The organism is Butyricicoccus sp. OF10-2 (assembly GCF_003481925.1).
Classification (GTDB): domain Bacteria; phylum Bacillota; class Clostridia; order Oscillospirales; family Butyricicoccaceae; genus Agathobaculum; species Agathobaculum butyriciproducens.
The window spans coordinates 1-54,806 of the sequence record NZ_QUMC01000002.1 but is presented as its reverse complement, the minus strand read 5'-3'; the positions used below and the strand labels follow the sequence as shown (position 1 = coordinate 54,806).

63 protein-coding genes, 1 tRNA gene and 12 pseudogenes (1 of these 76 running past the window's edge) are annotated in these 54,806 nt (G+C 50.1%); 8 read left to right on the top strand and 68 right to left on the bottom strand.

Annotated elements, in window-relative coordinates:
- The 41 genes and pseudogenes from DXB00_RS01905 to DXB00_RS01700 form a co-directional block, all read right to left on the bottom strand.
- Positions 1-1,363, bottom strand: the 5' portion of a protein-coding gene (locus DXB00_RS01905; protein ID WP_119214477.1) for a VirB4-like conjugal transfer ATPase, CD1110 family. Its footprint begins 1,037 nt before the window's first position; 1,363 of the gene's 2,400 nt are visible here — the first part of the coding sequence; it begins with the start codon at positions 1,361-1,363; its stop codon lies beyond the left edge, outside the window.
- Between the two features lies 1 nt (position 1,364).
- Positions 1,365-1,745 carry a PrgI family protein gene (locus DXB00_RS01900; RefSeq protein WP_005934790.1) on the bottom strand — a complete coding sequence of 127 codons (381 nt, stop codon included), beginning with the start codon at positions 1,743-1,745 and terminating at the stop codon, positions 1,365-1,367.
- Complete coding sequence (locus tag DXB00_RS01895) at positions 1,714-2,328, bottom strand: MT-A70 family methyltransferase (RefSeq protein ID WP_084203597.1); 615 nt, start codon at positions 2,326-2,328, stop codon at positions 1,714-1,716. Before DXB00_RS01895 ends, DXB00_RS01900 begins: the two co-directional genes overlap by 32 nt.
- Complete coding sequence (locus DXB00_RS01890) at positions 2,318-3,187, bottom strand: VirB6/TrbL-like conjugal transfer protein, CD1112 family (protein ID WP_005934793.1); 870 nt, start codon at positions 3,185-3,187, stop codon at positions 2,318-2,320. The genes DXB00_RS01895 and DXB00_RS01890 overlap by 11 nt, the downstream gene beginning before the upstream one ends.
- A 39-nt stretch (positions 3,188-3,226) precedes the next feature.
- Entirely contained in the window at positions 3,227-3,442 is a 216-nt protein-coding gene (locus tag DXB00_RS01885; protein WP_005934794.1) for a Maff2 family mobile element protein, read from the bottom strand.
- 94 nt (positions 3,443-3,536) lie between these two features.
- On the bottom strand, positions 3,537-3,752 hold the full coding sequence (locus DXB00_RS01880) for a Maff2 family mobile element protein (protein WP_005934794.1): 216 nt from the start codon (positions 3,750-3,752) through the stop codon (positions 3,537-3,539).
- Between the two features lie 134 nt (positions 3,753-3,886).
- Positions 3,887-4,705 (bottom strand): annotated as a pseudogene (locus DXB00_RS01875) (VirD4-like conjugal transfer protein, CD1115 family); the annotation flags it as partial.
- A 41-nt stretch (positions 4,706-4,746) separates the two neighbouring features.
- Complete coding sequence (locus DXB00_RS01870) at positions 4,747-4,905, bottom strand: transposon-encoded TnpW family protein (RefSeq protein ID WP_119214438.1); 159 nt, start codon at positions 4,903-4,905, stop codon at positions 4,747-4,749.
- Between the two features lie 141 nt (positions 4,906-5,046).
- Positions 5,047-6,918: an AAA family ATPase gene (locus tag DXB00_RS01865; RefSeq protein ID WP_119214437.1), complete on the bottom strand. Its 1,872-nt coding sequence runs from the start codon at positions 6,916-6,918 to the stop codon at positions 5,047-5,049.
- Positions 6,915-8,411 carry a MobQ family relaxase gene (mobQ, locus tag DXB00_RS01860; protein ID WP_119214436.1) on the bottom strand — a complete coding sequence of 499 codons (1,497 nt, stop codon included), beginning with the start codon at positions 8,409-8,411 and terminating at the stop codon, positions 6,915-6,917. The genes DXB00_RS01865 and mobQ (DXB00_RS01860) overlap by 4 nt, the downstream gene beginning before the upstream one ends.
- Positions 8,377-8,736 carry a DUF3847 domain-containing protein gene (locus tag DXB00_RS01855; RefSeq protein WP_097770909.1) on the bottom strand — a complete coding sequence of 120 codons (360 nt, stop codon included), beginning with the start codon at positions 8,734-8,736 and terminating at the stop codon, positions 8,377-8,379. Before DXB00_RS01855 ends, mobQ (DXB00_RS01860) begins: the two co-directional genes overlap by 35 nt.
- A 127-nt stretch (positions 8,737-8,863) precedes the next feature.
- Positions 8,864-9,388, bottom strand: coding sequence for a hypothetical protein (locus DXB00_RS01850; protein ID WP_015516227.1), 525 nt, complete (start codon positions 9,386-9,388; stop codon positions 8,864-8,866).
- Between the two features lie 300 nt (positions 9,389-9,688).
- Positions 9,689-10,519, bottom strand: a complete 831-nt coding sequence (locus DXB00_RS01845; RefSeq protein WP_025483373.1) for a TraX family protein — start codon at positions 10,517-10,519, stop codon at positions 9,689-9,691.
- A 135-nt stretch (positions 10,520-10,654) separates the two neighbouring features.
- Positions 10,655-10,999: a TnpV protein gene (locus DXB00_RS01840; RefSeq protein WP_033119194.1), complete on the bottom strand. Its 345-nt coding sequence runs from the start codon at positions 10,997-10,999 to the stop codon at positions 10,655-10,657.
- Positions 10,996-12,882, bottom strand: a complete 1,887-nt coding sequence (locus tag DXB00_RS18075; RefSeq protein WP_442861357.1) for a DUF4368 domain-containing protein — start codon at positions 12,880-12,882, stop codon at positions 10,996-10,998. Before DXB00_RS18075 ends, DXB00_RS01840 begins: the two co-directional genes overlap by 4 nt.
- Positions 12,883-12,942: 60 nt before the next feature.
- Positions 12,943-13,926 (bottom strand): annotated as a pseudogene (locus tag DXB00_RS18070) (type IV secretory system conjugative DNA transfer family protein); the annotation flags it as partial.
- Entirely contained in the window at positions 13,923-14,414 is a 492-nt protein-coding gene (locus tag DXB00_RS01830; RefSeq protein WP_005934796.1) for a PcfB family protein, read from the bottom strand. The gene DXB00_RS01830 and the pseudogene DXB00_RS18070, both read right to left, overlap by 4 nt.
- Before the next feature lie 128 nt (positions 14,415-14,542).
- Positions 14,543-15,448, bottom strand: coding sequence for a DUF6017 domain-containing protein (locus DXB00_RS01825; RefSeq protein ID WP_119214476.1), 906 nt, complete (start codon positions 15,446-15,448; stop codon positions 14,543-14,545).
- On the bottom strand, positions 15,445-16,218 hold the full coding sequence (locus DXB00_RS01820) for a BRO family protein (protein WP_119214434.1): 774 nt from the start codon (positions 16,216-16,218) through the stop codon (positions 15,445-15,447). Before DXB00_RS01820 ends, DXB00_RS01825 begins: the two co-directional genes overlap by 4 nt.
- Entirely contained in the window at positions 16,211-16,459 is a 249-nt protein-coding gene (locus DXB00_RS01815) for a hypothetical protein (protein WP_119214433.1), read from the bottom strand. The genes DXB00_RS01820 and DXB00_RS01815 overlap by 8 nt, the downstream gene beginning before the upstream one ends.
- Positions 16,460-16,584: 125 nt before the next feature.
- Positions 16,585-16,893, bottom strand: coding sequence for a DUF6050 family protein (locus DXB00_RS01810; RefSeq protein ID WP_119214432.1), 309 nt, complete (start codon positions 16,891-16,893; stop codon positions 16,585-16,587).
- A 153-nt stretch (positions 16,894-17,046) separates the two neighbouring features.
- Positions 17,047-17,304: pseudogene (locus DXB00_RS01805) on the bottom strand (recombinase family protein); the annotation flags it as partial.
- Between the two features lie 111 nt (positions 17,305-17,415).
- Positions 17,416-17,604, bottom strand: coding sequence for a transposon-encoded TnpW family protein (locus DXB00_RS01800; RefSeq protein ID WP_002569233.1), 189 nt, complete (start codon positions 17,602-17,604; stop codon positions 17,416-17,418).
- The gene (locus DXB00_RS01795) at positions 17,601-18,455 is read right to left on the bottom strand and encodes an ATP-binding protein (protein WP_002569234.1); all 855 of its coding nucleotides are present in this window, start codon (positions 18,453-18,455) and stop codon (positions 17,601-17,603) included. Before DXB00_RS01795 ends, DXB00_RS01800 begins: the two co-directional genes overlap by 4 nt.
- Positions 18,452-19,201 carry a phage replisome organizer N-terminal domain-containing protein gene (locus DXB00_RS01790; RefSeq protein ID WP_002569235.1) on the bottom strand — a complete coding sequence of 250 codons (750 nt, stop codon included), beginning with the start codon at positions 19,199-19,201 and terminating at the stop codon, positions 18,452-18,454. The genes DXB00_RS01795 and DXB00_RS01790 overlap by 4 nt, the downstream gene beginning before the upstream one ends.
- Positions 19,191-19,403, bottom strand: coding sequence for a hypothetical protein (locus DXB00_RS01785; protein WP_002569236.1), 213 nt, complete (start codon positions 19,401-19,403; stop codon positions 19,191-19,193). Before DXB00_RS01785 ends, DXB00_RS01790 begins: the two co-directional genes overlap by 11 nt.
- 185 nt (positions 19,404-19,588) lie before the next feature.
- Positions 19,589-21,211 carry a relaxase/mobilization nuclease domain-containing protein gene (locus DXB00_RS01775; protein ID WP_002569237.1) on the bottom strand — a complete coding sequence of 541 codons (1,623 nt, stop codon included), beginning with the start codon at positions 21,209-21,211 and terminating at the stop codon, positions 19,589-19,591.
- Positions 21,183-21,581 (bottom strand): plasmid mobilization protein, encoded by a 399-nt coding sequence (locus DXB00_RS01770; protein WP_002569238.1) that lies wholly within the window; start codon positions 21,579-21,581, stop codon positions 21,183-21,185. The genes DXB00_RS01775 and DXB00_RS01770 overlap by 29 nt, the downstream gene beginning before the upstream one ends.
- A gap of 624 nt (positions 21,582-22,205) precedes the next feature.
- Positions 22,206-22,409, bottom strand: coding sequence for a helix-turn-helix domain-containing protein (locus tag DXB00_RS01765; RefSeq protein WP_003505336.1), 204 nt, complete (start codon positions 22,407-22,409; stop codon positions 22,206-22,208).
- Positions 22,399-22,545: a hypothetical protein gene (locus DXB00_RS01760; RefSeq protein WP_434059933.1), complete on the bottom strand. Its 147-nt coding sequence runs from the start codon at positions 22,543-22,545 to the stop codon at positions 22,399-22,401. The genes DXB00_RS01765 and DXB00_RS01760 overlap by 11 nt, the downstream gene beginning before the upstream one ends.
- A gap of 33 nt (positions 22,546-22,578) precedes the next feature.
- A pseudogene (tet(40), locus tag DXB00_RS01755) lies at positions 22,579-23,798 on the bottom strand (tetracycline efflux MFS transporter Tet(40)).
- A gap of 50 nt (positions 23,799-23,848) precedes the next feature.
- Positions 23,849-25,766, bottom strand: a pseudogene (tet(W), locus tag DXB00_RS01750) (tetracycline resistance ribosomal protection protein Tet(W)).
- A 657-nt stretch (positions 25,767-26,423) separates the two neighbouring features.
- Positions 26,424-26,552, bottom strand: a pseudogene (locus tag DXB00_RS01740) (Maff2 family mobile element protein); the annotation flags it as partial.
- Between the two features lie 83 nt (positions 26,553-26,635).
- Positions 26,636-27,028 carry a helix-turn-helix domain-containing protein gene (locus tag DXB00_RS01735; RefSeq protein WP_002304334.1) on the bottom strand — a complete coding sequence of 131 codons (393 nt, stop codon included), beginning with the start codon at positions 27,026-27,028 and terminating at the stop codon, positions 26,636-26,638.
- A gap of 5 nt (positions 27,029-27,033) precedes the next feature.
- Positions 27,034-27,354: a hypothetical protein gene (locus DXB00_RS01730; protein ID WP_002304332.1), complete on the bottom strand. Its 321-nt coding sequence runs from the start codon at positions 27,352-27,354 to the stop codon at positions 27,034-27,036.
- Between the two features lie 12 nt (positions 27,355-27,366).
- Positions 27,367-28,179 (bottom strand): annotated as a pseudogene (locus tag DXB00_RS01725) (VirD4-like conjugal transfer protein, CD1115 family); the annotation flags it as partial.
- A gap of 75 nt (positions 28,180-28,254) precedes the next feature.
- Positions 28,255-28,620 (bottom strand): hypothetical protein, encoded by a 366-nt coding sequence (locus DXB00_RS01720; protein ID WP_050004289.1) that lies wholly within the window; start codon positions 28,618-28,620, stop codon positions 28,255-28,257.
- Positions 28,621-28,697: 77 nt separating this feature from the next.
- Entirely contained in the window at positions 28,698-28,871 is a 174-nt protein-coding gene (locus DXB00_RS01715) for a transposon-encoded TnpW family protein (RefSeq protein ID WP_425463782.1), read from the bottom strand.
- 63 nt (positions 28,872-28,934) lie between these two features.
- The gene (locus tag DXB00_RS01710) at positions 28,935-29,798 is read right to left on the bottom strand and encodes an ATP-binding protein (RefSeq protein ID WP_119214430.1); all 864 of its coding nucleotides are present in this window, start codon (positions 29,796-29,798) and stop codon (positions 28,935-28,937) included.
- Positions 29,795-30,529, bottom strand: coding sequence for a phage replisome organizer N-terminal domain-containing protein (locus tag DXB00_RS01705; RefSeq protein WP_119214429.1), 735 nt, complete (start codon positions 30,527-30,529; stop codon positions 29,795-29,797). The genes DXB00_RS01710 and DXB00_RS01705 overlap by 4 nt, the downstream gene beginning before the upstream one ends.
- Positions 30,530-30,605: 76 nt before the next feature.
- Entirely contained in the window at positions 30,606-31,040 is a 435-nt protein-coding gene (locus DXB00_RS01700; RefSeq protein WP_118615971.1) for a cysteine-rich VLP domain-containing protein, read from the bottom strand.
- 126 nt (positions 31,041-31,166) lie between these two features.
- Here DXB00_RS01700 and DXB00_RS01695 point away from each other — a divergent pair, with 126 nt between their 5' ends.
- Both DXB00_RS01695 and DXB00_RS01690 read left to right on the top strand, forming a co-directional pair.
- Positions 31,167-31,445 carry a type II toxin-antitoxin system RelB/DinJ family antitoxin gene (locus DXB00_RS01695; protein ID WP_005924829.1) on the top strand — a complete coding sequence of 93 codons (279 nt, stop codon included), beginning with the start codon at positions 31,167-31,169 and terminating at the stop codon, positions 31,443-31,445.
- Positions 31,442-31,732, top strand: a complete 291-nt coding sequence (locus DXB00_RS01690) for a type II toxin-antitoxin system YafQ family toxin (RefSeq protein ID WP_002596328.1) — start codon at positions 31,442-31,444, stop codon at positions 31,730-31,732. Before DXB00_RS01695 ends, DXB00_RS01690 begins: the two co-directional genes overlap by 4 nt.
- A gap of 107 nt (positions 31,733-31,839) precedes the next feature.
- On the opposite strand, the gene mobQ (DXB00_RS01685) is transcribed toward DXB00_RS01690, so the two are convergent.
- The 13 genes and pseudogenes from mobQ (DXB00_RS01685) to DXB00_RS01630 all read right to left on the bottom strand — a co-directional run bounded on the left by mobQ (DXB00_RS01685) (position 31,840) and on the right by DXB00_RS01630 (position 40,556).
- Entirely contained in the window at positions 31,840-33,285 is a 1,446-nt protein-coding gene (mobQ, locus tag DXB00_RS01685; protein WP_119214428.1) for a MobQ family relaxase, read from the bottom strand.
- A 186-nt stretch (positions 33,286-33,471) separates the two neighbouring features.
- On the bottom strand, positions 33,472-33,762 hold the full coding sequence (locus tag DXB00_RS01680) for a DUF3847 domain-containing protein (RefSeq protein WP_019161299.1): 291 nt from the start codon (positions 33,760-33,762) through the stop codon (positions 33,472-33,474).
- 28 nt (positions 33,763-33,790) lie between these two features.
- Positions 33,791-34,251: pseudogene (locus DXB00_RS01675) on the bottom strand (RNA polymerase sigma factor).
- A 10-nt stretch (positions 34,252-34,261) separates the two neighbouring features.
- Entirely contained in the window at positions 34,262-34,714 is a 453-nt protein-coding gene (locus DXB00_RS01670; protein ID WP_119214427.1) for an RNA polymerase subunit sigma-24, read from the bottom strand.
- A 101-nt stretch (positions 34,715-34,815) separates the two neighbouring features.
- Positions 34,816-35,229: an RNA polymerase sigma factor gene (locus tag DXB00_RS01665; protein ID WP_118720687.1), complete on the bottom strand. Its 414-nt coding sequence runs from the start codon at positions 35,227-35,229 to the stop codon at positions 34,816-34,818.
- Between the two features lie 442 nt (positions 35,230-35,671).
- Positions 35,672-36,133 (bottom strand): hypothetical protein, encoded by a 462-nt coding sequence (locus tag DXB00_RS01660; protein WP_119214426.1) that lies wholly within the window; start codon positions 36,131-36,133, stop codon positions 35,672-35,674.
- Positions 36,134-36,140: 7 nt separating this feature from the next.
- On the bottom strand, positions 36,141-36,920 hold the full coding sequence (locus tag DXB00_RS01655) for an ABC transporter permease (protein ID WP_002594767.1): 780 nt from the start codon (positions 36,918-36,920) through the stop codon (positions 36,141-36,143).
- A 2-nt stretch (positions 36,921-36,922) separates the two neighbouring features.
- The gene (locus DXB00_RS01650; protein ID WP_055303121.1) at positions 36,923-37,708 is read right to left on the bottom strand and encodes an ABC transporter permease; all 786 of its coding nucleotides are present in this window, start codon (positions 37,706-37,708) and stop codon (positions 36,923-36,925) included.
- The gene (locus DXB00_RS18065; protein WP_442861358.1) at positions 37,701-37,991 is read right to left on the bottom strand and encodes a hypothetical protein; all 291 of its coding nucleotides are present in this window, start codon (positions 37,989-37,991) and stop codon (positions 37,701-37,703) included. Before DXB00_RS18065 ends, DXB00_RS01650 begins: the two co-directional genes overlap by 8 nt.
- A 107-nt stretch (positions 37,992-38,098) precedes the next feature.
- Positions 38,099-38,625 (bottom strand): annotated as a pseudogene (locus DXB00_RS18060) (ABC transporter ATP-binding protein); the annotation flags it as partial.
- A gap of 134 nt (positions 38,626-38,759) precedes the next feature.
- Complete coding sequence (locus tag DXB00_RS01640; RefSeq protein WP_119214425.1) at positions 38,760-39,677, bottom strand: sensor histidine kinase; 918 nt, start codon at positions 39,675-39,677, stop codon at positions 38,760-38,762.
- Positions 39,678-39,682: 5 nt separating this feature from the next.
- Complete coding sequence (locus DXB00_RS01635; protein WP_117802754.1) at positions 39,683-40,375, bottom strand: response regulator transcription factor; 693 nt, start codon at positions 40,373-40,375, stop codon at positions 39,683-39,685.
- Complete coding sequence (locus DXB00_RS01630; protein WP_002596317.1) at positions 40,368-40,556, bottom strand: helix-turn-helix domain-containing protein; 189 nt, start codon at positions 40,554-40,556, stop codon at positions 40,368-40,370. The genes DXB00_RS01635 and DXB00_RS01630 overlap by 8 nt, the downstream gene beginning before the upstream one ends.
- Before the next feature lie 144 nt (positions 40,557-40,700).
- Here DXB00_RS01630 and DXB00_RS01625 point away from each other — a divergent pair, with 144 nt between their 5' ends.
- Positions 40,701-41,069: a helix-turn-helix domain-containing protein gene (locus DXB00_RS01625; protein ID WP_118293855.1), complete on the top strand. Its 369-nt coding sequence runs from the start codon at positions 40,701-40,703 to the stop codon at positions 41,067-41,069.
- A gap of 27 nt (positions 41,070-41,096) precedes the next feature.
- On the opposite strand, the gene DXB00_RS01620 is transcribed toward DXB00_RS01625, so the two are convergent.
- From DXB00_RS01620 to DXB00_RS01550, 14 genes and pseudogenes are all read right to left on the bottom strand, one after another.
- The gene (locus DXB00_RS01620) at positions 41,097-41,396 is read right to left on the bottom strand and encodes a hypothetical protein (protein WP_118293856.1); all 300 of its coding nucleotides are present in this window, start codon (positions 41,394-41,396) and stop codon (positions 41,097-41,099) included.
- Between the two features lie 16 nt (positions 41,397-41,412).
- The gene (locus DXB00_RS01615; RefSeq protein ID WP_024738626.1) at positions 41,413-41,766 is read right to left on the bottom strand and encodes a TnpV protein; all 354 of its coding nucleotides are present in this window, start codon (positions 41,764-41,766) and stop codon (positions 41,413-41,415) included.
- 26 nt (positions 41,767-41,792) lie between these two features.
- Positions 41,793-43,672 (bottom strand): annotated as a pseudogene (locus tag DXB00_RS01610) (DUF4368 domain-containing protein).
- A 91-nt stretch (positions 43,673-43,763) separates the two neighbouring features.
- Positions 43,764-44,716, bottom strand: a pseudogene (locus DXB00_RS01600) (type IV secretory system conjugative DNA transfer family protein); the annotation flags it as partial.
- Positions 44,716-45,198 carry a PcfB family protein gene (locus DXB00_RS01595; protein ID WP_002304320.1) on the bottom strand — a complete coding sequence of 161 codons (483 nt, stop codon included), beginning with the start codon at positions 45,196-45,198 and terminating at the stop codon, positions 44,716-44,718. The pseudogene DXB00_RS01600 and the gene DXB00_RS01595, both read right to left, overlap by 1 nt.
- A gap of 36 nt (positions 45,199-45,234) precedes the next feature.
- Positions 45,235-45,546: a DUF5720 family protein gene (locus DXB00_RS01590; RefSeq protein ID WP_002304317.1), complete on the bottom strand. Its 312-nt coding sequence runs from the start codon at positions 45,544-45,546 to the stop codon at positions 45,235-45,237.
- Between the two features lie 10 nt (positions 45,547-45,556).
- A complete protein-coding gene (locus DXB00_RS01585; protein ID WP_002588969.1) occupies positions 45,557-46,198 on the bottom strand; it encodes a DUF3846 domain-containing protein in 642 nt (213 codons plus the stop codon).
- Positions 46,199-46,252: 54 nt separating this feature from the next.
- Positions 46,253-46,780 carry a hypothetical protein gene (locus DXB00_RS01580; RefSeq protein ID WP_002304315.1) on the bottom strand — a complete coding sequence of 176 codons (528 nt, stop codon included), beginning with the start codon at positions 46,778-46,780 and terminating at the stop codon, positions 46,253-46,255.
- Between the two features lie 8 nt (positions 46,781-46,788).
- On the bottom strand, positions 46,789-47,715 hold the full coding sequence (locus tag DXB00_RS01575; RefSeq protein WP_002304314.1) for a ParB/RepB/Spo0J family partition protein: 927 nt from the start codon (positions 47,713-47,715) through the stop codon (positions 46,789-46,791).
- On the bottom strand, positions 47,672-48,499 hold the full coding sequence (locus DXB00_RS01570; protein ID WP_002304313.1) for a ParA family protein: 828 nt from the start codon (positions 48,497-48,499) through the stop codon (positions 47,672-47,674). Before DXB00_RS01570 ends, DXB00_RS01575 begins: the two co-directional genes overlap by 44 nt.
- A 6-nt stretch (positions 48,500-48,505) precedes the next feature.
- A pseudogene (locus DXB00_RS01565) lies at positions 48,506-49,434 on the bottom strand (DUF6017 domain-containing protein).
- Complete coding sequence (locus tag DXB00_RS01560) at positions 49,431-49,586, bottom strand: hypothetical protein (RefSeq protein WP_227131618.1); 156 nt, start codon at positions 49,584-49,586, stop codon at positions 49,431-49,433. The pseudogene DXB00_RS01565 and the gene DXB00_RS01560 overlap by 4 nt, the downstream one beginning before the upstream one ends.
- Positions 49,567-49,791 (bottom strand): hypothetical protein, encoded by a 225-nt coding sequence (locus DXB00_RS01555; protein WP_021632741.1) that lies wholly within the window; start codon positions 49,789-49,791, stop codon positions 49,567-49,569. The genes DXB00_RS01560 and DXB00_RS01555 overlap by 20 nt, the downstream gene beginning before the upstream one ends.
- Positions 49,792-50,203: 412 nt before the next feature.
- A tRNA-Arg gene (locus DXB00_RS01550) sits at positions 50,204-50,280 on the bottom strand.
- A 381-nt stretch (positions 50,281-50,661) separates the two neighbouring features.
- Here DXB00_RS01550 and DXB00_RS01545 point away from each other — a divergent pair.
- The 5 genes from DXB00_RS01545 to DXB00_RS01525 all read left to right on the top strand — a co-directional run bounded on the left by DXB00_RS01545 (position 50,662) and on the right by DXB00_RS01525 (position 54,742).
- Complete coding sequence (locus tag DXB00_RS01545; RefSeq protein WP_243022750.1) at positions 50,662-52,029, top strand: pyruvate carboxylase subunit B; 1,368 nt, start codon at positions 50,662-50,664, stop codon at positions 52,027-52,029.
- Positions 52,030-52,031: 2 nt separating this feature from the next.
- Positions 52,032-52,361: an OadG family protein gene (locus DXB00_RS01540; RefSeq protein WP_118481060.1), complete on the top strand. Its 330-nt coding sequence runs from the start codon at positions 52,032-52,034 to the stop codon at positions 52,359-52,361.
- Positions 52,362-52,376: 15 nt separating this feature from the next.
- On the top strand, positions 52,377-52,757 hold the full coding sequence (locus tag DXB00_RS01535; RefSeq protein WP_118730205.1) for a biotin/lipoyl-containing protein: 381 nt from the start codon (positions 52,377-52,379) through the stop codon (positions 52,755-52,757).
- 15 nt (positions 52,758-52,772) lie between these two features.
- Positions 52,773-53,924, top strand: a complete 1,152-nt coding sequence (locus tag DXB00_RS01530) for a sodium ion-translocating decarboxylase subunit beta (protein ID WP_118564533.1) — start codon at positions 52,773-52,775, stop codon at positions 53,922-53,924.
- Between the two features lie 245 nt (positions 53,925-54,169).
- Entirely contained in the window at positions 54,170-54,742 is a 573-nt protein-coding gene (locus tag DXB00_RS01525) for a TetR/AcrR family transcriptional regulator (RefSeq protein WP_158557297.1), read from the top strand.
- The last annotated feature ends 64 nt before the right edge of the window (positions 54,743-54,806 follow it).

The window sequence follows — 54,806 nt, the reverse complement described above, 5'->3', positions numbered from 1 at the left end:
TCTTGAGCCGCTTGCGGTCAACCATGATCATGTTGTTGGACAGCGCGTTCAGCCCGTAGTAGAGAGCTTCGCCGCCCTGAAAAAGCTCCTGCGTGGTGAACGGCACGAAAACCGCCGTGCTGGAAGTGGTCAGTCCGCGTTCAATTTCCACCTGATTGACGCCGATAGGCAGAGAAGACATCAGCCCCTCTTCCTGCTGGAAGTCAAGACGCTTGAGCGCACAGTTATACTTTTGGGCAATGGCAGCGGTTTGGAATACCGCGTTTTCGAGCTTCTGGCGATTGGATGCCGTGTTCATGATGAGGATAGTCACAAGGAACAGTCTCTCATTGCGGGTCTGGAGATCCTGCAACAGACGCTTTGCCTCACCGCCGAAGGTAGCGAGATCGGACGGGATGATGTCCATGTCGTAGCCGGAGCGGACTGCTTTTTTCTGTTCCTCGATCTTCATTTTGTCGAGGTCGGTGATCTTCGACTTGATGCTCTTGATTGCCTTCGCCTGGTCAATCGTCCGGATATGAAAATTGACCGTGATGTTGCTGTCCATCTCAAGGAAGTCGGCAAGCATACGGTCATTGAGTTCCGGCGCGAGGATTTGCAGGAAGCTCACCGCGCCGATGGTTCTGCCCATCTTGAAGCACTTGCCTTCACGGAAGTCAAAGGAAGTGGGCGCGATGAAGTCCTTCGTGCTGAGTCCCGTCCGGGCAACCATGTCAAAGGAAAAGCGGAACGGCTCATTGGTGTCCATGTTGAACACATCATGAAACACTTTCAGCCGCTCGTAGCCGGACAGCGGCTCCGTCCTCACGCCGAGGGTTTTGAAGTTGTTGAGAATGTCGGTTTCAATGCGTTCGAGCTTCGGCTTTGCCGTGCGGAGGGAGTCTGCCTCAATGCCGAAGGTGATGTACTTCTTCTTGACCAGTCCGTTGTTGCCCTTGGTGAGCTGGCTTTGCAGCATTCCGGAATACTCGGAGCGGATGTCGTTGAAGGCGTCCTCCTGTGCCGGAATGTTGATGCGCTTGCGGAACTCATTGAGGCTTGCCTTCTGATTGATGAAGGAGAGCTGAACGAAAATCGAGCTGTCAAAGTAGTTCAGAAAGTTGCACCAGTTCTCAAAGATGGCAGTTTTGTCCTCGTTCTGCGCAAGCTGGTAGTTGATGTCCTCAAAGGCGATGGACTTCGTGTAGAGGCGGCTGTTTACCTTGCAGATACCGTCGCGGCTCATCTCCACATAGGGAATGGTCTGCTGGGCGGACTTGCGGACTTTCTTTGCCTTCCTGTCCTTTTTCTTCTGCATGACGAGCCGCTTCTTTTCCTGAGCGGAAAGGGCATCGCCGTAAACGACGCCGTTTTTGACCGTCATCTTAGGCTTTGCCTTTGCTGTGCTGTTGTTCAAGCTGCAATTCCTCCTGTTCTTTGATTTTCTGCTGAATTTCAGCATAGAGATTGTTTGTGCGATAGGGACGCACCTTGTCCCGGATGAACATGGACTGTACGATGTGGTACAGATACTTTTCGGCGGGCTGTCCGTCCTTCTCGTAAAGCGCGAAGAAGATGAACGGGAGCATGATGACCACCATCAGCATTGCCGCCGTAGACAAGTCGAGATGCGCCTTCGCCAGAAAGAAGATCGGAACGCCGACTGCCGCAGCGATGGAAAAACAAATGAGCTGCCGCTTGGTCAGGTTGAACATGACCTTCGTTTTGACGCGGTTAAGATCCTTCGGGACCGGAACAAATGCCATTGACTGTTTCCTCCTTTCCAAGAGTAATGCTGCATTCGACTTCGTTGCCCCAAACGTCCCAGCCTTCGGGAGACTGACGGGCAAAAAGCTCTACGCGGGGAAGGTCTCCCATGAGCCGAACAATGCGTTCCCTCGCTTCATCCGGCTTTTTGGAATGCTCTTCGATGTGGCTGAGGATGACCTGACGCACACCGGCGTCAACTCGCTTCGGGTGTCCCTTCGTGGCAAGGATGCAGATTTCCGCGTTTGCCCTTGTCCAATACCCCATGCCGGTGAAGAGGTCATCGTTCTTGCGGTTTTGCTTCACCCATACAAAAGCCACGGTCTTATAAGAAAAGCCCCATGCCGTCAACACTTCGAGTGCTTCACAGAGGCACGGAAACGTGATCCAGAGAAACAGAGCGCAGTCCTTAGCGGCAAGCTCACCGACAGGAAGTGCCTTGATGTCTTCAATGCACATTGTCGGGTAGTGGCTTTCCGCCGATCGTCCCTGTCCCTTCTTGGAGTAAGTCCGATACGCCCAAGGGGGATCGGCGTAGATGATGCTGTACTTCTTCATGCTGCCGACCTCCTTAGTGCGCATGGAAAATGGATTTTGCGAGGCTTCCGGTCTTGAACAGCGAGAAGCATAGAATGACCGTATACGCTGCCACAGAGAACAGAGCCGAATGAATGTTGTCTGCGATGATCATGCCGTTAATCAGCACCGCATAGATGCCGACGCAGACCATGATGAGAAAGCCCTGAAATGCCAGAGCGAACAAGCCTTTCAGATAGTTCGTGCCGATGCTGCCCCATTCGCGGTTGCTCATGGTTGCGATGGGAATAGGCGCAATACTCACGGTGCAGTAAATCTCAATCATGCGCCCGTAGAGGATGACCGTAATGAGGATTGCCATGATTTTGAGGCACAGGCTGATCAGGAGCGTTTCTATCGACAGTCCGAGCAGTTCTCCGACGCCCATGTTCTCCATGCCGGTACGCATCTGCGCAATCGTCGCGTCAATGTCAATGCTCGTGTTGCCGTGGATTACTCCTGCTGCACCGGAAACTACATTCTGCCCGATGTCGAATACTGCCATCACGATGTCAAACGTGTGTGTTACGAGATAGATCGCCACAGCCGCCTTGAAAAACCACTTGAAGAACATCCATGTGTCCATGTCGTGAAGGTTGTTTTTCTCGGTGATCATAGAAATCAGCTCGTAGCACAAAACGAAGGTGATGATGATACCAGCGATGGGGACTATCACGTTTTCGGATAGTCCCCGGATCATCTGGTACACGCCGCCGTTCCAGCCGGACGGTGTTTGCCCAACTTCGGCGGCAATCGTTCCTACCTTCTCGTTGACATCGGTGAACATATTGGTCAGGTTGCTCTCGATCCATCCGATCAGCATATCCTTGAGAGCTTGTTCGATCTTTTCTAAAATGCTGCCCAATATTTCACCACCCTTCGGTTAAGCTGGGCTTGCCGTGGATTAGCCGAACAAACCGGAGAGCAGGGGGATGAGGGTCGTGCCGATCAGCACCACACCGCCGCCAGCCATGAGCTGCTTGATGCCCTGAGACTTAGCGCCGGGGTTGTCGTTGCCGTAGCCTTCCATGAGGTTGACAACACCCCACACCGCAAGACCTGCGCCGAGGGCGATAACAAGCGTCTGGAGAACCGTAACTGCCTGATTGATAAATGCCATACTTGAATTTCCTCCTTAAATCGTTGATGAATTGTGAAGGGCGAGTGCCTTTTCCAGCACCCGCCCCGATGGTTACTTCTGCGCGGCTGCCGGATTAACCGAACAGACCGGAGAGCAGAGGGATGAGGGTCGTGCCGATCAGCACCACACCACCGCCAGCCATGAGCTGCTTGATGCCCTGAGACTTAGCGCCGGGGTTGTCGTTGCCGTAGCCTTCCATGAGGTTGACAACACCCCACACTGCGAGACCTGCGCCGAGGGCGATAACGAGCGTCTGAAGAACCGTGACAGCCTGATTGATGAAAGCCATAGATTTTCCTCCTTGATTTGAAAAAGATTGGTTGTGTATTTTTGAAAATGGGCATAAAAAAAGAAGCCCCGTCGCTGTTCTGCTTTGGGATGAGCCATCAGGCTTTACCCACTGCGCAGTGCAGCGACGGGGCTTTAATCTGCATCGACCTCGCCCATATCATAGAGGTCGAATGTGTCATCGGGCTTGACCACCAGCTTATGCTGCCGGTATTTTTCGATGTCAAAGGCATTCCGCTTGTCATAGTCGGAGAGCTGCCGGTATTTGGGATGCTTCGTGATGTCGTATTTGTTACTGAGAAAAGGTCTCACGCCTCGAAGCTGCAAAATACACTTAGCTCCGTCCATGACGGCGATCTCGTCCTGAGACATCAGTTCCTTGCCGGTCTTCTGATAGTTCAAGCCATAAGAGTTGTTGTTGGAACGGGTTTCTGAGGTGTTGTAAAGGTCGATTGTCTCTTTACCCAGCACCTCGCTGATTTCCTTGAGGGTGGATTTCTCCTTGCCGCCGAGGAAAAGAGTGCAGTCGCAGTTGCCCGTGATGGTGTCCGCCGCATCCTTGTAGATGGTCTTGAGCTGAGACTGGGACTGCAAGATGATTGACGCCGAGATTTCCCGGCTTCGTATGGTTGCGATGAGCTTATCAAACTTCGGGATTTGACCGATGTTCGCAAACTCGTCGAGCAGACAGCGCACATGGACGGGAAGCCGTCCGTTGTAAACGTCATCTGCTTTGTCGCAGAGAAGGTTGAAGAGCTGGGAATACATGATCGCCACGACGAAATTGAAGGTGTCATCGGTGTCGGAAATGATGACGAACAGCGCCGTCTTCCGGTCTCCGATGGTGTCCAGTTCCATCTCATCGTAGCTCATCAGCTCCCGCAGCTCTGCAATGTCGAAGGGCGCAAGCCTTGCACCGCAGGAAATCAAAATCGACTTGGCGGTTTTGCCAGAGACGAAAAGTCAAGGACTTTTTCATCAAATTCAAAAAGAAGTCACATTTTGCGGACTTCTTCACGGAGCATACGCTTGATTTTGTCCTCCATCGTCTCCTTGGCGGTCTGGCTGAAATGGACACGGACGATATAGGTGGTCTTGCCAATCTGCTTTCTGACAGTCGGGCAAGTGGTGCTGTTGGTTGCGGTATTGTTCATTCAAAATCCTCCTGTAAATGAAAAATGCCCGGTGACTGTTCATCATCGGGCGGTGTCGGTATGAGGGAACAAGGCAAGGCGGCAACATTAAGGTATCTATAAAAACCTTGCCGTCTTTGCCATGCTTGCCGTGTTCCTGCGTCAGCTTCGGAGATAGCAGACCCATGCTGTGCCGTCTTTCTCGGTCACAAGCCTGTCTCCAATACGGCTTTTAGCTGTCCTCATCGTGCGTGAGGATATGCCCCTGTCATTGACCGCTTTTTCCAGCTCTGCACTCGGCATTTTCTTTCCGTCTGCCAGCAGTTCCAGTATCAGCATTTCTGCCTGTGCGGTCTTGCTCTCGGTCTTGCCGGTGTCCGTCCCAGCAAGAAGCTCGTCAGCGGTAATGTCATAAGCTCCTATCCATTCAAAGCCTTTCTCATCTCCCAGAGAAAAGGCAAGGGACTGTCCGGGCGGCGCAAGGGAGCTTTTCTCATGGATAAGTACCCTTGTTGTGGGGCTGTCTTTCAGCTTGCCGATAAAGAGTAGGCTGCGGACTGCCGCCGTAATGTCGATAGACCCCAATCCCCGGTAGGTGCTTTGCGTTCCTGCGGCTTTGTTGAGGTGTCCGATCAGCACGATAGCGCACCCGGTAGCCTGTGCAATGTCTCCCAGACTGCGGAAGATGGGACGGACTTCATTTGCCCGGTTCATGTCCACATCTGCGCCCAGAAACGCCTGTACCGGATCGATGATAACCAGCCTTGCGCTGTTCTCACGGATTGCCCTTGCTATGCGCTCATCGGCAAGGGTCAGCGGCGTGTCTCTATCGTCAATGACAAGTACTCTTTCAAGGTCTGCGTCCGCTTCCATCAGCCGGGGCTTAACGGTATCGCCCAGACCGTCCTCGGCGGTCTGATAGATGATATTGAAAGGTTCAAGTGTCTCCATACCGGGCAAAGGCTTTCGATTGGTGCAAGCCGCCGCAAGGCGCATGGCAAAGTAGGTCTTGCCCTCGCCGGGATTGCCCTGGATAATTGTCAGCTTTCCAAATGGGATATAGGGAAACCATAGCCATTCCACGCTCGTCAGCTCCACATCAGCCATACGGAGCATTGGGACAGGCTGGGCGGTGGGCAGCTCTCGCAGCGTGATTGTCTCGGCTATGAATTTGCGGCTCGGAATGTCCCCTTGCTGACGGAGAACATCGTTCCAGTCTTTCCTTGCCGGGACAAGGCGAATGACGGCGATCTCGCCGGGAATGTCCTGCGCCAGTCGGAAGCAGGCTTCACTTCCTGCGGTGTCGCTGTCAAGGCAGAGGAATACTTTTCGGGTGTCCTTGCGTTCAGAAAGAAAACGGTCAAGGGCTTTGCCCGAAACGCCGCCCAGGGCAAGATAATTTCTTGTCTGCCAATCCTGCGGATAAAGGCAGATAAAGGACAAAAGGTCAATCGGCGCTTCAAAAACAAAAAGCTGGTTGCCGTTTCCCTCATAGCGGAACGGATAGGACTTGTCAGACCCGGTAATATCCTGTCTGAATGGGTCTGCCGTTCCTCGCACATGGGCGTATCTCGGCGTACCGCTTCGGTCTCTGCCAACAAAGACAACATTGTGCCGCTTTGCGTCCTCGTAAATGTCCCCGGAAAGAAGAAAATCCTCAACCAGTTTCGGGTTGAGACCTCGGCTTTCGCAAAGATATTGAATTGCTCTGTCGGCTGTTCGGTTGTGCAAGGGCAAGTGGAACGCTGTGGGCGGTGCTGTGGTGGCTTCGGTCTGTCCTTCGCCGCTTTCGCCGGTCAGGAGCTGGACAGCTTCGGGAAAGGACTTGCCGTAAAACTCCATGACAAAATCAATGGGATAGCCGCCCTTGCTCTGGCTGTGTCGAAACCACTTGTTTCCCCGGACGGTCAGGCTGTCATGTTCTTTCCAGCGGTATTCTCGTCCGCTTTTGATAAGTGTCTCTCCCTGTGTGCGGAGAAAATCTTCCAGACTGACGGCGTTTGCCCGGTCAATCTGTGCTTGGGTGTAATTCATCGGGATAGTTCCTCCTTTTTCTGTCGTGTTTGGGGTCGATTTTGGAGCTTTTGTTCCTCTGTGCGCTCGTTAAATCGGGCGGCAGTATCTACGCATGACTTGACCTTCCAAAGGCGGTGTAAATCGTCTCTGACGGTCTTAAACTCGCCGTAGGTGGTGTTGTGCGCCTGTTCCAGCTCGTCATACTCTTCGGTCAGCTTTTTCATATCCACCTTGCCGTCCGGGAACTCTCCGGTCAGCTTGCGTCTGGCGGCGTAGAACTGTTTCAGTTCCGCTTCATGCTCTGCCTTGTACTTGGCTCTGGGCTTCTCAAACTTGATTTTCTGCAAGCCGTCATAGACAGGCTTCAAGCTCTGGAAAGCAGCGGAGCTGTCATAGAGCTGCTTAATTGCTTTCATTCGGGCGGTCTGTTCGTCCAGCGTTTTCTTCAAGCTCTCTGTGGCAGCACTGTGTTCGCTGACACGGCTTTCCAAATCTTCAAGGGAGTAAATGCCGTTTGCCCGGAGATAATTGAAAGTCTCGTTCATCTCCTTTAGATTGCTGACCTTGCCTTTCTGCGAATACGCCCCGGCTCTGCGCTGGGTGTAATAGGCGTTCAGCAGAGAAACAAGGTCGGGTGCCTGCGGCTTGGCAAGCTCTGCTTTTGCTTCGGCAATCCAATCGAACAGGAGAGCGATTTTCTTCTTGATGTCCCGGATAACGGCATTGGTTGCCTTGATCCAGCGGTTGAACTCGCCCTTCTCGGTGCGTATGCCTTTCTTCTCCATTGCCCGGACGGTTGCGCCTTCATGGATAGTGGGAAGTAAATCCACGCCTTGCCGTTCATAGCTGCGGTGGTCGATACGAACATCAATACCTTTTTCCGCAAACTTGGCATTGCACATCTCCGCCCATGCTTCACGCCAATGTTCCAGCGTTTCGGGACTGCCCCAGTCGGTAGTGGGAACGGCGTTGAAAACAAACTCTCCGTTCTGGTCCCGGATACGGTTGCCGTCCTCGTCCAGCTCATACACCCGGCGTTGCTTTAGTCCCCATTTGCCGTTCTGCTCGATGGGGCGGATAGGGCAAAGCACATGAAAATGCGGGTTTGGTATGCCGCCGTCCTCCCGGTCTGGCTGGTGTACGGCGAAGTCAACCACCATGCCACGGCTCACAAAGTTCTCCAACAAAAATTGCCTTGCAAGAGCGATGTTTTCCTCAAGGGAAAATTCATTCTGCAAGGCAATGTCAAAGCTGTATGCAAGCTGGGCGTTCTTTCCACGCTCGGCTTTTTCCACGGCGTTCCATAGGGTCTGGCGGTCTGCGTATTCTGGCGGTGCATGGGACGGCAGGAGAATGTCGGAGCAGATCACGCCGCCCTTGCGGGTGTAGTCGCTGTATTCGCCGTAATACTCGCTATACAATCGCTCCCCGGCACGGTAGGCGGCAGAAGCAATAGCGGACTGTCCTGCGCTTCGCTTAGTCTGCGTGACGCTCAGATGAAATAGTGCCATCGGCTTTCAACTCCTTTTCTCTGTTCGCTTGGTTGGTGTGAGTAATCGCCATGTGACGGACGGCTCGCTGGACTTCGGACAGGGAAAAGATGTGTTCCATCAGCTCCGTCATTTCGGCACGGTTGAGATCTTTGACCTCCGGGGCAAGGCTCTCAATCGTGCCGCCCAGATTGCAAAGACGATGGGTGCGCTTTTGTCTCTCGCCTTTCTCCAGATACTTCTTTCTGTTCTCCAGACGCTCCAGCTTGTGCTGTTCCTGTGCAAGCTGTGTCTCGACCTGTTCCTTTTCGGCTCGGAGCTGTTCAAGGTTTTTCGGTTTTGCCATTTTTCGTGACCTCCTTTTTTGAAAATGGGGATAAAAAAAGACCGTCAACTTTTCGCAGATTGCGACCAGTCAACGGTCAGTTTTTCGGTATTCAGTTGTTGTGTTCAGTTCGGTAAATTGAAGTTGGTCAAAGTTGTTGGCGAAGATATTCCACAACATTTCCATTCGTATCATAGAAACAGATGTTTCCTACATTGAGGGGCAGGACAATGGCGAAAGGCTTGCCACTATCAATATCAATCACCTGAATGCCGTTGCCATCATCTACTTCAAGTCGAACAATATTTTGGGTATTCATTGAGATAAATGCCCTTTCGTTATTTCCCTCAACAACAAACTCTGCAATGTAATCATCAACCTCAACTATATCTCCACCACCACGGAAGAAATATCCAAAAGACAAGCCAGGGCGATTTACATAGACAGAAAAAGTGTGGTCTGTCTTGTCCTGTGGGTAAGAAATAAATGCAGCCATTGTGTCGGAAATGCTTCCATCAACAATCCAATCATCCAAAATTTTTTGAGATTGGCGAATGTCTGCTTCTAAACTGTTTGCGGTTTTACCAATGTCATTGTTTGCATAAAGGAAACCGAAAACCAACACACAAGCCAAAATAACACCCAAGAGGATTATGGGTAATTTCTTTTTCATAGAATCACACTCCTTTATCAAATTAAGATTCTTGATTTTCAAACTTGCTGGCGGCGAACGGTTTGTCAAAACCGTTTGCGGACGGCAAGTCCACAGGGGATAGCCGCTTTAGCGGCGCAAGGGGGTGTAGCCACCTTGGCGGAACGAAGTGACGCAACATTCTCGGTCATGCAGTTTTCTTCTGCTGACGGAGAATGAAGCTCCGCAGGACGCACTACTCTCGACAGAGAGTATAGAAGTGCGCCCTTTAGTTCCTAAAGGGGTTTGCTCCGGCTTAATTTCTCGACAAACTGCAATTAGTCATTTCAGTAAGTATTTTCCGAGTCCTATCTGAATCAAATATAGGACAAGGATATGTGCTGGATAAAAAACATAGAAGAAGTATTTTAGCTTCAGTTTACCACGCTTTCCGTTGTATAGCAGAATAAGCAAGCAGGCAAGAAGCGTACATAAAGGCGGTTGATTCCCCGTTGTCCCCATGTAAGCCAAAAGGAACAGCAACACTTGATAGATTCGGTGATTACGGCAAATATAAAATGCTGATATGAATAAGATCCCCTGCATACCGTAGTCACAATGGATTCCTTCCGCAATGCCGGAAAAAAGCACTACACTGAGAACTTGCAGGACTGCTGATTTTATTCTATCCACCGGTAGGTCTGATTTACACGAAAATCTTTCAAGGCATACCAACGTCAATAAGCCTAAAAACAAGGTGAAAAATACATTTTGATACTTCAAGTAAAACGGAAATGTATCTTCCATTCGTGAATACGCACTAAAGAAACCTATGTCAAATGGAACTTCCGAAATAAGGGCAAATGCAAGCATCAATCCAATATAGCGTTTTTTACTTCTTGTGTGTTGGAATCCTTCTGCCAGCAAAAAACAGAATAGCGGAAAAGCAATCGTCCCAATGCTTTGCAAATCAAACCGTATGAAATAATCTATCTCTCGGAATCTCTCCCACGACATTTGCCCGTTATCTGCCATAGCCCCCCAGTAGTTTGATAGCAGCCATTGCAGCACAATTTTACATAGATGGTCAATAAGCATTGTCAGTACAGCAATAACCTTTAGCGAATTTCCTGAGAGAAATTGAATGCGATTTATTTTCCTATCAAGGCTCATAAAGCAACCTCCTACCAACTTCCAATTCTACGATTTTTCGCATTCAAATTATACCATAAAACTCGTGAACAATTCTATCGCAACTTTGGAATATATGAGAAAAGTCCGAACAGTTTTCTGCCCGGACTTCCTCACTCAATCATAAATCAATTCTGCTTTCACAATCTCCTCTGCCTGTGCCTTGCAAGCGTTCATCTGCCGCACCCATTCCATTTGATTATCGGCTTTCAGTTGCTCAGTCACACCGTTTTGCTCTGCCAGTGACCGCACGATCAGCTCCATGCGGTTTCGTGCCGCTTCGTCAATCTCGGCACAATGTTCAAAGAGCTTGTCGGATAGCACCAGTTCATTGAACAGTATCGGGCGGTGCATTTCCAGATACGCCTTGCGAAGTCTGCCGTAGTGTCCGATGGGCTTGGTCTTGCGGATAACGATGTTCGGGATAAGATAATCGCCGTTCTGTGTGTAAGTGATATTCATGCTGATTGTACTCCTTTCATTGGCTCTCTCTGCGGTAAGCTGCTGACAGGGACGAACACGCCCTTTGCAATGTCCTCTGCACGAATGGCGGCTTTCTTGGCTTCGATTTCTGCCTTTTTCCGCTCCTTGATTTTATCCTCGTATCGCTTCTGCGCTCCGCTGGCTTTACGCTTCAAGTAGTTCTGATGAAGTCTGTCCTTGCGTTCCTCTCGCTTGCGGATTTCTTCTAATTCCTCCGGGGTCAGCTCCACTTCTCCAAACGCCGGGGGAACGAAACGCCCAACAAAATTGAAGTAAATCTCAACCTCCTGTGTGGTCTGTATACTGCCCTTGCGGTCACGCTCATGCACAAGGATTTTCTCGATAAACTCGTTGAGCATGGCAATGGTCAGCTTGTCGAAGTTCTCATATTTGTCAATCAGAGCGATAAAACGGTCAGCGTCCTTTTCGTGCTTCTCATAGCTCTTGACAGCCTTTTCCAGAACAGAGATTTCAGCGGTAAGCTCGGACTGTTCCTTTTCGTATTGAGCGTCCAGAGTGGCGTATCTGCTGTCGGACAGCTTGCCTAAAATGTTGTCCTCATAGATTTTGCAGAGCAGGACTTCCAGCTCGGAAACTCTCTGCTTTGCTGTGGCAAGGCGTGTGCGCTGTTTTCTGACCTCTGCCGTCTGCTGGCTGGACTGCGCTTCCTGCACCACACGGACAAACTCGGCTCGGTCATGCTTGGCATACTCGGCAATAGCTTTGAGCATTTCGGAAACAAGGGACAGTACCACATCTTCATTGATACGGTGCTGTGTCGTGCAGAGCTTTCCAACTGGGACTTTGCTGTATTGGGAGCAGGTGTATTGAGAAATGCGCTTGCCGTTATTGGTGCGGTGGACATACATCTTGCCGCCGCAATCGGCACAATAAAGCAAGCCTGTGAGGGGAGCTGCTTCGCCCCAGCCGTCCGGGTAGCGTCTGACATTCCCACGGATTTTCTGCACAAGGTCAAAGGTCTGCTGGTCAATAATAGCTTCGTGCGTATTCTCAAAAATCGTCCATTCGTCCTCCGGGACATAATGGCTTTTCTTGTCCTTGAAGTGCTTTCGGGTCTTGAAATTGATGGTGTGTCCCAGATATTCACGCTTTTCAAGAAGGTTGCAGATGGTGGAAGAACCCCAGCCGTACACATCTTTGAAAGTCTTATTCTTGTTCACGCCCTCGCCGTGCTGGGCAAGGTAAGCGGACGGAATGAGAATTTTTTCTTCTTTCAGCTTGCTGGCGATCTGATACGGACCGTAGCCCTCAATCGTCATGGCAAAGATGCGCTTGACCACATCAGCGGCTTCGGGGTCAACCAACCATTGGTCTCTGGCTTCGTTCCAGAGATAGCCGTAAATGACCGTGCCTGTGAGGTGCTTGCCGGACTTGCCTTTGGACTGGAAAGTGGAACGGATTTTACGGCTGGTGTCTCTGGCGTAGTATTCGTTCATAATGTTGCGGAAAGGGGTAAAATCATCGTCACCTCTGGCACTATCCACGCCGTCATTGATGGCGATAAGTCGCACGCCACGCTGACGCAGGATTTCCATAATCTGACCGACTTTCAGATAGTCACGACCCATGCGGCTCATGTCCTTGATACACAGATACTCCACATTTCCGGCTTCAACCTCTTTCATCATTGCCAGAAATCCGGGACGGTCAAAGCAAGTGCCGCTAATGCCATCGTCCGTGAAATGGACAATGTTCGTAAACCCCTGCCGTGCGGCGAACTCCTCCAACATTGCTTTTTGATTGGATATGGAGTTGCTCTCACGCTGTTGGTCATCATCTTTGCCAAAGTCATCACGGCTCAGTCGTTCGTACAGAGCTGTGATTTTCTCGTTTTTTCTCATAACTTGCGCTCCTTTCTTCGGTTTTAGGTTGTGTGTTCTAAGAGACTTCCCAACTGCTTGATTAAGAAGTCTTTTAGAGCATACAACACCAGCCGCCAGCTTGTATTTGCGGTATTGCTTGACCGCAAAGTGGTCAGGATCGCGGGCTTCAAGCTCATCGAACATGACATCCACAGGGTTCTTGAAGGTCTCATCGTCCTCTCTGGCTTCTGAGGCATTGATCATTTCGAGCAGGGTAGTAAAGTTTTTCTCGTGGTCGGGTGCCTCGTACCAGATGTAGCCGATGAGAGCTGTGTAGTAGAGCTTTTCCGCCTTTACCCAAAAATCTTCGCCGGACTTATCGCCATCTCCCTTCGTGTTGACGATGATCGTATTGACCAGCTTGAGGATGTCCTTCTCGCTGCGGATGTAGCTAAAAGGGTTGTAGTGCATGGATTTCCGGAAATTGATGGTGTTCAGCGACTTGATGACATAGCCGCCCTTTTCAAGCATTTTGCCGCACTCCACCAGCACCGTACCCTTCGGGTCAGTCACAACATAGCTGCTGTGCATCTGCATCAGGTTCGGCTTCACGAAAAAGCGTGTCTTACCTGAGCCGGAACCGCCGATGACAAGGATATTTTTGTTGCGGGCGTATTTCGGCTGCTTCGGGCGGCTGTTCATGGTCAGGAACTCCGTCTGTGTCAGAATGACGTTGTTGGAGAACTCCGGGTCCATGTACGGCTTGATGTCCTCCGGTTTGCCCCAGCGGGCAGATCCGTATTCTTCGCCCTGCCGGAACTTCTTGCGGTTTTTGCCCTTGACGTAGACCGCCAGCTTGAGCAACACGCCAGCCGACAGACCGATGAGCAGATCAACGGGATGAAAGCTGGGCAGCGGATTTGCGAAGGCAGTGCCGAACACGGCAAAGCCGTTTGTCAGCTTGTCGATGAACGCCGTGCCGGGTGCAAGTCGGAACACGGCGGCAATCTTATCCGCAAAGTAGAAGGCGAAGACATACGGAAGGTTCAGAAGAATGAGCTTCTTCACATCGGGTTTGTTCACAGCTCCACACCCCGATCCTTGGTCTTGACCTTGACTTTCTCCTTGTGCTGCGCCTTGCTCTGGGCTTTCTCCTGATCCAGCTTGTGCCGGATGGACGGCTGTTCCTTCTGCTTGACGGTTTTTGCGGAGAACTCCTTGAAGGCGGCGGTCATTACATCAACGTCCCGTCCCTTGAAGAAGACAAGATAGCTGGGCGGCTCAACAGAAACGTCCTTCTTGAGTGCAAAGTCCAGACCGTATTTGCTGGCAGTCCGCTCAAAGGACTTGATGTTGCCGTCCGTCACTTCGATGTTGGAGATGGCGGCGTTCTGACTCATCAGATGCTTGATGGACTGCTTGCCGCGATAGGTTTTTGGCTGCTGCATCTGCTTCTGCGCCTTCTCAATCTCCTGCACGAACTTGTCCAGTGCCTTTTTCAGCACCTCGGCTGAGATTTTGCCGCCCTTGATCATGATTGCAACAACTTTGGTGTTGACTTCATCCTGCATTGCAGTGATACCTCCTTTCCTTGAAATGATTGAGGGAATGCTGCCTCAGCTAAGGCGGCACAATCCGGCGACAGATGGTTTTCATTTACGCTGTCCTCCTTTCCGAGCATTGCTCACGATGGTATTCATTAAAGAGTGTCTTCACAAAGGCTATAATCGTAGGTCTTCGGCTTCTTTGACCCTGCCGATCTGTCCTGCCCGTAGAAATCATGATTGACGAGCGCGGAGTAGTAATTGTCTATCGTCAGAGAGGCGTTATACAGAGCGGTCAACAGGTACGCCCGGATATTACGGATGTCTGACGGGTTCTTGTTCATTGCTTCCAGAACGTACTCTATGTGGCTGCTATTCAGCTTGAGAAAGCGGGACTTAACCACTTGCTGCGGCATATCCTCGCCATTGATACGGATGGTCGGAGCGGTAGAGCAGACGGCATCCAGCATGATGTCCATGATCTCCCGGAAGCGGTCTTCATCGAACTTCGGATCCTGACAGAGAATGTCGTAATCAAGATTCTCTTTGATAATCTCTTCATACTCGCTTCGCTCATCCATCCTGTCCATCCCATCAAGATTGATGGATTGATAGTTCTTTGAGAGAGTATTTCTTTCTTGGGTAATTACTTGATCAGTATTTATTTGTGCGGACTTATCCCCGCGTGGATTATCCACATCTGGCTTCTCCACACATGGATTTTCCGTGTGTGGCTTTTCCCGTTCTGGTGTAGACTCCTGCGGCTCTTCGTATATCTCAAAGATTGTGTTGCTCATCCTGCCTTTACCGTCTCTCTGCCGGTGCCGGACAAGGTAGCCGTGCTTTTCAAGCTCACGGAGCGCGGAGAGAATGGCATCCGGACCTTCCTTGCAGATTGCAGAAAGTCCCTTGGTTGAGAACTTCCAGCCATCATTAAACGAGAGCATCTTTGAGAGTAGCCCGACTGCCTTGAGTGACAGGCTCTTGTCTCGGAGGTGGAAGTTCGCCATGACGGTATAGCCACGATTTTTGTTTACGCGATAGACTGCCACGAAAATCACCTTGCTATCTTGGGAAGCAGCTCTTCGCCGCACTTTTTCTGGAACTTCATTCGGATGACCTCCTTGCCCTTCGGCGTGAAGTAGGTCTGAGAACCGGTGTAGCAGTACGTCACAAAATCGCGGACGATGAACAGTCCGGCATTGCTGTCCTTGTTGTAGGGAAGAAGCTGCCCGGAAGGAGATCGGAACAGGTACTTTTCTTTGAGAAGGAACTGGACGAACTTGCGCTCTGGGATTTTCAGTTCCTTCGCCGTCGTTCGGATATTGGTGCAGTCATCCGGATTGATGAAGGCGTCGTAGTAATCGGCTTTGGGCTTTGCCGTGTTCAGCTCACACTCAAGAGCCTTCACGCGATTCTTTTCCAGAATCAACGCTTGAGCGAACTCTACAATGACCGCTGGTTCCTTCTGAATACGTTCCAGAAGGGAGTCCGTCATGTAGCCGCCGGTCTTGCGGATCATGGGGATGACATCATGTGTGATCCAGCGTTTGAAGGCTTTGGCTTCGGGCTTACGGCTGCTCAGAATAAGCGTGTAAAGTCCAGGTTCGTTCACCACCGTCATGTTGGGGTTGCCTCGTTTATTACCCTCATTTGAAATGAGGGTAATCATCTTCTCGTCCGCATCCAGCCGTGAAATGGCTTGTGACGAATTGCCGATCTCCAAAGCCCTGCACACGTCTACCGCCACAAACCACGGCTCGTTTTCGATCAGGGCTGTTCGGATTTCTCCAAACTGTTCATTCTTGAAGACTTCAATTTTGTTATTCATGACTGACTTCCTTTCCGGCAGCAGATGTGCCATTTTGATTTTTGAGAGTAGAAACGGGCTTGCAGCAGTAGGGACACTCTGCAAACACGCAGGACTGATATTTCCAGAAGGGACGATGAAATCGACAGCTTCGGCACTCAGGGAGAATGCCATCCGCGCCGCTGTCAAAATGCTCAAAGCCGGGTGTGGTCTGCATCAGCAATTCCAGTGCTTGCAGATCACCGGCTGTCATGCGTTTCATGCTTTAAAACTCCTTTCTTTCGCCGCATCGCCAGCAATATTGCGGCTTTTGGGCAACAAAAAAAGAGGGTTTGCTTCTTACTCCAAATTGGAGAAGAAACAAACCCTCTTCGTTTACGATGTAGTTCAGATGATTTCTCGGATGGTATGAATGACACCGAGCAGCAGCCCGATGAAGAAGGCGAGTCCTCCGATGAGACCGCCTATGATTAAGTTCAATGCGAAGATGCCGACTGAGCCGGAGATACCGTAGCCGCTGGGAACGAGCCAGAGGCACATCCTCCGGATGCCGAATGGCAAGCCGACGCAGATCCACATAAGGAAGTAGTCACATACGCCGTCAGGCATATAGATCGGCTTGAGAAATGACGCGAGGCAGAACGCAAGCGCGATTGGAAGCGCAACCTCCTTCAAGAAGACTTTGATAGCACCCACTATATCCTCCTTCTGCCGGAAGTGTGCAGCAGCACCCTCCGGCTTGCTTGATTATTGTGAAAGTCCTTTGTTTTCGGTCAAAAAAAGAAGGGACTAAGCCAGAATGCCTTGATTTTCAAGATCTTTCTGATTTAGTCCTATTATCGCACAATAATCCTTTACGATAACTGTCCCGACTTTTCCGGCTTCAATGTCCGCAAGCATGGCTTGAAAACCGGGTCTTTGAAAGTTCGCACCAGAATAACCGTCGTCCGTGTACCAGCGCAGATTGGAAAAGCCGTTCTGCTTTGCATAGGTTTCAAGGATACGCTTCTGATTGGAAATGGAATTGCTTTCGCCTTGCAGCTCGTCCTCATGGGATAGTCTTGGGTAAAGGGCGGTAATTGGTTGTTGGTTGGTCTGTCTTAACATAAAATCCTCCGTTTCCGACAGCCAGCCCCACTATTCCGTACCTTGATTGTACCACATGGGGCGGCTGTCTGTATAGCGGCAAAAGCGTCAAATCTGCTTCTTTATGGTCGGTCAAATCGCCGTTTTTTGTGTAGCAGCTTCCGCTTCCAGCACTTTCATCATCTTGTCGGCTGCGGTGTCGGTTGCGCCCTGCTTGAAGAAGCCGGAAACGGTAAGGACGGAGTTGCCCATGCGGATTTCCGTCACACAGTCCGGGCGGCGGTCTGTTTTGGTGGTGCTTGTCTGTTTCGTTTCTGTCATAGGCTCTCCTTTCGCTGCTTCATCAGTTGCTTTAAGCGTTCCAGCTTTTCCTGTGCGGTTTCCTTTCGGAAGTTGCTGCCCGTGAAGCGGACGGGGGCGCACATGGAAGTCAGCCTGTCATAGATACGGGCGTGGGGCGTGTCCTGCGGGTGCTGCAATTCCTCCAGCGTGAGGTTGGTCGTGGCGATCAGCGGCTTGCCGCTTCGGTAACGGCTGTCAATCACGCTGTAAACCTGTTCCAGCCCGTATTCTGTTCCTCGCTCCATACCGAAATCATCAAGTATCAGCAGAGGGTAGCTGCAAAGGCGGGAAATATATTCGTTCCTGCCCTCAAAGCTGGCGGCAAGGTCACCCAGTATCGTTGCAAAGTTTGTCATGCAGACGGCAACCTCTTTTTCCATAAGGGCGTTGGCGATACAGGCGGCAAGGTAGCTTTTTCCCGTCCCCACGCCGCCCCAAAACAGGTAGCCGATATTTTCAGCCTGCATGGTTTCCCAGCTCTCCACATAAAAGCGGGCGGTTTCGGTCTGCGGGTTTCTGCCGTTGTCATGCTCAAATGTCCAGTTCCGCATAGCAGGGTCGGTAAAGCCCCGGCGTTTCAAGTCCTCCACTTTTTCAAGGTGCTTCTGTCGGCTTTCGGCGGCTTGCTGCTTTTCACGGGCTGCCCGCTGGCAGTCGCACTCTGCCGGGTGGCGGTCACGCCCGAAACAAGTCTTTCCCTCTGCAAAATAGGCTTCTTTGGGCGTATGGCACTTACCGCAGTATAAAAGCCCGTCCTCGCCTGTGTAGTCCTCCGCTTCGGCGGTAGTGGCTGTAATGTCCGTAATCATAGCTTCAATTCCGTTTTTCATAAGCTCTCGCCCTCCTTGCATGAATAATCGGGTATGCCCTGTTTCGGGGCAGCCTTGCCTTTGGCAGCGTCCTCCTGCGCCCACTTGTAAATGGTGGCTGCATGGCTGTGGTACTGTTTCCCGGTGGAAGCGATATGGCAGGAAAGCCGGTCAATATAATACTCCCACTTGTCGGGCAACTCTGTTTTTAGCCCGGAAAGCTCTGTATCGGTCAGTATCACATTGTTGTATCTGCCATAAGCGGCGGGGGCGGGGTGTCCCGTTTCTCCCTCTCTCTCTTTTTCTATCTCTATCTCTTTCTCTAACTCTATCTCTATCTCTGGTGGACGAATGTCGGACAAATGTCCGCCTTTTGTCCGGGGCGGTAAAAGTGCCTTGTTTTCCAGTCTTGCAGCCCGTTTCCGCTCGGCTTCGGTAGAGGACTGTCCTATCATCAGCTCAATGTCGGTCATATAGAAAGCCCCGCTGTCAAGCTGCTCCACAAGCCCCAACTGCCGGAAAATCTCTAAAGCCCTCTCAACCGTCCCTATCTGGTGGCGGGTCAGTGTCGCTATCATCTGCGCTGTGTAGGGGATATGCTCGTCAAGCTGCAATTTCCCGCCGTTTTTCAGCGATTTTAAGTACAGCTTCAAGAGGATATTGGAGTATAAAATCCCGTCTTTCATATCTTCCAGCAGCACAATGGAGTCGCTGTCAAAAAAGTTCTCTTTCAGCTTGAGGTAGTAATACTTGCGGTTATCTGCCATTGTCCCTGTCCTCCTTTTTCCGGCGTTTGGAGTAGTAGTGGGGGCAGAGTATGATAACCGCCCGGAAGCTCTGCTTGCAGCTATGGGTACAGCCCCGGCAGAGGTCATTGTATGTGATACGATCGCAGGTGGAATTCCCGACTTTCACTTGCCGCAGGAAAAAAGACCATTCCAGCCGCCGTTTCTTGCTCATTCTTGGCATGGGTGCGCTCCTTTCTGCCGTTTCCGCTGGTGTGGCGGTATCGGCGGTAATTCTGTATCATCTCGGTATCATTTTCGGGTTTTTTCTGCCCTATAAGCCCGTTAAAAAATCCTTTGGTATTTGCGGATAGGGTACGGGGCAGCCCCCTTGTTCTGTATAGGTTCGGGTACATTTTGGGGCGGTTTTTATCGTTCCTGTTCCTGCCTTTTCACAGGCTTGCGCTCCCGGTGTAAAATCTGGTCGATATTGCCCTTGACAGTCTGTAAGCGGCGGTATTCCTCCCGTTTTGCCCGGTAATCGTTGTAGCCGCTGTTTTTCTCTTGGATAAGGGTTTCAATCTCTGCTTGCAGGGCTTTATAGCTCGGCAGCTTGGAAATGCCGTTTTCCCTGAAATAGCGGGCGGCTGCGTCTGCTATGATAAAGTCGCTTTCGTACTTCTGACGGTAGGCTGCTTTTGCTTTGGCGTTTTTCTGCTGTTTCAGCCCGTCCCGGACAGGGCGGGTCTTGGAATAGGCAAGCACCTGCCGTTGCAGCTCCTTTTTCCCGTTCAGCGTCTTTTCCATCTGCTTCAGCTCTGTAAGGCTTTCCCGCATGGCGGTATAGGCGGCAGAACAGGCTTCGTCCAGTTCCTCCGGGGAAGAAAAGCCGTACTGCTGATAGGCGGTAACGGTAGCTGCCATTTGCTTTAGGTTGTGCTTTGCCGCCCAGCGGTCATAGCCCACGCCCTTGCCCTCGGCTCGCTTGGCTTCCCGGTCAACCATGCGCTGCAAGGTGTTGTCTGCCGGGGTGGTTTTTGTGGTTTTTTCCCCTTGTGACAGCTTTTTAACCGCGGCAGGGTATTCGAGTATGGCTTTGCTCTGTTCGGCGGCTCTGTGGGCGTTCTGCGTAAGCAGGACAAGGACAGCAGCCTTGTCAAAATCGTCCCCCAGCTTCCGGGCTGTGATAGGCTTTGTCCTGTCCGGCGTGAGGTAGGAAAGCCGCCCCCGGCTCTCCTTGACGGTCACACCCTCCCGCAGCAAAAGGGAAGAAAATTCGTCAAAGCTGCCAGCTTGGGAAAGTGCCTGCCGTATCGTCCGGCGCAGCTTCGCCTTGTCCGTTTCAAACTTGGTGGGCTTGGTCGGCTGTCCTGCGGCTTCTCTGACAGCGTTCTCTTTATCAAGGGCAAGCTGTCCTTTCTTTGCCGCCCAGTATTCCCGTTCGGTTATCCGTTCCTTGCTGCCGCTTAGGAGGTCGATTTGGTAAAGCCCCTCCCGGTGGCACATCTCCATGACTTCACTCTTGAAATATTCCATAGCGGCGTTGGTGCAGCGGTGCTTGCAGCCCTCCCGTGTGTCGGCTGGTCTGTCCATGTAGGGCAGAAGCGGGACTTCATAAATCCGCAGGGAGTTGATGACGATATGCACATGGATATTGCCGCTGTGGTTATGCCCGTCCGGGTGGGTGCAGACTAAGGCTTGGTGTCCGGGGAAATGCTCTTTACAGAACTGCTCGCCCAGCTCCTGCGCCCGGTCTACGGTCAAGCCGTTGTCTGTCCCGTCCCGTGGGTCAAAGCTGATGATATAGTGGTGGCTTTTCACATCTTCCCGTTTTTGGTTTTTCTCATAGCGGAGATTAGCCCGCATACAGGCAACAGCGAAATCCTCGCCCCCACAGTTGAGGGAAGAAATGCGGTAATCCTCCCTCGGTATCAGCCGCCCGTTTTCATCAAGGGTGGGCTTCATGGTAAACTCGTCATGCTCAAATGTGAGATAGGCTTCCGCTGCGCCATAGTCCGCATTTTTAGAGCTGATATGTTTGAATGTTGCCAACAGCGTCACCCACTTTCTGCAAGACTTCAAACTTTAGGGCAGCAAGGTCGGAAACCGCCGCCCGTACCTCCCCGGCAAGCTGCGGGTAGGGGCTGTGCCACTCGTTCAGCGTCCGGGCTATCTGGTTTAAGTTGCCGCCGATCCTGCCGTATTCGGCGGTCAGCTTCCCGACAGCGGCAAGCAACTCGTCATTGACGGGGGAAACGGTTATGATGGGGCGTATGGCTGCCCCGGTTATGGCTTGCCGGATAAACTCGGCTTGGCTCATGTTGTAAGCAGAAAGCCTTTCCGCAAACTCGGCGTATTCTTCCTCGGTCATGCGTGTCTTGACTACCCGGCTGCGGTGCGGCGTGTTATATCGTTTTCGCATGGTAAAACCTCCTTCGGCTGTGCGTGGTGTCCTCTCACTAATAGGAGAAAAACAGGGTGTAAAGCGGAACTGTTTTTGAAAAATCCGAAAAATTATTTTGAGGGATTTTCCAGCGGCGTAAGCCGCATAAGCAGGGTTTGGGGAAGGCACTCCCCAACAAGATTCCCGCAGGGGCAAAATGAGCGATAAGCGAATTTTGGTACTGCGGTAGAATCTTGCTCTGAAAAACTCCGGCGTTCCCCGGCTTCCGTACTTTCCGCTAACAAGACGTTTCAAAAGGGCTTTGCTACCCGCTATTCCGGCATATCTTGAAAATTTTCCTTTCACTACCTACAACACCACGCAAAGCAAAATGGACGGAGATTTTTAGAATTTCCCCTTATTCCCTACAACACCACGCAAGCCGAAAAAGGCGGACAATGGCAGTATTTTTTTCTTTGATACCCTCCACGGATAAGTAAGGGATTTTGCCAACTGCGGCGGCAATTTTCCCTTTTGTTTTTTCATACTGGGGATTTTCAAAAATGCCAAACAGGAACGAAAAAAAGCAGCAAATCTGTTGAATAGATTTACTGCTTTCTGGTTGCCGGCGAAGCGGCGGTTATTCAGTTGTAGGCGGTAGGGCTATCTCCCAAAGCGGAACTTGAAAATAGCTGTGAGAAGCGTCTGGGTGATGTAGTCCTCTGTATCTTGGTCTACCCGTCCATTCACACGGGCGGCACATTGTATGCGGCGGCGGTAATACTGCAATACAGTTCCCACCGCTTCCGGCTCCCCGCTGGTGGCTTGGACGATTGTTTCATAGGGGAGAAGCCTATTATTTCTCATATGCCATTCCCTCCATTTCCGCTTGGAGCTGCCGTAGGACTTTTCGGATATGGTAGCCCGCTGTGCTGCGGCTGCGCCCGTACTGTCTGCCAATTTCGTGCTGTGGAATACGCTTGAAAAAGGACAGGTAAATCATTTCCCGCTCGTCAGTAAACTTAACTATGCCATATCAATCCCGCTTCTTTCCCGCCACCGGCACTAAGAACAGCGCGGGCAACAGCAGGAAAGCGGTACAGACCAGCCCCCAGGGTATGGACACCTGCTGGGCTACCAGCCCCACAATAGGCCCGCCGATGATCTGCCCGAAAGAGTCCAGCTGTCCGCTGGTGGAAAAGAGTGTGGCGCGCATTTTCTCATCCACCTGGTCGTTCATCCAGGCGGCCAGCACAGGCTCCTTGATGGTGCGCATAAGCCCCGCCAGCAGGAACATCAACAACATGAACCAAAAGCTCCGCCCCACCGCGAAGAGAACCAGGCACAGGATATACCCGGCGCTGGTGGACATGACCACACTGGTTCGGCTGACAGTCCCTTTTTTCTCCATGCGGGCGATGAGCAACTGAGAAGCCAGAATACCTAAGCCGCTGCCGATAAGACTGATAACACCGAACCAAGTGACGCTGTTCAGCGGCCCGATAACGGGTATTACCGTGTCATCCAGAAAATGAGCGGTGGAGAGCCGGTCAAAGCCTTCACTGGCAAGTCCCCCGCATAGTGTGATTGCTAAGAGCGCCAGCAACACAGGTGCGCCTTTCACAAAGCCCAGGTTGAGCTTGAACAGGCAGACAAAGTCTTTAAGCAAGCCCTGCCGTTCCTCAATAGCAGGGGAGAAGTTGGTTTCTGGCATGATGCGAACCATCACCAGCCCCAACAACAAGCACAAACTGCCCCCCAAGATGACAGGCATTTGCAGGTTTATGTTTCCCAGCAGTGTGCCCAGCACCACGCCCAGAACGCCGCCGATTTGCCCCATTTGACTGCCCCGCATGAACACCTTGTCTATGGGTTTGTCCTCTTCCTCCGAGGCAATCCACGCCTCCAGAGCGCCGGTGATGAAGGTATCACCGCAACCCCAGACAACCTGGCCAGCAGAACCGTCGCGAACCACGGTAGCGCACCCTCCATCAGAAAGCCCAGGCCGTAGAGGAACATTCCAATCAGCACCGAGCGCCGACGGCTATACAAATCCGCCACCACACCGGTGGGCATCTCGAACAGAAAGCAGGAGGTCTCCTGAACCGTCCCTACCAGGACAAGCTGGAAAGCATCCAGCTGCACCACCTCCATGTGGTACACGATGGAAAGCACTGTGGACATAGAAACCGCCAGGGAACAGACAAATCGGAACAGCAGGTAGACAGAATATGCCTTTGAATTTTTAGCAAACATGAAGTTACATTCTCCTTTCAAATCTCATTTTATATGACTTTTGCAAGCTGTTAAGCTAACTTGTGGAACATATGCCGAACCTTATCTATACGGCTATTCGGGCGGCGGGGCTGGATGACCGGCTGACCGACAGCGGCCTGATATCCTTTCAGCTCTGTAAGGCATACGCTCCGCCCGTTGGTGTAAAAGGCCAGATCAGTACGGTATGCCTGTATACAGCGGGCGGGAATCTCGCCAGTAAAGACAACTTCATCCTTTTTTACCTGGGCCGTTTCGATGGTGGCACAGTATTTCGGTGCATCATGATAAGCCTGGAAAGGTATTCCTGGGGCGCATAGAGGATGAAGGAGAGATAAGGTTCCAGCAGCTGCGTCCCCGATTCCTTCAATGCCTGTTCCAATACAATCGGGGCCAATGAGCGGAAGTCCGCCGGCGTGCTGACCGGACTGTAATAAAGCCCGTATTCAAAGCAAATCTTACAGTCCGTTACGTTCCAGCCGAACAAGCCCTGCTCCAGCCCGTAACGGATACCATCCCTGACAGCGTTTTGAAAACTCTGGTTCAAGTATCCCAGCGAAACCCGGCTCTCGTATTGTACACCGGAGCCAAGCGAGAGTGGTGTAACAGACAGTCCTATGGATGCCCAAAACGGGTTGGGCGGCACCTCGATATGGATGGTGTGGCTGGCTGCTTTGAGCGGCCGCTCCATATAAATGACGGAGGGTTCCTTTACCACTGTTTCAAGCTTGTATTTTTCCGACAGCAAAGCGGAAACAACCTCCAACTGCACCCGGCCCAAAAAAGAAAGAATGATCTCATGGGTGATGGAATCCACTTCGCAACGCAAAAGCGGGTCAGTATCCGCAAGTTGCGTAAGAGCGTCCAGCAGCCGTTCTCTTTGCGCTGCCGTTTTCGGCGCAATCGTCGTCCGCAGCATGGGGAGGGGGTCCTCGCGCCACCTTTTACGAGGGAGCCGGGTTTGGTCCCCTAATACATCGTTTAACCTCACGCTGTCGCTGGGAAGGATAACAATTTCACCCTGATAAGCGGTGTCTGTCCGAACAATTTCCCCTTTGGATGGAATACGCATCTCTGTGATTTTCAGCTTTTCTCTCCCGGCCAGGGCCACCGTATCCCGCAGGCACAGCGTTCCGCTGTATAGCCGTAGATAGACACGCCGCTGGCCGCAATCTGTATACTCCACCTTGAAAACGCTGCCGCATAGGGCGGCGCTCCCCTGTTCCCCAATCGGTTGGAACAGCCCTGTCACCGCATCCATCAACGGTTGAATGCCAAGGCCCTTTTTGGCGCTGCCATAATAGACCGGGAACAGGGAGGCGTCTTGAACCCGCCGCTGTTCCTCCCGCACAAGTTTTTCCCGGCTGATTGGTTCTCCTGCGATATACTTTTCCAATAATTTATCGTTATTTTCGATGACCGCATCCCATGCTTCTATGTCGGTATTTTCCTCCAGGACTATTTCCGGGGACAGCGACACCGTCTGCTTGATGATAATATCGGCGGAGAGCTTATCCCGAACAGACTGAACCACGCTCTGCAAATCAACGCCAGCCTGGTCGATCTTGTTGATAAAGATAACGGTGGGAATGTTCATTTTCCGCAGGGCATGGAACAGAATACGGGTCTGGGCCTGCACGCCATCTTTAGCGGAGATCACCAAGATGGCCCCATCTAAAACAGCCAAAGAGCGGTACACCTCCGCCAAAAAATCCATGTGGCCGGGCGTATCCACAATGTTGACTTTACATCTGTGCCACTGGAAGGAAGTGACTGCCGCTTGAATGGTAATCCCACGCTGCCGCTCCAAAAACATGGTGTCCGTCCTCGTTGTCCCTTTATCCACGTTTCCCTGTTCCGCAATCGCTCCACTGGTGTATAGCAGACTTTCCGTCAATGTTGTTTTTCCTGCGTCTACGTGGCAAGAATGCCAATATTGATTATTTTCATGTGATTGTCCTCCTTTTACAGCCCGAAAGGGCACAAAAATCCCCAGCAGTAAAATACTTTTACCACTGGGGATTCTAATTTGCGGACATACACATATACAGCATACACCTATTTGTGACTGCTGTTTTTTTGGATATGTCAAAATTGATAAGGCAAAAGTATTCTTAAATTGGGTACAAAAAATCAAGCCCCCACAAAAGGAACTATCATAATCCTTTGTTCCCACTATTTGATTATAGTTTTATTTAAGAATACCTTGCCGCATATTTTTTACTCCTTTTCTGGAATGAAGCTATTATATCACATCAGTTTTAGGAAAACAAGTATCTAAAAGAAATTTTTCTTCCCCTTATATGTAACAATCATACCGGCTTCCTAACGTTCAGAATGGTTTCTACTGTCTGCTGCGGTGTTTGGTTGGAATTGTCCAGCCAAAAGCCGATCCGTGGTGTTGTCTGCATTTTACTAAATACAAATTCAATGTATACAGAAAGAAATATATAAGGAGTGGGAGGGATTCCGCCGTAGTCGGCATTGTAGGAAAATCCAAAAGTTTAGATTTTCTCAAAATGCTTATCTTTTGGTCTTTGGTTCGGAATAGTGTAGTGCTGGCGGTCTATCTATTGTTTTCGGTTGCTTGCTTCTTTACCGTACATGAGCATTTGCGCCGGGGTTATCGTTGCCGTAGCCCTCAAGCAGATTGATTGCACCCCAGATGCCAAGACCTGCGCCCAGAGCGATAACGAGAGTCTGAAGAACGGTTACTGCGCTATTGAAAAATGCCATAATATTTTCCTCCTAAAATTTGAAATTGTTTTGAGAATAGAAAAAGCCCTCCGTACTACCGGCATCAAAACCGGACGGAAGGCTTAGTTTACGAGAATCTTTTCAAGGAACTCCTCGACGGTTATCACGCCAAGTTTCTGTTCCATTCTGCTTCTTGCATATTCAGTTTCACAATCATATATATCACCACCACCTTTCATAAGAAACAGCCAATACATTGACTGCAACAAATCTTCACGAGAAGCACAGATTGTCGGTGAAAAAACGACAGGTGAAACCTTCAGAACCTCTGCGAGTTTCGCTGTGGTTTCTGCATTAGGGGTTCGAGCGTTTTTCTCATACTGAGCAATACGGACATCCGCTGTTTTCTCGGAATACCCCATCAGGAGTCCAAGCTCTTTCTGGGTAAGGCGGCGAAATCGTCTAACGAACTTCAATCGCTGCCCAATAGAGGTATCCGTGATCCACCAAGTCATTTTTTTTACACCTCGCTTTCTGCAAATTCTCGATATACAACCTCATTTTTTGCTCTGCGCTTGCCTACGGCTTCACTGGGAGCAAGGTCAGGGTAGGTTGCCTGCACTTTCTGTCTGCTTCTGCGGACAGTTTCAAACCCCGGAAAGCTGCGTCTATCCAGTTCCTTCAAAAACACAGGAACCGTCATGGCATGAATGTCGATGCCACGCAGACCGGAATAGTGTTCCAGTACCATCAGGTACAAATGATTGTCGGTATTTCTTGCCTTGTGGTCGTGTTCCAAGATGTTCTTAACCAGGGCAGATACCGTTTTCAGATTTTCCAAACAGAAACCTCCTTAATCCGCATCGACTACCACAAACTCATCACCTGCCTTGAGCTTCAACCTTCGACTCAGAAACTGCTCAATGTTGAACTCATTTCTCTTATCAAAGTCTGATGTGTACTTATAATTGGGGTGCTGCGTCAGATCGTACTTGTCAGAAAGAAACGGTCTGACACCACGCAACTGCAAAATACACTTGCTGCCATCCAGAACCGCAAGCTCATCTACGCTCGCAAGGTCTTTGCCTAACTTCTGATAATTCAAGCCGTAAGACGGGCTGTTACCTCTGGTGTTGGAGGTGTTGTAGGTGTCGATAGTTTCTTTTCCCAATGCCTGATTCAGTTCTTTGAGCGTGGTTGGCTCAGAACCACCCAGGAAAATTCGGGAATCCATGTTGCCGATGATGGTATCGGCATTGTCTTTATAAATGGCTTTCAGCTGTGATTGTGCCTGGAGAACAAGGCAAGCCGATATTTCACGGCTTCGGATTGTCGCTACCAGTTTTTCCAGATTGGGAATCTGACCGATGTTTGCCATCTCATCAATCAAGCAGCGCACATGAACCGGCAGTCTGCCGCCGTACACATCATCTGCTTTCTCGCACAACAAGTTGAACAGCTGTGTGTAAATCATGGAGATCAAAAAATTAAACGTCGCATCCGTATCTGACATAATCAGAAAGAGCGCCGTTTTCTTATCTCCGAGAGTATCCAACTGCAACTCGTCATAGGCAGTCACATCTCTGACCTCCTGAATATCAAAAGGAGCCAGACGAGCGCCGCAGGAAATCAAAATCGACTTAGCGGTCTTGCCAGAGACAAATTGTCAAGGACTTTTTAATCAAATTCACAAAAAAGGTGCCAGAAGCACCGTATGGCTCCTGACACCTCGTTTGACAGATTACATTTTTCCGTTCAGCAGGTCTTTGCAGAGATACGCATAGTCTGGCAGCTGGTTGATATATGGCTCCCAGCGCCGCTTGATTTCCGCCAATTCCAGCGGATCGGCTTTCTCCAGTGCATGATCGTTGCCTGTCATATATAAAACATCCGTAGCAACATCATCCAAACACCTGCCGCAGAGATCAGCAGCTGATTCTATCCTAATGCCAGTATCCACATAAAGCGGATTGACGCCAATCGCCAGCCAGACATAGCCTACCTTGTCCGACCAGAGCAGTTCAAAATCAGGGCTTTGCCGCAGATGTTCCGCAAAGACCTCCTTTACTCGTTCAATTTCATGCTTCTCTTTTTCTGTGTAAAGCATTTTCGTGTCCTCCTTGACAAAAATTTTGGTGCGTACCATTATCAGTTTAGCACAAGGCGGCTTCGTTTATCAGTCTGTCACATCTGCTGAATTTCATTTTTGAGCATACGCTTGATTTTATCGCTCATGGTTTCTGTGCTGGTCTGGCTGAAATGGACATGAACCTTGTAGGTTGTCTTGCCGATTTTCTTTACCATCGCTGGCGTGTTTTCCGGCGCTCTGGACGCAGTAACGGCGTCTGCCACCTGCATAGTATGGGGTTCTTTGTTCATGGCGCTCCTTTCTCCAAACGGGTCTGTGCCGCCGGTAAAAAATCAGTCTTGCTTACTGCTTACAATGTCTTTTGCTGTCTGTCGGGTAGCACCGACATTTTCTTCCCGGAAATTCTTCCCGTCAAAGAGGATCGGCGCACACCGTTCCAAAATACGGTCATAGATACGGGCGTGGGCCAGGTCAGGCGGGTTTTTGAGTTCGGCCAGCTTCAGGTTGGTGGTGATGATCATGGGCCTGCGGCTGCGGTAGCGGCTGTCAATGACGAAAAACATCTGCTCCATAGCATATTCGGTACTGCGCTCTACTCCCAGATCGTCAATGATAAGCAGGTCATACTCGTCAAAGCTGGCAATAAACTCCGACCTGTCTTCGGAGAACATCCCGGTCAGGCGGTTCAGGATGGTGGGAAAGTTCGTCATCAGCACCGGCACATCCCGGTCAAGCAAAGCATTGGCAATACATCCGGCGAAAAAAGACTTGCCGGTTCCCACATCTCCAAATAGCAAAAGCCCGATATTGCTCTTATATGCCTCTTTCCAGTTCTCCACATAGGCGTGAGCCTTGTCCATCAATGGGTTTTGCCCGTTATCATTGGAAAATGTGTAGTCATACAGATAACGGTCTTGCAAGCCCTGTGCCTTTCGGCGTTTGATACGCTCCATGCGGCGCTGCCGTTCTTCAGCAGCCTTGCGCTGCTCCTCAGCCTCCTGCTGGCACTGGCAGATGCAGCGCGGCATAAAGTAGCCGGATTTCCCAAAGCATGGCACAACGGTCTGCCTCTGGCCGCCGCACTTCTTACAGTGAATGAGGCCGTCTGCCGGGTCTATGTACTCGTCCCCGGCCAGTTCCACACCGGCGGCTGCCTTGTCGATCAGCGCCCGGATTTCTGCGGTAATCTCAATCATACGGTTTCATCCTCCTTTACGCTGTAATCCCGGTTGCGAGAGGGCGGGGCTGCTTTCTTCGCGTCCTCACCGGCCCAGCGCCGGATGGTCGCTGCATGGCTCTGATAACGCTTGCCGGTAGAAGCCATGTACTCGGACAGCTTTTCGATGTACTGGCCCCATACAGTGGGAAAACTGGCCTGCAAGTCTGCCAGTTCCTCGTCCGTCAGGAAAACATTCTGGTAACGGCCATAGGCGCGGGCGGAGCGTCCCTTCTCTATCTCTCTCTTTATCTCTATCTCTTTCTCTAACTCTATCTCTATCTCTGGTGGACGAATGTCGGACAAATGTCCGCCGTTTGTCCGGGGCGCAGAAAGAGCCTTATTTTGAAGCCTTGCAGCCCGCTTTCGCTCGGCCTCGGTAGAGGACTGGCCGATTAAAAGTTCGATGTTGCTCATGTAGAATGTGCCGCTGTCCAGCACTTCCACAAGACCCAGCTTCAAAAAGATCTGCAAGGCTCTCTCCACAGTGCCGATCTGCTGGCGGGTAATGGTGGCGATCATCTGCGCCGTGTAAGGAATGTCCTCGTCAAGTTGAAGCCGTCCGCCATGTTTCAGCGATTTCAGATACAGCTTGAGCAGAATGTTGGAATATAGCACACCATCCTGCGTACTTTCCAGCAGCACGATGGAATCATCGTCAAAATAGTTTTCTTTGAGTTTCAGGTAATAATATTTTCGGTTGTCTGACATAGGGTTCCTCCTTGGGGTTTCTCTTGGGATTCTGTACGCATTTTAAGACCGTTTTAGGGGTCGGAGGATAAATCTATCAGCCTGCCTTTGATACCCTCGAAAAAACCCTTGATTTACAAGGTTTTTCAGCCCCTAAAGCGTGACATTTCTCCCGTTGTTTCCGCTTGCGCTTTGCGGCGTTGATCCGCTTCATGCGTGCGGCACATTCCGGGCAGTATTTGGCCCGGTTGGAACCGGGGGTAAACAGCGCCCCGCATACGGCGCATTTCTTCGCATTCAGCCGGTGGAACAGCGCCGTTTCCAGTTCCTTATCCTGCGGTAATACTGCCGCCCGAAACCACCTGCACAACAGGGAGTAGGAAATAGACTGGACACAGACACATTCCTCCCCATCGTCCAGGGCGATACAATTTCCGTCGATGTAGTTGCAGCACTCATGCACCAGCCTCCGCGCTCTGCGGTACTGGCGGTAATCCATGACGGGGATAGGTTCAGTCTTGTCGTTCTTCATAAATGATTTCTTTCACAAAGCAGGTAACCTCCCTGAATGAATTTATTGTTAAATATTCGTGCAAAGTATTGTTTTCTTCGTGCAAGTGGCATATACTATAATTGCCAGCAGAAAGGGGTTGATCGTATGGCTGGAAATACCACAAACATCAGTATCCGCATGGACGCAGATTTGAAAGCGCAAGCGGACGCACTGTTTACTGAACTTGGCATGAACCTGACTACGGCGTTTAACATCTTTGTGCGCCAGTCGCTTCGTGAAGGCGGCATTCCCTTTGAAGTAAGGCTGGAACAGCCGAACAAAGAAACGGTTGCTGCCATGCTGGAAGCGGAAAGGATTGCAAAAGACCCGTCTGTAAAGGGCTACAATGACCTTGACGAGTTATTTGCTGACCTGAAAAGATGAAAGAAACCAAATATACCGTCAAGTACACGACCAGTTTCAAAAAAGACTACAAACGAGCCATCAAGCGTGGCTTGAAGATCGAACTGCTGGAGCAGGTCGTAGCATTGCTGGCAATGGGCGAACCGCTGCCGGATAAGAACCGCGACCATGACCTGTCCGGCGATTGGGCAGGCCATCGGGAATGTCATATTCTCCCGGACTGGCTGCTTGTCTATCGCATAGAGGATGATGTTCTGGTGCTGACGCTGGCCCGCACCGGCACACACAGCGACTTGTTCGGCAAATAAACAGTCTGCCGCCGTATGGGGAAACCTGTACGGCGGTTTTTCTGTATGCAAAGGTATGTCGTGAAACGCGACGCACTTGACAGGGGTACGCCAAAACGCGGTAGCCTTTACCGCTCCGGCCCACGGTCGTGAGACTTGTCCCGTTCCTGTCTGGACAGCTGCTCGGCGGTTTTGCGGAGCCGTTCCACTGCTTTCAAATCCTCCCGCATGGCTTTCATGGCAAGCGTGTCCGTCTGCTTTCCAGCGGCCAGCTGGTCAATTTCCAGCTGCCATGCCTTTGGGGTGATTGCCTCGCCGCTGTCTTTCAGTTCTTTCAGATACCGGGCCGCTGCGTCATACAGAATCAGTTCCCGGCTGTGGCGCTGTTCAAACTGTTCCCGTTTTTCCGGCTTTACTTTGGCAAGCTGCTTGTGGATGGACTTGTACTGGTTGTACTGTTCCCACATCTCCCCGCGCTCGGTAAGGGTAGTGATCCGGCGCTCGGCCTTGACGATCTTTCCGCGCAGGTCATAGTAACGGCTGTTCATATCAGCGATTTTTTCATGAAGCTGCTGCATAGACTGGATGCCGTTTGCCTGCAAAAAGCTGAATAGTGCAGCGCTTTCCTGCAAAGCCCGGATTTTGCCGGTACGGGTGTGGGGAGCGTTCAACTGCTGCTGAGCCTCCCACAAAGCTGTCAAGCTGCTTTGCTGTGTTTGTGGTTTTTCCGTTTCGGCTTTCGACCAGCGATAAAGACGGGTAATGCGGGCTTTGATTTCTTTCAGCAGCTTGTTGTCGGCGGCGATCTGCCGGTTGACTTCTCCCTTGTCGGTGCGGATACCACGCTTCTCCATCTGGCTGGCCGCTGGCCCCAGGTGGACAGAGGGGATTTTATCAATTCCCTGTCGCTTGTAGCTGCGGTGGTCTACCAGGGCGGGCTGACCGGCGGCCTCCAATGCACGGTTGGTATAAGCCGCCCATGCCGCCCGCCAAATCTCCACATTTTCTTTATCGTTCCAGTCGGTCGTATCCTCTCTGTGATTTTTCCAACCGCCTTTCCCATCCGGGATACGCTGTCCATTCTCGTCCAGATCGTATGCCTTGTGGCACTTTGCGCCCCACTGTCCATTTTCTTTCAAAGGCCGGAGCGTCAGCATGATATGGACATGAGGGTTGCCGGTTCCCTTGTCATGGATAGCAAAGTCGGCGCACATTCCTTTGTCTACAAAGTTGTCCTTCACATAGGCACGCACAAGGGCAAGCTGCTGTTCGCCGGACAGTTCACGGGGCAGGGCTGCTTCAATCTCGCGGGCAAGCTGGCTGTCCCTTGCTTTCTCGATTTGCTCCACGCTGTTCCAGAGGATAGAACGGTCTGCAAATGACCGCGGGGCGTGGTCAGGCAGCATGATCTCCGCATGGACAATGCCGCCTTTCCGGGTGTAGTCATGGGTCATTCCATCCCATTCATTTGTCAGCTTGGTTCCGCTGCGGTAAGCAGCTGCGGCAACGGCAGAACGGCCCGCGCTGCGCTTGATGATACTGACGGGGATATGACAGAAATCTATGGGGAACACCTCCTTTCAGTGAGGGGATAACAGGCTCTGTGGAGCCGGACAAACGCAAAGCGGGTGTCTGGCTGCGCAGAGCGCACAAGGGGTTTGGGGAGCGTAGCTTCCCATCGCGGACGAAGTACGCAACGCCCCCGGCAGGGCGCACAGCACCGGAAACGGTGTATAAGTGCGCCCTTGTAAACAAGGGACTTATGGCGTGTCCCCGGATTTTGGCAGGTTTGCAGTCAATTCCGCAGCCCCCGGAAGATGGGACAGGGCAATCAGAAATGCTTTGACCTCTGCGCCGGAAAGGTTGGAAGCCAGCGGAAAAATACCCTCCAAAATGGCTCCGCGCTCAATCAAGCGGCGGGTGCGGGCCTTGCGTTCCTCGTTCCGCTGCTTGTTCTCCAAAATCTTCTTTCGGTTTTCAAGCCGCCGAATCTCCTTCAGGACTTTCTCCCGTTCTTCTTTTTGGGGGTGGGCTGTAATTTTTTCGTTCATGTCAGGCACCTCTTTTCTTTGGAAATACTCATAGATTGACCGTCCATTTCTGACGCGCAAAGTACCGGCGCAGCCTCCGCAGTGCGGCATGGATGGATTTTCCCGCCTGTGATGGCGTGATACCCTCCATTGCGGCAATATCTTTCACTTTCATACCCAGCATATAGCGGGCGTGGACACGGCGAGCCTGCATAGGCGGCAGGGAAGAAATGGCTTCGTACAATCGCCGTATCAGTCTTCGTATTCGGCTAATTCTTCTTTTTCTATCAGGTAGTCCTCCGGCGATGGCTGCGCCCAGCCGATGGCGGCATTTTCGATTCCATCGTTACAATCGAGGGAATAAAACGCCTTATACCGGAACATCTTGCGATCTCTGGCGGCCTCGGCTCTCTTGTCCAGAAGAAACGCTTCGACGATCTCATCGGACACCTCCACAAAAATGTCCTCTTTGCAAAATGGATAATATTGTTTGAGATTGATGGTCTGCATAGGCACGCCCTCACTCTGTTTGGAAAAGGCCATCATAGCAACGGCGCATATTCCGCAGCCCCCGACGGATGGAAACGCTGACCTTGCTGCTGTGGACGCCCTCTCTCCGGGAGATTTCCGGCTGCTTGATACCGGCAATGTAGTAGGCGTGAACACGGCGGGCCTGTGTCGGAGTGGCATGAGCCAGAGCCACCGGCAGAGCTGCTATCAGGTGCAGGCGGGTGGTCATTTCTTCTCGTTCCAGCAAAATATCTTCCGGCGATCTGCTGTGTTCCAGTGCGTAATTTTCCAGCCAGCTGTATGCGTCCAGAGAGTAGTAGGCGCGGTGGTAGACTTTCCGACGCTCATAGTTCTCCATCTCCCGCTGGGCCTGATACATCGCTGCCCATACCTCGTCCGTAACATCCACAAACTCGTCATGCCGGTAGTGGGGATACATCCACCGCAGATTGATTGTTTTCATAGGCTTACCTCCTGAAAATCGGAGAGGCGGGCAGCTCGTCCGCTGTCCGCCCCTCGCTGGGATACGGGAAAATCCCTTTCACTTGGTAGCCAGAAAACAGGTCATTCGTTAAGCCTGTTCTCAAAGGATTTTATAAATTTTTTTCTGACCGCCTCCACACTTTGATACACAGCCACTTTGGAGCAGCCGCACAGCACACCGATCTCTGCAAGGCTCAGCCCGTCAAGCGCATAGAGCAGGAACCGGCGGCGCTGGGCCTCGGTACAGGTGTCCAGAACAGCCATCAGCTCATGCAGCGTTTCCATGCGGCAAAGGTATTCCTCCGGCGTTTCGCCGTAGACCCCTACACCCTCGGTGGTAATGATGTACTCGTCAAACTCCCGGCCATCCCAATGCCGCCGCTGTTCATGGAACAGGTTCTCCGTTTTGTGATCGGCCCGGTCAAGAAATTCATAGACTTCCAGCGTGACCTCCACGGCCACAGCTTGTCCGTTATAATTGATGGTAACTTCCATCTGCCTTTCCTCCATTCAGATTTTTCGGGAAAATCTGAATGGGGCGGCGGAGAACGGCACCGGGGATAAAGTTCGGGCCATGCTGACCCGATGTTCCGGCTCCATAGAGACAAAAAAGCGCCCGGACGGCATAAAGCCATACGAGCGTAATAGAGTATATTTTGCTGTTTAGTTACATGGTATAGTGCATACTTCTGACCGCATTGCTCCGCTGCTGGGAACAGGCTTTTTTTAGCTGGTGCAGATCATGGATACTGCGAAATAAGAAGAAGGACACGGTAAATTAACCTCCAATCGGCTACCGTGTCCCTGCAAGTCGTCATAGGATTGTGTAAACGCAAAGAAACGGCGGCTCTGAAATCAAAGCCGCCGTTTCAAATGGGCGTGTCAAATTGTCTGCTCTACGACGGCTTTTTTTCTTTTGCCGTCGTCCGGCAGAGTATTATTCAATATTTAATTCAATGTTTCCAGTGAAATTCTCACATTCAATGCCAATATAATTTCCACCATCAGGAAGTGTAATTGTGTCACTATAAGTTCCGGTTGCTTCAAACAAAGTGACTGCTTCATCAGCTCCAGAAATCCAAAATACTTTTGCAGTACCTTCCGTAATCTCCAAGGTGCAATCAATGGACAGCTCCTTACCGGCTTCTCTCTTTATGGAAGTTCCTCCGAACAAATACTCTGTACCTGAAAAGTTCGCATAATCAGCTGTATAAGTCCCTGTATAATCATCAATTCCTTTTTCTTTTTCCCCTTGCAGTGACGATTTCCCTGTCAGTTCTATGGAGCCCGCAGATTGAACAATGTTATTGTAATGATTGAGAATTTCATCTTTTGAACAGCCAGCAAGCATAAAACTTCCCACAAGGACGAATGTTAATGCTAAAACTATTTTCTTCATAAAATCATCACCAGCCTTTCTTTGGAGCTACCTTTTTGGCCTTTTTCTTTGTTTGGGTTGCTTCTCGTTCTTTCATGCACAAAATCAAGATGGCAGAAATAACGACAGCAAGCGCAAGACTGCAAGAACAGGTTCCGATATTCCAGTTGACTGCGGTATCATAGCTACGGTAGCCTACCATTCCAAGACTTGCGGTAATCGGATAAAGGTTTGCTAATGTCATATTTCCTGCGGCAAACATCCCTCCATATCCATAGACAAAAGCAATGATTACACCGACTAAAAAGCTGCCTGCCCTCCGACAAGTAAGAGCGATAATCGGCAGAACCGCAAGATATAAAAAGAAATTAACCGCAGTAATCTGCAAGGCTGCTTTTAGAGCTAAGGAAATCTCAAAGCCGGGAAATCCCACAATCATTTCTGCTATGATTGTAAACAGACTGCATATCAGCCCGAAAATAATAGACAATACGCCGCACACAATCAATTTTCCGGTCAACAGTTTCTTAAAAGAGATCGGCACAGTCAGAATATTTTTCAATGTGTCATCCGTCTGCTCACGAGAAATCATATATCCAGCAATTAGGCTGATACACATCGGAAAAATCATGGACATATTGTTTTTGATGACCTGTTCTGTAAGATAGGCAAAATCCCAAACGGAACCATCATTCGCCATAGAGGTAAACAAGGTCAGCAGGACGGATAGGAGCATGAGTGCAACGCCCGCCCAAAGGATATGATACCTTTTCAATTTATAAAATTCTGTTTTTACAATGCGAACCATGTTTATTCCCCCCTCTGCTTATATAATCTGTCAATCAGTAAGAACGAAACCAATGCCATGATCCCAAGAATGAATACAACTTGAAATGTTGAGGGAATTAGCCCTGTCATTTGCTCCAAGTCCATTTTTATTCCATGAGCCGCCATATCTCCCGCACTCCAAAATGTAGTCAGTGGCGTGGGCAGAAGCCATAACATAGTTTTAGGCAGTGTGTCAAACAATGCCGTAGCACTCATGTTCAGAACGCTGTAAAAGACACACAACAAAATGGAAAAAACATAGGTCTTACTGAAAAAGACAACAAGGACAATCAACGGGAGTGTTCCTGCCGTAATGAAGATCCCCGTTTCAACCGCCAAAAACAGCTTATAACCGATTCCATAAACTTCTAATGTTCCAATTCCGCAAAGAATTGTTGCAATGGTAGAAGCCACGCAAAAAACAATTCCAAAGATAAAAAGGACAATAATTTTTGCAAGTACCATTTGCGTGCTGGTTACGGGAATTGTACGCAGATTTTTGAATGTATCGTTGTCGCGTTCCATAAAAAACAGAATAGCGGCAATCACTCCGATAATGCAGGGCAGTAAAAACTGGATACCATATCCCAACACCATGTTAAATAGTCCATCGAAAGCATCTGCCCGATCCGTATATCGCTCCATCATAGAGGGCGTTGTCATCAGATAAGTCAGCGGGATTGGAAACAGGAACGCAGCCAAAATAATCAGCGGAATAAATTTCTTCCGTTTCAATTTCAAAAATTCGCATTTGATTAGTTTAAGCAATTCCTTCGCCCCCTGTCACACGCTTGAAGTAATCTTCAAGACTTTCTTCACAGGTATGTGCTTCTGATACCTCCAATCCGTTTTCTACAAAGGCAGTTACAATTTTCCCCACGGGTAGCTCCATATTGTGTAGACGCAGATTGTGGTCGTCTTGTATGGAAAAATGGGTTTCATGGAAATTGCGTTCCAAAATTCTTGCCGCCTGTGCAGTATCCGAAAGCGTAAAACGGATATGCTTACTGCTTTTTTGCTCCAGCTCAGCAAGGCTTTCTTCTTCCAGCAATGCGCCGTGGTCGATAATTCCAATATCGTCAGCCAGCAGGAAATCTCCGAAAGAATGTGACTGGAAATCAAAATGGTTTTTCCTCGCGCGTCACAAAGCTCACGAATAAAGGAACGTACTTCTGCAATACCGATGGGATCGAGGCCGTTGATCGGCTCATCCAAAATCAAAAGCTCCGGATCGTGCATAACGGCAAGGGCGATGGCAAGCCGCTGCTTCATGCCAAGAGAATACTGTGAAAAGAGCTTTTTATCTTGTAGGGCAGTCCTACCAGATCCAGAGCATCTTTGATGGCATGATTGTTTGGTACGCCCCGCAGAGTAGCAAAGATACGCAGGTTCTCTGTGCCGGTCAGATTGGGATAAAAACCGGGGGACTCAATCAGGCTTCCGATACGGGGCAACAGCTTCTTTTCATTCCCTTGCAAAGACTTTCCCCAGATTTTGACCTCCCCGGAAGTCGGCTTCGTTAAGCCCAACAGCATTTTCATGGTAGTGGTTTTTCCGGCTCCGTTTCTGCCCAGCAGACCGTAAATTCTCCCACGCTTCACATGAATATTTAAGTCAGCCACACTCTTTTGTGAGCCGTATTGCTTCGTCAGATTTTTTGTTTCAATGATATAATTTGTATCCATATTCAAAACCTCCTGTTCTGTAAGGTATTCTATCATGCCAACCTTGCATTAACCTTGCCGCAACCTTGCATTAACCTTGCAATTTGAAATCCAGTAAAATGACAAAGGCTCCCGCCATAAAGACGGGAACCCGCTTAACTCTCCAAAGGAAAAAGCAACATAAATTCAGTTCCTTTTCCCGGCAAACTTTCAACTGTTATACTCCCACCCATCTTTTCTACAAGCTGATGGACAATAGAAAGACCAAGACCGCTTCCTTTTTCAGACCGTCCTTTGTCACACTTATAGAGCCGTTCAAAAATGTGTTTCAAATCTTCCTTCTCAATTCCCACTCCATTATCCGCCAGCAGCAACTCCATGTTATTTTCCTTCTTTGACAGGGCAATTTTGATTTTGTCTGCATGGCTGTGAGCGATTACATTTTGAATGAGATTATTGACAATCCTCATATAGCTGTCCATATCCAATCTTACCCGGACAGGATTTTCGGGAATATCAATGTCATACTCAACCTGTTTATCCTCAAAAATCGGTATCCAGTCAATGAGGATATTTCTTGTCAGCTCTGCGGCCTCAACACTCTGGATCTCCAAAGCAAACTCGTTAGAATTTAACTTGAACCAGTCAAAGAGTACATCAATGTATTCTTTCAGATCATGGGCTTTCCGACGGGCGGTTTCAATATAATCATCCCGGTCTTTTCCTGTGACCAGTCCTTTGTGTGTAGCGTCAAGATACCCAAGCAGAGTAGTAAGGGGCGTTCGCACGTCATGGGAAAGGCTCGTCATAAGCTGGCGGTTGGTTTCTTCTGTCTGCCGTACAGTTGAAAGTCTGCTTTCATAGGCCACAACGATCTCATTGATTTCATAGGCAAGAGGTGCTGTCAGTTCATTTGTTGCAGATAGAATACGCCGGTTGCCATTTCCGTTTTTCACATCAACCAGCACATCGGTCATTTCTGCTATTTGTTTTTTTACACGCCGAACGAGAACGATAGAAGTCAATACAGCCACAACAGCAATCACAATGGACAAGAATACGATAATTTCCATGCTGACTACACCTCCTTATTAAACCGGTAGCCAATCCCTTTGACCGTTTGTATGTACTTTGGGCTTGAAGGATTGACTTCTAATTTTTTACGAAGTCGGCTGATAATCGCCATAATGTTACTGTCATCATAGAAATATTCTTCGCCCCATACTTCCTCATAAATCTGCTGTTTGGTCAAAATTTTCCCTTGATGTTTTGCACAGTACAGGAGCAAATCAAATTCCTTTGGCGGAAGTTCAAAAGTGCCGTTTGCCGTCGTAACAGAACGATTTTCAAGGTCAATTTGCAATCCATCAAAATCCAGTTTTTGCACAGCTCCGGCTTGATGATTAAAACGGGTGTAGCGGCGAATGAGGGACGCAATACGGGCAATCAGTTCGTCCATATCAAATGGTTTTGTCAGATAATCGTCCGCCCCGGCTCGTAAGCCCCGTACTTTAGAAATGCTGTCATTTTTAGATGTGAACATCAAAATCGGCAGACTGTTCTCTTTGCGGATTTCTTCCAGCGTTTCAAAGCCATCCATACCAGGCATCATCACATCCAGCACCACAAGCTGATACTCCTGCTCTCTTAATTTTTGTAAGCCCTCTTTTCCGGTATTACAAAAATCAGCTTCTATGTTTTCTGCTTGTACGCTACGTTTAATCAAAGCGCACAGTTCTCTATCATCATCTATAATCAGGATTTTATTCATGGTGCAACCCCTTCCCTTGTTTTGTCCTTCCGTCAATCGGCTTTTCTGCGTTCTTTGGGATTAGCCAAACACCAGCCATCTTCACAGCACCGGGGATACGCCCAGCAGCGCAATAATAATTTACCCTACGAGGTGTCACGCCCCACTTTTCGGCGGCCTCTTTCAATGTCATATAGTCCATTTCGCACCTCCACAGAGTACATTATAGTTCTCTTTCTCGAACAATGCAAGGAACGAAATATGAATTATAAACTTCAATCAACCTGCATATAACAACATTCCACGGGCGAAGTATGAATTATACAATGTAACCGGGTGATGCTATATGGCGAAAGTTGAAGATTGTCCCGGTTTTGAAACCTTCGGTGCAGATGTCAAAGCCGCACGAGGGGCAAGGCGTCTGGCACGAAAAACATTGGCAGAAATGGTTGGGATTGAATGGCGGTATCTTGCCAACATTGAGAATCAAGGTGCGATTCCGAGCCTGCCTGTGATGATCCAGTTGATTAAGGTCTGCGGACTTCCCGTGGAACGGTATTTTAACCCGGAGATTATGCGAGAAGAAAGCGAACAGCGGCAACGGGTCAGCCACAAGCTGAAGCTTTGCCCTGAAGAATACCTGCCGATTATCGAAGGTGCCATAGACGGGGCGCTCAAAATGGAACAGACTGCGAAGCAGAAGGAGGACGCATAATCGCGGCCTCCTTCTGGCGTTTCTGTATCATGTTTCCCTGCACTTTTCCAAAAGTTCCCGGCACCTCTGCTGGATTTCTCCGGTTTCTGTCACAGTCAGGTCACGGTCATTTCCAGTAATCTTATCTTCCAGAAAGTTGGCGTATGTACCCAACAAAGCGTTCCGTAAATCCTCCGGGGTTTTCTGTATTTCTGCGCTGTACCAGTCATTCCGGTGGGGTTCCCATGCCATCAATGTATAACCATGACTGGTCTGAACCACCTCATACAGAGGGTCATCATCCAGATATGCCTGAAACACTTTCAAAACCTTTTCAAAGGTCAGCATTTCCCGCACCTCCCATTCATCTGCAAATCAGTTCCCTGATTAAAATTTCCTCAATCTGTGCCGTTAATGTGTTCATCAGCCCCACCCAACGCATAGGATCACAGGCTTTCAGTTCCTCAGTGACACCCGCAACCTCCATCATGTGAGGTAACATGGCGTCCATACGCTCCCGCGCTGTCCGGTCAATCTCTATCAGGTGCGGATACAGCTTCTCGCTCATCAGTAGTTGGTTGTAGAGAATGGGGTGATGTTCCTTCAGGTAGGATTTTCGCATCCTGCCGTACTTGCCAATAGAAGTTTCCGGCTGTTCAGAAAGTTTTAGGTTGGGTATATCATAATCTCCACAACGAATGTAAGTCAACTTACTCATATTCATTCTCCTTTGCTCCGTGATGATTAGACTGCTGCGCTGGCTGCTATGCCGCCTTTGCGCGGTTCTTCTTTTGGTAGCTGCCCGACAGTAGAAAAAACACCTTTTTTCATATCCTCAGCCCGAATCAGGGCTTTCTTAGCGTCCATTTCCGCTTTTTTCTTCGCCTTGATTTTGTTCTCATACCGTTTCTGTGCGCCGCTGGCTTTTCGTTTCAAATAGTTCTGATGGAGCCTGTCCTTGCGTTCTTCTTTTTTTCGCAATTCTTCCTGTTCCTCCGGTGTTAAAGGAACCGGCTGTAAGGATGGTGGGATATAGCGTCCTAAAAAATTGAAGTAGATTTCAATTTCCTGCGTGGTGTCCTGACTGCCTTTTCTGGCGCGTTCGTGGACAAGGATTTTCTCTACAAACTCGTTGAGCATGGTGTTTGTCAGCGTGTCAAAATTCTCGTACTTATCAATCAGGGCTATAAATTTCTCCGCTGATTTCTGGCTTTGCTCGTAGCCGGTAACAGCCTTTTCCAGCTCTGTAATTTCAATCTCAAGTGCGTCCTGCTCTTTGGCATACTGTGCATCAAGTGCCCTATATCGTGCATCCGGCAGCTTGCCGAGGGTGTTGTCCTCATAGATTTTGCAAATCAGTTTTTCCAGTTCTCCGGATCTCTTTTGAGCAGCGGCCAGACGCCTGCACTTTTTCGCTATATCGGCACTCTGTTGGGCAACCTGCGTCTCCTGAACAGTGTGAATAAATTCCGTCCGATCATTTTTGGAATATTCAGCAATAGCCCGGAGCGTGTCGGAAACCAATGTCAGAACGGCACTCTCATTGATACGGTGTTGTGTAGGGCATAGTGTCCCACACGGAACTTTGGTATAATTGGAACAGGTATATTGAGAAACCCGCTTGCCATTGTTGGTGCGGTGGACATACATCTTGCCGCCACAATCGGCACAATAGAGCAAGCCTGTGAGGGGAGCTGCTTCGCCCCAGCCGTTTGGATAACGCCGTACATTGCTGCGGATTTTCTGCGCCAAATCAAAGGTCTGCTGGTCGATAATGGCTTCATGGGTATTCTCAAAGATCGTCCATTCGTCCTCAGAAACATAGTGGCTTTTCTTGTCCTTAAAGTGCTTGCGGGTCTTGAAATTGATGGTATGCCCTAAATACTCTCGTTTTTTCAAAATGTTCACGATGGTAGATGATCCCCATCCATAGGGGTCTTTGACCGGCTTTGAACGGTTCACACCCTCGTTGAAGCGGGCAAGGCGTACGACAGGAATTTCAATCCGGTCTGTGGATAATTTGCAGGCGATCTGATAAGGCCCATATCCCTCCAGCGTGAGGGAGAAGATACGGCGTACCACTTCGGAAGCTCCTCATCTACCAACCAATGCTCCCGCTTTTCATCCCACAAGTAGCCGTAAATCACAGTACCGGTCAGGTGCTTGCCGCTCATGCCTTTTGACTTAAACACAGAGCGGATTTTTCGACTGGTATCACGGGCGTAAAATTCATTCATGATGTTGCGGAACGGGGTAAAATCGTCATCGCCTTTCAGACTGTCCACACCATCATTGATCGCAATCAGCCGAACGCCGCGCTGCCGCAAAACCTCCATGACCTGACCGACCTTTAGATAGTCGCGTCCTAACCGGCTCATGTCCTTGATGACGATTGCCTCTACACGCCCTGCCTCCACTTCCTCCATCATCGCCAAAAATCCGGGGCGGTCAAACCGGGTGCCTGAGATACCATCATCGGTAAAGTGCGTAGGGTTGGGCAGCCCATTCCGGCGGGCAAAATCCTCTAACATCTGTTTTTGGTTGGATATGGAGTTGCTCTCGCCCTGTAACTCATCGTCCCGGCTCAGGCGCTCGTACAGTGGGGTAATTTTTTCATTTCTCATGGCTGTACCTCCTGAAACAAAAATGCTCTAAGTGACTGCTTCACTAACCATGACAAAAACCATGATTAAGAAGTCACTTAGAGCATACATCTCCGGCAGCCAGCTTGTATTTTTTATACTGACGGACTGCAAAGTGATTCGGCTTTTTCTTTTCCAGGGCTTCAAACATCAGATCCACCGGGTTCTGGAACTCCTCATCATCTTCCCGCACCTCCATTGCGTTCAGGAACTCAATCAGGGTGGAGAAATTCTGTTCCTCAACCGGAGCTTCATAGTGGATATATCCGATCAAGGCACAGTAGAGCAGCGTTTCCGCCTTCGTCCAGACTCATCACCGGCTTTTCCATCACCCTTTGTGTTGGCAATCAGCGTTGTCACCAGTTTCAGAATGTCTTTTTCTGAATGGATATAGGCAAATGGGTTATAGTGCATCGACTTCTGAAAGTTGATGGTGTTGAAAATCTTGATGGTGTAGCCATGCTTCAAAAGGGCGTTGCCGCACTCAATCACGATGCTGCCTTTCGGGTCAGTGACCACATAGGAACTGTGCATCTGGAGAAGGTTTGGCTTCAACCAAAAGCGAGTTTTACCGGAACCCGAACCGCCGATAATCAGAACATTCTTATTTCGGGCATTGGCAGGATTCTTCGGGCGATTGCTCATCATCAGCCGCTCCGTTTTCGTCAGGATCACATTGTCCTCGAACTTTGGTGCAATAAACGGCTCAATATCTTTTGCCGTTCCCCAACGAGCAGAACCGTACTCAACATTGTGTCGGTACTTCTTTGCGTTTTTGCCTTTTAGATAGACAGCCAGCCGAAGTCCTGCGCCGCAGAGAATACCAATCAGCAAATCCAACGGGTGAAAGCTGGGAAACGGATTGTTCAGGGCTATCGGAAGGGCATGAAAAAAGCTGAGGATTTTCGCAGATGAATCTGCCCCCTCAGCCAATCTCCATGCTTCTCCTAAATTCGTAGCGAACAACCCTACCAGAAAATACGGTAAATTCAGAATCAGGAGCTTTTTCATTTTTCTCTTATCCATCACAGATCACGCTCCTGTTTCTTCTCTCGAACCTTCTTCGGAATCGCTGCGACAATTTCCTTGAACTTCTTCAGCTGCGCCAGAACGCTCGGCTTTTCATTCTTGGTTAATGCCCTTGCCTGATGTTCCTTGCAGATTGCATCCAAAGCATCTGCATCTTTAGAACGGACAAAAACAAGAAACCGGGGAGGATCAACGGACTTATCTTTTCTTACGGCAAAGTCCACGCCATACTTCTTGGCGAGCTTTTCAAAATCACGGATACTCTCTTTGTCGATCTCAACATTCGTAGCACCCTGATTCTGTCCCAAAAGCTGTTTCACGGATTGCTTTCCATGAACGGCAGGGTCTCGTGCCTTTTTCATCTTCACTTTTTCCCGGTGCTGCAAATACTTGCGGATACCGGCAATGATAGTGCGCCCCGTCAGCTTGGTTGTGCTGATCGCCAGGTTTACTGTTCTGTTTTCAACTTCTTCCTGCATGATTCATCACCTCCTGCAAGCAGTAGAGTGAACAGATTATCGTGCCATATCTCTGTGGTCGTAATACAGATTGCCCTTGGCAACTGCGGCATGGCTGATAATCTTGATATTGCCAGCTTTCTGGTTATCCAGAGCCTTCTGATAACCCACATCGCTCAAATACAGGCGATTTCTTTCGCCTTTCCAACCGACAGGCGATTCATCGGTCAGCACATCGAAAATAATCATGTGCTTGGTGGCGTCATCAAATCGTGCCAAGTCCATATAGGTATGTCCCTGGTACTCCTTGGCACCATCCTGAATCCGCTTTCGCTCCATCAGCTCTCCAATCGTCGAATTTCTTTGCATAAGAACCTCCTTACAGAACATCTCGGTCAGGGTTACTTTTGTGGGGAACCGAATCAGCTTTGACAGGTGCATCTTCTTTCTTCACCATGTCATCCGGCAGGGGAAGCGCCATAATGCTGCGCCCCATGCGTACAAAAGTCTCAGGCTGATGAAAGTGTTCCTCAAACTGCTTCATCAGTTCCGGGGACAGAGAACAAAAATCATCCTCGCCCAATCCCACAACCAGAAAATCACCGGCGATAATGTCATAAATATCGCCGTCATCATCACGCAGCGCACGGTTCAGTTCTTTGCCTACGAGTTTACCTTCGTCGTGCATCACCAGTGCAACCGGCTCATTGAACGGATAAGTTGCCTCAATATCGCCACCTACGGCTTTCTGCAAATCCTCCAGCTCACAGCCGATCTGCACAGCCTGCGGATACATGAACGGCTTTACCAGCAACACATTCATGGTATCTGCCTGTTCTTTCTGAACCTCCCGTTCCTCGGTCGTGCCGAACGCAACACCGGTAAAGTTTTCGGAGTCCAGAATGTACTCCGAATTGTAATAAGCGGCTCTAACCTGTTCCTCTGCCGCATCGTGAGATTCTGCTTGCACCGTAACCGTTTTCTCCAAGGTTTCGGTGATCTTCACATCGTATTCTTTCAAGTTTCGATACCTCCGTTTCTTTGGAAATAAGAAAAGCGACCATCCATGAACCTGTTACAGTTCATAAATAGTCGCATCCACATCGGCTAAAAGCTCGAACAAGCAAATATCGTCCAGTTCGCAAATCAGGGAACCCATGTCGAAGAAAATATCGTCCTCGCATTCCACCGTAGTAACCACGCTGCGGTGTTCGTTAAGACAAATGGCTTCTTCCTTGTCCATCGTGATCGTAGACATACAGGACACCACATAGAATGTCATATCTTCTGCTAACCACAGCTCCTTGCTCTGAATCGTGCGAACTTTTTCATCGCCGCTCATATCTTCTACATAGGACAGAAGCCGCACGGCTCTGCTGTTCAGAAGTACCTTTCCCTGATAGTCGATACCCTCACCAGCAGAGGACAATACTCGATACTCGCTAATCATCTCGGCATTTTTCTGAAACGACTTTGCCAGAAGCGCAGGAGAAATATCATCGAACTCCTCACTGTAGTTTACGAGCATATCTACCATATAATCAGGATCGCAAAGGTCGTAGAGTTCTTCCAAAGCGCCCTGAATGTTTTTGGGTGTAAACATTTTTTACCTTACCTTTCCATTGATTTTTCTCTTTTTTTCTGCCATTGCTCCAAAAGCTGAATGATTTTATCCTCCATCTGCTTGTTGGTATAGGACTTCGGGAAGTATTTTCGCAACGAATCCGTTTTGAAGGTTACTCTGTCCAGCTCTCCCTTCTTGATTTCATTCATAATCTCGCACATCGCATCCAGCGTACACTCGCCCTCCTGTGCGAGCTTTTTAATTCGCTGTGCTTGCGAAAGGGAAGGAGCTGCTTGAGCATAATCCATTGCAGAAAGAAAATCCTTCTGTTCTTCACTTGCCAGATAGGAAAGCTCCACCGCAGGATTGAATTTGATCTGACCCGTATCTACCATATCCAGCAGTTCCGGAATCAGTTCGGTCAGACGGATATAACGGTGTACCTGATTTCTGCTTTCTCCTGCCTCCTGACCGACTATATCCATTGCCTGCAACTTCATCCCAACTTGGGATGAAGTTAAATCGGTGCGTTGACCTTGATGTTTAATCGCATCCAGCTTCATCTTATAAGCAAATGCTCTTTCACTCGGCAGGATACTCTCCCTCTGCAAATTCGCATCAACCATCAAAATAATGGCTGCATCATCGTCCAGGTCACGAACAATCGCAGGCATGGTTTCCTTACCCGCAAGCTCCGATGCCCGGTGCCGCCTGTGACCAGAAACGATTTCATAACCACCGTCGGGGTCAGGACGGACAATCGCAGGAGTGAGAACTCCGAAATCTCGGACGCTCTCTGCCGTTTTCATCATTTCTTCATCATCAACCACACGGAAGGGGTGTCCCTCAAAGGGGTGTAGCTCAGAAAGCGGAATTTCCTGCACACGCTCCTGCTGGGCTTCAGCTCTGGATTGATCGGTGGAGAAAATATCATCGTACCCCTTCAAGCTGATGTTTGCGCCTTTTTTCTGCATTGTTTAACACCTCCTTCGTCAGAATTTTATAGGCTTCGGCAACTTTGCCTTTGGGATCATGCTTGAAGATACTGGTTCCCTCTGCGCTGATTTCCTCTGCACGGACAGAGCGGGGAATGTCGGTCTTGTAAACCTTCAGCTTTCCGCCGTAGCTCTCCCGAATCAGATTGCTGATGTCTTTGGAGTAGTTGGTGCGGCTGTCCACCATCGTCAGAAGAATCCCTTCAATCCTCAGTTTCGGGTTGATTTGCCTCTTGACCTTGTTGATGGTTCCAAGCAGCTGTTCCAGACCCTTTGCAGGAAGGTATGCTGCCTGAACCGGTATCAGCACATTGTCGGCAGCTGCCAACGCATTGACGGTCAGCATACCCAAAGACGGCATACAGTCAAGAAGAATGTAATCATAATTCTGTTTGACTGTATCCAGGTATTGCCGGAGAATGGTTTCCCGGCTCATGGCATTGACCAGTGCTACCTCCATACCTGAGAGTTCGATGTTGGACGGCACCAAATCAACGCCCTCCGGATGATGAAGAATCCCTTCATCGGGAGTAATAGGGTTTTCCATCATAATCTTTCCCATCAGATCGGAAAGTGTCGGAGACAGATCATCCGGGCAGGGATTGCCCAAACTGACCGTCAGGGAAGCCTGGGGATCGGTGTCTACCAGAAGCACCTTTTTTCCTTCAAGAGCCAAGCCAACGCCCAGATTCTCGGTGGTGGTGGTCTTTCCAGTGCCTCCTTTCTGATTGACCACCGCAATGATGGTTGCTTTTTTCGACATTTATCGTCACTCTCCTTCCTCTCGCTTCATTTTCAATTTCTTAAATCCTCCTTCCAAATATCCGTGTGACATATCGTGCCGAACAAGAGCATCGTAGTAGGTGTCTATTGTCGTCGGCGCATTGTATATCGTAGTCAGCATATACTGACGGATATTTCTAATCTTTGTGGTGTTCTCCTTGAAGCAGTCCATAACATATCGAATGTGTTCGGCATTCAGTTTCATAAACCGACTGCGGACAATTTCTGCCGGACGCTCCTCTGCACCAATGCGAATCAACGGTCGCTTCGTGCAAACTGTTTCAACGATCAACTCCAGAATGTTATCCAGCATTTCGGAATCGTAAGGGTAATCCTTCTTCAACAAATCCATACTAAGCTGATCCGAGAAATAATCAAAGTATTCTTGATACCGGTCATTCTCGTCCATCATTCCACCATTCCGGAAGGAAAGATAGAATCAGTATCACTAAATTCAGTATTTTTAATATCAGTATTATTACATTGTGATTTCGGAAGTTCTTGAGTTGTGATTTCCATTGTTCCAGAATTGTGATTTTCACAATTCAAGAGTTGTGAATCCACAGCAGAGATAAAGTTCTTCACATAGATCAGGTTGGGCTTTCCCAAACCCTGGCGCTTACGTTCAATCAATCCTGCTTTCTTCTCAAGTTCACTGAGCAGCTTGATAGCCTTTTGTTCAGCACAGTTCAGAGCCATCTTCGCTTCGTCGATTGTAAAAATGATATACACTCTACCGTTTTTATCTATCCAACCATTCTTGGCAGACAGGCTCATGCGGTCAAGCAAAATGCCATACAGCATCTTGGCATCGGCAGAAATATTCCAGAACCTCTCGTTCGTGAACAACACCTTCGGAACTCGATAGAATGTGAATAGATCGGATTGCTGACCGTAAAAATAATCAAAACTCACACGGCTTCACCACCTTCTTTCTGCGGAAAACTTTCTGTTGTCAGCGGAATGCTGCGGAAAGTCGTATCCGTCTTTTCGTAAGGACATCGGGCAAAATAGTAGAAGCGGTATTCCTGTTCATACACATCCATATCAACGAAGCCCCACTTCACGCATAACCTTCTTCGTACACCAACCAATGCACGGGTGATCTCGCCCATAGGGACAGCCATCACATTCCGACTTGGGTTTCGGCGGCAAAGAGATTAAGTAGTAGCAATTATTTCTACCCAGACGGCAGCCCTTTCTGCCATTCGTCCAGAAGTAGCAGTAATGACAGTCGCTCGGCTTGTCTGCGGTATAAACAGGCTTGCTCAAATAAAACACCTCCAATCTCTTGTATTTGCCCATGGGTTTGGGCATAAAAAAAGAGCGCCTATCCATCCCCAATGCGGGGCAAATAGACGCTCTATGTACATAACGATATTTAATTTTATCTGCTATAACTGCATGGTATTCAAAACATCCGCCTTTTTTGATTAGCTGGATTTTTGGCACGATTTTGGGGCTGATTAGCAGGAAGGGCATTTTCATTAGCAAGAACAGCCCGTTTTCTGCTAAAAATTAGCTGGCGATTTTGTCTTATAACAACCGTTCGATTCTGGAGGGGTTGTCAAAAATCAAATTTTGGAGTAGAATTTTATCTCATACAGTGAAAGAGCTTTTTCGTAGCTTTTTATATAAGAAAAGCCGAAAACCCTTGAAAACAAAGGCTTTCGGCGTTGTTCACTGGCGTCCATAAGAGGATTTGAACCTCCGACCCCACGCTTAGGAGGCGTGTGCTCTATCCAGCTGAGCTATATGGACGTGTCTGATATATGATTATAGCCCGATCAAAGTCGAACTGCAATCCCTTATTTAGTTTTTTTTGAGGTGGCCGTTGTAACGCAACCTTAGGAGGCATGTGCTCTATCCAACTGAGCTACTGAGACATAAAAACAAAAGTTTTCGCGAGCGGCTCTTTCGTGCGGAATCGCAGCACGCGATATATTTATATTACTGCATTGAGAGCAAAAAGTCAATTCCGAATGCGGTGAAAAAAGTAAAGTGCAGCTGTGCAAAATTAAAAAATCATAATCTTGCAAGCGGGTGCAGAAAGTGATATGATACAATTATATATATGGGGTTAATGAGGGGAATCATGAAACCCATTTATTTCCCGAAGGAGGGGGCATACTTGTGAAACAAATGCACATCACCGAAACGGTGCTGCGTGACGCGCAGCAGTCGCTGATTGCGACGCGAATGCCGTTTGAGGATTTTGAGGGCATTCTCGATGAGATGGATCAGGCCGGTTATCACTCGATTGAGTGCTGGGGCGGTGCGACCTTTGATTCCTGCCTGCGCTATCTGCATGAGGATCCGTGGGAGCGTTTGCGCAAGATCAAATCTCACATGAAGAACACCAAGCTGCAGATGCTGCTGCGCGGTCAGAACCTGCTCGGCTATCACCATTATTCGGATGATACCGTGCGCCGTTTTGTCCGCAAGAGCATCGAGAACGGCATGGATATCATCCGTATTTTTGATGCGCTGAACGATCTGCGCAACATCGAGACCGCTGTGGACGAATGTCTCAAGGCAGGCGGCCATGCACAGGGCTGTATCTGTTACACACTGAGTCCGATCCACAATCTGGAGATGTTCGTTTCGCTCGGCAGGCAGATCGAAGCCATGGGCTGTAACTCGCTGTGCATTAAGGATATGGCGGGCATTATGTCTCCGCAGGAGTGCTATGACCTGGTTACCGCACTCAAGCAGAACATCAAAATTCCGGTTTATGTGCATACACACGCGACCACCGGTCTGGGTTATATGACTTATCTGAAGGCAGCGGAAGCCGGTGCGGACGGCATCGACTGTGCGACCTCGTGCATGTCGGGCGGCACCAGCCAGCCGGCGACCGAGTCCATGGTCTACGCGCTCCAGCAGATGGGCTATGACTGCGGCGTGGATTCCAAAACGCTGCATGAGATCAACGAATTTTTCGTGCCGGTCAAGGACAAGTTCGCGGCGAGCGGTATGTTCGACCCGTATGTCCTGTCCACCAAGACCGATGCGCTCGTGTACCAGATCCCGGGCGGCATGCTGTCCAATCTGGTGGCACAGCTGAAGGCACAGAACGCAATCGACCGTCTCGATGAGGTACTCGCCGAAACGCCGCGCGTGCGTGCCGATATGGGCTATCCGCCGCTGGTAACGCCGCTTTCGCAGATGGTCGGCGTACAGGCAACGGTCAACGTTCTCCTCGGCGGCCGTTACAAGTCGATCGGCAAGGAGATCAAGAGCTACATCCGCGGCGAATACGGCAAGGCACCGGGCGAAGTCAATCCCGAACTCGCCAAGCAGGTGCTCGGCGACGAGCAGCCGATGACCGGCCGCTTTGCCGATACGCTTGAGCCGGAATTTCCGGCTGCACGCGAGCATCTCGGCACGCATGCCCGCAGTGAAGAGGACGTCCTGTCCTATATCGCATTCCCGCAGCAGGCAGAGCAGTTCTTTGAGCGTCGGGAACAGACCTTCACCGCAAGCTATTCGTTCAAGGAGGTTAAGTGAGCATGGTACACGATCCGATTAGCGTACTGGACGCGCTCATGATCGCCCTGTCCGGTATCGTTATTGTATTTTTGATGCTGGCACTTCTCTGGGGTGTCATCGCTGTTATTTCCCGTGTGATGGGCGCGCTCGAAAAGCACACCGCGCATCCGGCTTCGGTCGGTGCAGCGGCTCCGGCGGCTGCAGCTCCGGCAGCAGCACCGGCACCTGCTCCGCAGGTCAAGCTGGAAGGCGTCAGCGAGGTGGAGGCGGCCTGCGTTATGGCTATCGTCAGCCACGAAACGGGCATTCCGCTCGATCAGCTTGTATTTAAGTCCATCAAGGCGGTTTAAGGGGAGAAAAGAAACATGAAATATCAGGTATCGCTTAACGGCAAGCAGTTTGAAGTAGAAGTAGAAAAGGGGTCGGTAAGCGCAGTTCCGACCGGCGCGGCTCCCGCACCGGCACCGGCTGCAGCAGCACCGGCACCCGCGGTAGCGCCGGCTCCGGCAGCAGCACCCGCAGCAGCGCCTGCAGGTGGCGAGACCGTCGCAGCGCCCATGCCGGGCACCATTCTGGATATCCGATGCACGGCAGGTCAGGCCGTTAAGGGCGGCGATGTGCTGTTTATTCTCGAGGCCATGAAGATGGAGAACGAGATCTGCGCACCGCATGACGGCACGGTCGGCTCTGTCTGCGTACAGAAGGGCGCTTCCGTACAGACCGGCGCAGCACTCTGCACGATGTAACGGGAGGCGCGTACTATGCAATTTTCGTTTTTCGGTGCATTAGGCAGCATTCTGGCAAGCTCGGGCTTCGCGTCCTTCGCGGAGGACCCGCGCAGCCTAATCATGATCATCATTGCATGCGTGCTGCTGTACATGGGTATCGGCAAAAAGTTTGAGCCGCTGCTGCTCGTTCCGATTGCATTCGGCATGCTGCTGGCCAATCTGCCGCTGACCGGTTTGCTCAATGCACCGGTTGACGGTTCCAGTCCCGGCATGCTGTGGGTGTTCTATCAGGGCGTCCAGCATGCGATTTATCCGTCCATCATTTTTCTGGGCATCGGTGCCATGACCGACTTCGGCCCGCTGATCGCGCGCCCGTCCTCGCTGCTGCTGGGTGCAGCGGCACAGCTCGGCATCTTTTCTGCATTCCTGCTGGCGCTGGTGCTCGGCTTCCCGGGCGCAGTAGCGGCAGCCATCGCCATCATCGGCGGTGCGGACGGTCCGACCTCCATTCTGGTCGCTTCCCGTCTGGCGCCGGATTACCTGCCCGCCATTGCTATTGCGGCGTACTCGTATATGGCGCTCATACCGCTTATCCAGCCGCCGATCATGCGCCTGCTGACAACCAAGAAGGAGCGCGAGGTCAAGATGGAGCAGCTGCGTCAGGTTTCCAAGACCGAGAAGATCGTATTCCCGATCGCAGTTGCCATCATTGTTATCCTGCTGATTCCGGATACCGCTCCGCTGATCGGCATGCTCATGCTGGGCAACCTGCTGCGTGAGTGCGGCGTAACCGACCGCCTGAGCGACACCGCGCAGAACGCGCTGTGCAACATCGTCACCATCTTCCTCGGTTTGTCGGTAGGCTGCAAGGCGATTGCGTCCACCTTCCTGACCTGGGAGACCATCAAGATCATCATCCTTGGCCTGATTGCGTTCACATTCTCGACCGTCGGCGGCCTGCTGTTCGGCAAGGTTATGTATAAGCTGACCGGCGGCAAGGTAAACCCGCTGATCGGCTCGGCCGGTGTATCTGCCGTTCCGATGGCAGCCCGCGTTTCGCAGGTTGAGGGTCAGAAGGCCAATCCGGCAAACTTCCTGCTCATGCACGCGATGGGCCCGAACGTAGCCGGTGTCATCGGCTCCGCTGTTGCCGCAGGCTTTGTCCTCAAGGTATTCGGCGCGTAAGTACAAAGCAAAAGAACCCGAATTATCGGGTTCTTTTTTTGCACTCTTTTGGTTGAGAAGAATTGAAAATCAATTTGTAACGGGATGCACACGATATCCCGTAAGGAGAGCACATTGTGCTCCCACGCAAAGGTAAAACATCACGCTAATTCTCCATCTTGCATTCTCAATTTTTTATGCTTTCTTGACAATTTATGTCGCCCTGTTTTATAATAAATGTAAGAAATGAACGGGTGGTCCTTATTGTGCAGGTACTAAAAGACGAACTTCGACACAAAATTCTGCTCGAATCCGAGCATTTATTCCTGCAGCGCGGGTACGACCGCACCTCACTGCAGATGATCGCGGACAAGGTAAATATCAGCAAGAGCAATCTCTACCACTACTTCAAAAACAAGGAGGAGCTGTTCTACGAGCTGACCGACAGCGCTGCAGACGGCCTGAAGCGCATGATCCTGCGCTTCCGCAGCATGCGGTTTGACCTGAACATGGACGCGCAGGAATTCCGCATGCTGCTCACTGAGGAGGTACTCTCGCTGCTGCTGGCGGAGAAATACGGCCTTCTTCTTATCATGGAGCAGGCCAACGGCACTCGATATGAAAACCTGCGGCCGGTAATGATTGAACTGATTGCGTCCAAGATCGTGCCCATGCTGGCCGACGAGGAGAACAGCCCGATGATGGCGCAGATCATGGCACGCAATCTGGTGGACGGGACGGTGCATATCCTCAAGAACCGCGTTCGCCCGAGCGAGGTCCGTGCCGGACTGAATCAGCTGATTACCTATCACACACAGGGAATGCACGCGCTGCAGTAAGCAGCGCGTGAGGCTGTCAAAAACTCCGTTTTTCGAGCAGCCTCTCGATGAAACCACGCTTTCA

Bases quoted from the DNA above. Each gene is read 5' to 3' on its own strand.
- DXB00_RS01900 (WP_005934790.1), bottom strand. From the start codon at position 1,745: ATGGCATTTGTTCCGGTCCCGAAGGATCTTAACCGCGTCAAAACGAAG.
- DXB00_RS01895 (WP_084203597.1), bottom strand. From the start codon at position 2,328: ATGCGCACTAAGGAGGTCGGCAGCATGAAGAAGTACAGCATCATCTAC.
- DXB00_RS01885 (WP_005934794.1), bottom strand. From the start codon at position 3,442: ATGGCATTTATCAATCAGGCAGTTACGGTTCTCCAGACGCTTGTTATC.
- DXB00_RS01880 (WP_005934794.1), bottom strand. From the start codon at position 3,752: ATGGCTTTCATCAATCAGGCTGTCACGGTTCTTCAGACGCTCGTTATC.
- DXB00_RS01870 (WP_119214438.1), bottom strand. From the start codon at position 4,905: ATGAACAATACCGCAACCAACAGCACCACTTGCCCGACTGTCAGAAAG.
- DXB00_RS01865 (WP_119214437.1), bottom strand. From the start codon at position 6,918: ATGAATTACACCCAAGCACAGATTGACCGGGCAAACGCCGTCAGTCTG.
- mobQ (WP_119214436.1), bottom strand. From the start codon at position 8,411: ATGGCACTATTTCATCTGAGCGTCACGCAGACTAAGCGAAGCGCAGGA.
- DXB00_RS01855 (WP_097770909.1), bottom strand. From the start codon at position 8,736: ATGGCAAAACCGAAAAACCTTGAACAGCTCCGAGCCGAAAAGGAACAG.
- DXB00_RS01850 (WP_015516227.1), bottom strand. From the start codon at position 9,388: ATGAAAAAGAAATTACCCATAATCCTCTTGGGTGTTATTTTGGCTTGT.
- DXB00_RS01845 (WP_025483373.1), bottom strand. From the start codon at position 10,519: ATGAGCCTTGATAGGAAAATAAATCGCATTCAATTTCTCTCAGGAAAT.
- DXB00_RS01840 (WP_033119194.1), bottom strand. From the start codon at position 10,999: ATGAATATCACTTACACACAGAACGGCGATTATCTTATCCCGAACATC.
- DXB00_RS18075 (WP_442861357.1), bottom strand. From the start codon at position 12,882: ATGAGAAAAAACGAGAAAATCACAGCTCTGTACGAACGACTGAGCCGT.
- DXB00_RS01830 (WP_005934796.1), bottom strand. From the start codon at position 14,414: ATGCAGGATGAAGTCAACACCAAAGTTGTTGCAATCATGATCAAGGGC.
- DXB00_RS01820 (WP_119214434.1), bottom strand. From the start codon at position 16,218: ATGAATAACAAAATTGAAGTCTTCAAGAATGAACAGTTTGGAGAAATC.
- DXB00_RS01815 (WP_119214433.1), bottom strand. From the start codon at position 16,459: ATGAAACGCATGACAGCCGGTGATCTGCAAGCACTGGAATTGCTGATG.
- DXB00_RS01800 (WP_002569233.1), bottom strand. From the start codon at position 17,604: ATGACAGAAACGAAACAGACAAGCACCACCAAAACAGACCGCCGCCCG.
- DXB00_RS01795 (WP_002569234.1), bottom strand. From the start codon at position 18,455: ATGAAAAACGGAATTGAAGCTATGATTACGGACATTACAGCCACTACC.
- DXB00_RS01790 (WP_002569235.1), bottom strand. From the start codon at position 19,201: ATGGCAGATAACCGCAAGTATTACTACCTCAAGCTGAAAGAGAACTTT.
- DXB00_RS01785 (WP_002569236.1), bottom strand. From the start codon at position 19,403: ATGCCAAGAATGAGCAAGAAACGGCGGCTGGAATGGTCTTTTTTCCTG.
- DXB00_RS01770 (WP_002569238.1), bottom strand. From the start codon at position 21,581: ATGCGAAAACGATATAACACGCCGCACCGCAGCCGGGTAGTCAAGACA.
- DXB00_RS01765 (WP_003505336.1), bottom strand. From the start codon at position 22,409: ATGAGAAATAATAGGCTTCTCCCCTATGAAACAATCGTCCAAGCCACC.
- DXB00_RS01760 (WP_434059933.1), bottom strand. From the start codon at position 22,545: ATGATTTACCTGTCCTTTTTCAAGCGTATTCCACAGCACGAAATTGGC.
- DXB00_RS01735 (WP_002304334.1), bottom strand. From the start codon at position 27,028: ATGACTTGGTGGATCACGGATACCTCTATTGGGCAGCGATTGAAGTTC.
- DXB00_RS01720 (WP_050004289.1), bottom strand. From the start codon at position 28,620: ATGCTTTACACAGAAAAAGAGAAGCATGAAATTGAACGAGTAAAGGAG.
- DXB00_RS01715 (WP_425463782.1), bottom strand. From the start codon at position 28,871: ATGCAGGTGGCAGACGCCGTTACTGCGTCCAGAGCGCCGGAAAACACG.
- DXB00_RS01710 (WP_119214430.1), bottom strand. From the start codon at position 29,798: ATGATTGAGATTACCGCAGAAATCCGGGCGCTGATCGACAAGGCAGCC.
- DXB00_RS01705 (WP_119214429.1), bottom strand. From the start codon at position 30,529: ATGTCAGACAACCGAAAATATTATTACCTGAAACTCAAAGAAAACTAT.
- DXB00_RS01700 (WP_118615971.1), bottom strand. From the start codon at position 31,040: ATGAAGAACGACAAGACTGAACCTATCCCCGTCATGGATTACCGCCAG.
- DXB00_RS01695 (WP_005924829.1), top strand. From the start codon at position 31,167: ATGGCTGGAAATACCACAAACATCAGTATCCGCATGGACGCAGATTTG.
- DXB00_RS01690 (WP_002596328.1), top strand. From the start codon at position 31,442: ATGAAAGAAACCAAATATACCGTCAAGTACACGACCAGTTTCAAAAAA.
- DXB00_RS01680 (WP_019161299.1), bottom strand. From the start codon at position 33,762: ATGAACGAAAAAATTACAGCCCACCCCCAAAAAGAAGAACGGGAGAAA.
- DXB00_RS01670 (WP_119214427.1), bottom strand. From the start codon at position 34,714: ATGAAAACAATCAATCTGCGGTGGATGTATCCCCACTACCGGCATGAC.
- DXB00_RS01665 (WP_118720687.1), bottom strand. From the start codon at position 35,229: ATGGAAGTTACCATCAATTATAACGGACAAGCTGTGGCCGTGGAGGTC.
- DXB00_RS01660 (WP_119214426.1), bottom strand. From the start codon at position 36,133: ATGAAGAAAATAGTTTTAGCATTAACATTCGTCCTTGTGGGAAGTTTT.
- DXB00_RS01655 (WP_002594767.1), bottom strand. From the start codon at position 36,920: ATGGTTCGCATTGTAAAAACAGAATTTTATAAATTGAAAAGGTATCAT.
- DXB00_RS01640 (WP_119214425.1), bottom strand. From the start codon at position 39,677: ATGGAAATTATCGTATTCTTGTCCATTGTGATTGCTGTTGTGGCTGTA.
- DXB00_RS01635 (WP_117802754.1), bottom strand. From the start codon at position 40,375: ATGAATAAAATCCTGATTATAGATGATGATAGAGAACTGTGCGCTTTG.
- DXB00_RS01630 (WP_002596317.1), bottom strand. From the start codon at position 40,556: ATGGACTATATGACATTGAAAGAGGCCGCCGAAAAGTGGGGCGTGACA.
- DXB00_RS01625 (WP_118293855.1), top strand. From the start codon at position 40,701: ATGGCGAAAGTTGAAGATTGTCCCGGTTTTGAAACCTTCGGTGCAGAT.
- DXB00_RS01620 (WP_118293856.1), bottom strand. From the start codon at position 41,396: ATGCTGACCTTTGAAAAGGTTTTGAAAGTGTTTCAGGCATATCTGGAT.
- DXB00_RS01615 (WP_024738626.1), bottom strand. From the start codon at position 41,766: ATGAGTAAGTTGACTTACATTCGTTGTGGAGATTATGATATACCCAAC.
- DXB00_RS01595 (WP_002304320.1), bottom strand. From the start codon at position 45,198: ATGCAGGAAGAAGTTGAAAACAGAACAGTAAACCTGGCGATCAGCACA.
- DXB00_RS01590 (WP_002304317.1), bottom strand. From the start codon at position 45,546: ATGCAAAGAAATTCGACGATTGGAGAGCTGATGGAGCGAAAGCGGATT.
- DXB00_RS01580 (WP_002304315.1), bottom strand. From the start codon at position 46,780: ATGTTTACACCCAAAAACATTCAGGGCGCTTTGGAAGAACTCTACGAC.
- DXB00_RS01575 (WP_002304314.1), bottom strand. From the start codon at position 47,715: ATGCAGAAAAAAGGCGCAAACATCAGCTTGAAGGGGTACGATGATATT.
- DXB00_RS01570 (WP_002304313.1), bottom strand. From the start codon at position 48,499: ATGTCGAAAAAAGCAACCATCATTGCGGTGGTCAATCAGAAAGGAGGC.
- DXB00_RS01545 (WP_243022750.1), top strand. From the start codon at position 50,662: ATGCACATCACCGAAACGGTGCTGCGTGACGCGCAGCAGTCGCTGATT.
- DXB00_RS01540 (WP_118481060.1), top strand. From the start codon at position 52,032: ATGGTACACGATCCGATTAGCGTACTGGACGCGCTCATGATCGCCCTG.
- DXB00_RS01535 (WP_118730205.1), top strand. From the start codon at position 52,377: ATGAAATATCAGGTATCGCTTAACGGCAAGCAGTTTGAAGTAGAAGTA.
- DXB00_RS01530 (WP_118564533.1), top strand. From the start codon at position 52,773: ATGCAATTTTCGTTTTTCGGTGCATTAGGCAGCATTCTGGCAAGCTCG.